The organism is Promicromonospora panici, assembly GCF_900608595.1.
Taxonomy (GTDB): Bacteria; Actinomycetota; Actinomycetes; order Actinomycetales; family Cellulomonadaceae; genus Promicromonospora; species Promicromonospora panici.
In genome coordinates, this window is record NZ_UWYY01000019.1 from 57,191 (window position 1) to 114,861 (window position 57,671).

Below are 57,671 nucleotides of genomic sequence, written 5' to 3' on the forward strand. Positions count from 1 at the left end.
CAGGGCGACCCGAGCAGGACGGCGTCGGGCACCGAACGCCTCGGCCGCGGGCTGGTCGCCGCCGCGACCAGCGAGGGTGTGTTCCTGAGCTGGCGCCTGCTCGCCCCCGAGGTCACCGGCCACACCGACGCCGGACTGAAGGGCCCGGGCTTCGCGGTGTACCGCGACGGGAAGCGGATCGCGAAGGTCACCGGCTCGACCAACTACCTCGACGCCGAGGGCTCGGCCGACTCCCGGTACCGCGTGGTGCCGCTGAGCGGGCCGAGTGCGGGCCGGGCGGCGTCGGCCTCCGTGTGGGGCGACGGGCACCTCGACATCCCGCTGAACAAGCCGGCCGACGGCGTCACCCCCGTGGGCGAGGCGTACACGTACCGGGCGAACGACGCGTCCGTCGCGGACCTCGACGGCGACGACGAGTACGAGATCGTCGTGAAGTGGGACCCGTCCAACTCCAAGGACGTCTCCCAGGTGGGCTACACGGGCAACCAGTACCTCGACGCCTACGAGCTCGACGGCACCCAGCTCTGGCGCATCGACCTGGGTGTCAACATTCGCGCGGGCGCGCACTACACGCAGTTCCCCGTCTACGACTACGACGGCGACGGCCGCGCCGAGCTGATGGTCAAGACCGCACCCGGTACGCGCGTGACCACGTACGACCGCGGGCGGCCCGCGGGGCAGCGCTACGTCAAGATCCCGCGTGACGACCGTGCCGCGGGCGTGACCCACGCGGACGACTACCGGATGTCGGCCGACGACTACTACGAGCACCTCGTGGACATGTTCCGCGGCTGGTCGGCACGCCCCGAGGTGGTCGCCGGCGACTGGCCCGCGACGCTGGAGGAGGCGTGGGGCATCGACGCCGCGTGGACCTACCCGCTGTCGGACGCCGACGCGCGCGCCGCCGCCGACCACTTCATCGACGTCTACGCGCCGTCCCGCTCGACCCGTAACCAGCTGCGGCTGTTCGAGGGCTTCGTGGTGAGCGGCCCGGAGTACCTCACCGTCTTCGACGGGCGCAGCGGCCGGCCGATGGAGACCGTCGACTACGAGCCCGGGCGCACCGACGACGGCCTGCGCTGGGGCGACTACGCGATGTCCCGCATCGAGCCCGGCAACCGGGTGGACCGGTTCCTGTCCGGCGTGGCCAACCTCTCCGAGGGCCGGCCGAGTGCGATCTTCGCGCGCGGCTATTACACCCGCTCGACGATCGCCGCGTACGACTGGAACGGGCGGCACCTGACCCAGCGCTGGCTCGCGGACTCGGGGTGGACGCCGATGAGCAACCCCTTCAACGACAGCCCGCACGGGGTGCCGGGTACCTCGCCCGAGTGGGGGAGCCTCACCACGCAGGGCTTCCACTCGCTGTCCGCGGCCGACGTCGACGCGGACGGCAAGCAGGAGATCGTCTACGGTTCTGCGACGCTCGACGACGACGGCTCGCTGCTGTACTCGTCGTTCGACACCCTGCCGGAGGGTTCCGCGAACCCCGGGGCGAGCGCGGGGCTCGGCCACGGCGACGCCATGCACGTGACCGACATCGACCCGGCGCGGCCCGGGCTCGAGATCTGGACCTGCCACGAGGGTGGCGCGTGGGCGCCGTACGGCTCCGCGATGCGCGACGCCGCGACCGGCGAGGTGCTGTTCGGCGAGTACTCCGGGCGGGACACCGGCCGGTCCATGATCGGCGACGTCCGGCCTGACGTGCCGGGCATCGAGGTGTGGGCCTCCATGCCCGACGGCACCCTCGGGTCGGGCACGCTGAGCGCCACGGGGGAGCAGGTCGCGACGTCGACCATGGGGACCAACCAGTCCGTGCGCTGGGCGGGGGACGGGACCACGCAGATCGTCTCCGGCTCCGGCGACCAGACGCCGACGATCGTGGACTGGTCGCGGGGCACCGTCGCAACCCTGGACGGGACGCTGACCAACAACGGCACCAAGGGCAACCCGTCGCTCGTGGCCGACGTGCTCGGCGACTGGCGTGAGGAGGTGCTGGTGCGGACCACCGACTCCAGCTCGCTGCGGCTGTTCATGTCGACCGAGCCGAGCGATATCGCGCTGTACACGCTGATGCAGGACCGGCAGTACCGCGTCGAGGTGGCCCGTCAGCAGACGACGTACAACCAGCCGTCCTACCCGAGCTTCTACCTGGCATCGGACACGGACTGGTCGAAGACCCCGATCCCCCAGAAGTAGTTGGTTGTGGGCGTGATCGTTGTGACCGTGTGCCCGCTTTGGGCGCAACGGTCACGCCCACAACAACGAACTACTTCGGTGGGGTGCTCTCGCGGACTATGACGTGGCCCTCGACCACCGTCGTGCGCGGAGCGTCGGCGCGCGGGCCGAGGGCCAGGTCCAGCGCCTCCTCGGCCACCTGCTCCCACGGGAGCCGCACCGTCGTCAGCGCTGGCGTCACGTCGCGCAGGGCCTTGATGTCGTCGAACCCGGCCACCGCTATGCGTTTCGGGTCCCCGGAGTCGCGCAGGAACGTGAGCACACCGAGGGCCATGGCGTCGTTCACGGCGAAGACGGCGTCCACCGCGATGTTGCGCCGCAGCAGCTCGCCGGTCAGCGCGTAGGCGGCGTCGCGGTCGAACTCGCCGATCAGGATCCGGTCGGCGGACAGCTCGATGCCGGCGTCCGCCAGCCCGGCCGCGAAACCCTCGGTACGGTCGCGCTGGGTGAGGCCGTGCTTGAGCCCGGAGATCACCGCGAAGTCGCGGTACCCGAGGCCCACCAGCACGGTGGCCATGTCGTAGCCGCCCTGCCGGTTGGCGTAGGCGACGGTGTCGAAGGGCAGGCCCTCCTGCGTGACGAGCACGACCCGGCCGCCCTCAGCCTCGTAGCGTTGCAGCGCCTCGACGAGCGCGGGGAGCGTGGCGTCGTCCTTGGTGCGGCCGCCGGCGATCATCAGGATCTCGGGCCGGTGGCCGCGCGCCAGGTTCACGGCCTCGACGAGGTCGGCCGGGTCGGTGCCGGCCGAGATGAGCGTGAACGGAAGGCCGCGCCGCTGCGCGGCGGCCACCACGCCCGCCGTGATGGGGTTGGCGAAGTCGTCGGGCATGCCCTTGACGACCAGCGTCACCCCCCGCGAGCGGCCCTTGGCGACGGCCTGCGCGGCGAAGTTCGTGGTGTAGCCGAGCGTCTTGGCCGCCTCGAGCACCCTGGCCCGGTTGGCCTCGCGGACGCCGCGGTCGCTCCCGTTGAGGGCGCGCGACGCCGTCGCAGCGGAGACTCCGGCCAGCTCGGCCACGTCGGCGAGGCGCGCGGCCCGGGACGGTGCCGAGTCGTTCATCGTCGCTGCTCGCCTCCCTGCGTCGGTCGTCACTTCAGTTGCTCGGAGATCGTATCCGTCACGATTCGGAGCGCGCGTATCGAGCGAGGTCAGTGGCCGCCATGTCACCCATCCGACGCAGCTCGGTGCCCATCGAACCCGCGATGTGCGGGGTGAGTAGCACGTTCGGCAGGTCGTACAGCGGGGACGACGCCGGCAGCGGCTCGGGATCCGTCACGTCGAGGATCGCATTGATCCGGCCGCCGACCACCTCACGCTCGAGGGCGTCGCCGTCGACGATCGCGCCGCGCGCCGTGTTGATCAGCGTCGCCCCGTCGGGCATGCGGGCGAGCAGGGCGGCGTCGATGAGCCCCACCGTCTCGGGCAGCAGGGGCGTCTGCAGTGTGACGACGTCGCTGCGGCTCATCAGCTCCGGCAGCGTCACCGGCTCGACGCCGAGCTCCGCCGCCTCGTGCTCCGTGACGTACGGGTCGTACAGGAGCACGCGGAGCGCCGGGAACGGCCGCAGCAGCTCGATCAGGGCACGCCCGGTCCGGGACGCGCTGACCACTCCGACGGTCCGCCGGTAGTTTCCGGACACCTCGAACTCGGCCTCGCGGTCGATGAACGCCCGGCGCTCCCGGTACAGCCGCTGCGCGCGGAACGCGTCCTTGTTGGCCAGGAGGATCATCGCCAGCGAGTACTCCGCGACGGGCACCGAGTTGGCCACTCCGACGTCCGACAGCGTGATCCCGGCCGCGCCGTCCGGGAACAGTCCGGGCGCGTAGCCGCCCAGGTGGATCACCCGCCGCAGCCGGGGCGCGTGGCGCAGCACCTTGGCCGTGAGGTGCGGCGTCTCCCACCCGGTCAGCAGCACCTCGGCGCGGCCGAGCGTCTCGCGGGCGGCGTCCGAGTCGAACTCGGTGAGGGCGTCACCTACTCGACTCGCGGGCACGTGGGCCAGCGCCTCGAACGACGGGCCGAAGAACCGCCCGGTCAGGCGGTCGGACCCGACCGCGACTGCGTACTCGATCACTTTGCTCCTCGGGTGGGACTCATGCGGGACTCAGGTGGGAGGTCCCGGGACTACGTGGGATATCCCGGGGCCTGGGGGGAGGTACGCACCCGGCCCCGGGACGGTCGGTGGGACGGCCCGCGGCTACTTCTGCGCCGCCAGGTAGGCGTCGGCCTGCTTGTTCAGCTCCTCCTGGACCTTCGGCAGGCCGGCGGTGTCGACGGCCTTCTTGAGCTTGTCGAGCCCTTCGTCGACGTCGACCGCGCCGGCCCACAGCGGGTTGCCGAACTCGGCGACGGCCGCCGTGATCTGGGCGTGCTCCTTCTCGATCTCGGTCAGGTCCGGGATGAACGATGCGAACGGGTCGAGCGTGAAGTTGTCGTAGTCCTTGGACCACTCGAACCAGGTCTCCTCGCTCTCGGACATCCGCGAGTACTTCCGCTCGAGCGGGATACGCCAGCTCAGCGCGTACCCGGGGAAGTTCGCGTAGTCGCTGACCGGCTCGTACGCGTCGTCCCCGACGGCCTTCCAGTCGGTCCCCTCCTCGCCGTACTGCAGGAGGTCGTGGTTCTCCTGGATGGAGACCCAGTCCAGGAGCTGCAGCGCGGCCTCGGCGTCGGCCGCCGCGGCGTTCACGACCACGAGGTTGTCGGCCTGGAAGGTCTGGTTCGGCTTCGCGGACAGGCCGTCGCGGAACGGGAGCAGGCTCACGAGCGAGGCGCCCGGGACCGCCTTCTCGAGCTTTTCGAGGTGGCCAGAGGTGTCCAGGCCGTCGGTGATGCCCCAGCAGGTGGCCGCACCGCCGCTGTCGAACTGCGCGGTGATGGTGGCCGAGTCGGCGTTGAGGCGGTCGGCGTTGATGATGCCGTCCTCGTAGTACTTGCGGATGCGGTGCAGCGACTCGACATACGGCTCGTACTGCCAGAAGGGCACCGCGTCCGTCGAACCCGTGGTCGCCGCGCTCCGGGACGGGACGAACATGAGGGAGTCGCTGGAGAAGTAGAGCGGGAGGAAGTCGGGGCTCTCCCAGCCTTGGGCGTAGAGCGCGCCGGTCGGCGCGCCGAGAACGTCGAAGACCGAGTTGTTCTTGACGTACCCCGGGATGCCCTCCTTCTGCACCACGTCGTACCAGAACTGCTCGAGCTGATCGAACGTCGTGATGCCCTGGGGGGCGTGCTTGTCGATCAGGTCGCCGCGGGCGACGATGTGGTGGATCCGGGCGGCGCTGTTGACGGCGGGGATCCCGTACAGCGAACCGTCGGGCCAGCGGTTGGCGTCGAACGCGCTCTGGTCGACGGCGGCCGTGAGGTTGGGGTACTTGCCGCTCGTCAGCGCGTCGTCCAGCGGTTCGAGCGCCTTCGACTCGATGAGCTGGGCGATGTTGAGCCAGCGCGCCGAGAGCGCCGTCTGGAAGTCCTCGCCCGACGTGAACTTGAGCAGGGACTGTGCCGCGTAGTTGCTCCAGTTGATGAAGGACGGCTTGAACTCGAAGCCGAGGTCGGCCTTGAGCTTGGTGTTGACGGCCGCGCGGACGCGGTCCCACTGCGCCGGCACGTCGCCGGGCAGCAGGTGGCCGTACGTGGCGGCACCCGCGTTGCCACCGGCACCGCCGGGGGAACAGGCGGCGAGGGTGGCGGCGGCGAGCAGGCCGCCGGTTCCGGCAAGGAAACCTCGGCGGGAGACAGGCAATGACAGTCCAGCGGCATCGATGAGCTGTGCCATGGTGCTTTCCTCTCGAAAGACTTGGGTCGTGCGACGGGGGTGCGACAGGTACTGCCGGGATCAGCCCTTGGTGGCGCCGAGCGTGAGGCCCTTGACGAAGTAGCGCTGGGCGAACGGGTAGGCCAGGAGGATCGGGCCGATGGTGATGACGGTCATCGCCAGCCGCATCTGGTAGACGGGCGCAGCGGACACCGTGCCGAGGTCGGCCGCGTTGGCGACGCTCGTGATGAGGTTCTGGAGCACGAGCTGCAAGGGGTACTTGGCGGGCTCGCTGATGAAGAGCAGGGCGTGGAACCACTCGTTCCAGAACGCCACCGCATAGAAGAGGGCGATGACGGCGATGACCGGCTTGGAGAGCGGCAGCACCACCTGGAAGAAGATGCGCAGCTCGCCCGCGCCGTCGATCCGCGCGGCGTCGAGGATCTCCTGCGGTGTCGCCCGGAAGAAGCTGACCTGCACGAACACGAGGAACGGCGCGATGGCCATCGGCAGGATCACGGCGAACCACGAGTCCCGGAGCTGCAGCACCTGCGTGACCAGGATGTACATCGGCACGAGGCCGCCGGTGAACAGCATCGGGATGTAGGCGAACACTGCCAGCGGGCGGCTCACCAGGGGCAGGCCGCGCGCGATCACCCAGGCGATGCCCGACGTCGCGATGACGGCGATGACCGTGCCCACCACCGTGATGAAGATGGTGGCGCCGTAGGAGAGCCAGACTCGCGACCCGGCGAAGATCGTGCTGTACGCGTCCAGCGAGAACGGGTCCGGCCAGAACGAGTACCCCGTCTTCGAGAGCGTCGACTCCGCGGTGAAGGAGCCGGCCACGACCATCCAGAACGGGACGATGCAGACGACGGCGAAGGCGATCACGCCCACGTAGCTGGCGACCGTGAAGGGCTCGGGGCGCTGGCGCTGCCGGACGCGTGGGCCGGTGGGCGGCGTCGCCGACACGGGTCGGGGGCGGGCGGCGGCCGGGGTGTCGACGGTGGTCATAGCAGCGAGGTCTCCTTCGCGTAGCGGCGCTGGACCAGCGTCGCGACCACGACGAGCACGAAGCCGATGACGGACTGGAAGAGGCCGATCGCCGCGGTGGTGCCGAAGTCGCCGATGGTGCGCAGCGCCCGGAAGACGTAGGTGTCGATCACGTCGGTGGTGGAGAACAACGTGCCGTTGTCGCCGACGATCGCGTAGATGGTGCCGAAGTCGCCGTAGAAGATCCGGCCGACGCCGAGCACCAGGAGGATCGCCGCCGTCGGCTTGAGCAGGGGAACAGTGATCCGAAGGGCCATCTGCGCCCGGCTCGCGCCATCGATCACCCCGGCCTCGTACACCTCCTCGGGGATCGCGGTGATCGCCGCGAGGAAGATGACGCTCATGTAGCCGCCCATCTGCCAGACCTTGACGACGGTCAGGATCCACGGCCAGGGCCCGGGCTCGGTGTACCAGGAGATGGACGGCAGCCCGAAGACGTCGGTGAGGTCGTTCACCAGGCCGCCGCGCCCGCTGGGTCCCGCGAGGAACGCCTGCAGGAAGATGCTCACGACGATCGGTGACACGAAGTACGGCACGAAGATCACGGACTGGAAGAACCGCTTGGTCACACGGCCGCGGATCTCGTTGAGCATGATCGCGAGCAGGACGCCCGCGCCCAGAGTCGCGGCGAGGAACAGGATGTTGAGGAACAGCGTGTTCCACAGGATCCGGCCGGCGCCGCCCGAGGTGAAGAAGAACTCGAAGTTCTCGAAGCCGGCCCAGGGCGACCCGAAGACGCCGTCGGCCACGTTGAAGTCCTGGAACGCGACCACCAGGCCGGCCATCGGGCCGTAGGCGAAGACCACCAGGAGGATGACGGCGGGGGCGGCCAGCACGACGAGGCCGTAGTCGCGGCTGCGCATCTTCCGGCGGTTTCCACCGGGGGTGGTTCCGCTGCGGGTGTTTCCGGTGGTCGCGAGGCTGGTGCTCGCGATGCCGAGGTCGGTGCTCATCGCCCGGGACCTCCGCCGTGGCGGGGGTCCGGTGATGTCCGGACGTGCGGGTTCGGGTCCACGGCGGGCTCTCTTCTTCGTTGAAGATTCGGTGCGATTGGGGTCGTGCTGTCGCTGCACCGTGCACGCTAGGGCTCGCGGAACAGCCGTGTCAAGAAACAATGGAAAGCGCGTTCCATTCGCTAGCCCGGCTTAGAGCCCAGAAGGTATCGACATCCTCCGGCGAACTATGCGAACATCTGCCCGACATGGAACGCGCTTTCCTCCGGGCGGGCGCACCCTCGTCGTGTCAGGCGTACATGTTCGAGGACGGGGTTGTGTTCCCGCGGCCCGCTCGGGAGGACGCGACCCGGTTCTCGAACCCGCCGCCTGACGCGGCGGTGGACCGCAGCGCCGCGGTCTTTGGGGCGGCGCGTGCACGACGGCAAGGAGCACGCGGTGACCAGAGCGGGGCTGCATGTGACGCGCACTGAGGCGCGCGGTATCCGGCGGGGAACGGTGGTCGCCGTCCACGGAATCATGGAGAGCGGCCCGACCCTGCAGGCCGCGGCCGACGCCTGGGCGGCGCGCGGCTGGGAAGTGCTGGCTCCTGACCTGCGCGGACATGGCCGATCGCCGCGCTGGGGCCCGGACGACCAGCTGCACCCGGGTGACCGGCTCACCGAGGACCTCCTTGCGGTCCTGGACGACCTGCCTGAGGGCTCGGAAGCGGGTCCGGGAGCACGCGCACAGGAACCGCTCGTGCTGTTCGGGCACTCGGCGGGAGGCGGCGTCGTGACGGCGGCCGCCGCTCAGCGCCCGGGGCGGGTGGCGGGTGTGCTGCTCGAGGACCCGTTCTGGCGCCTCCCGGTCACGCCGCACCAGGACCGCGCGGTCGCCGAGCAGGCATGCCGGGACCTGCTGGCCAGGCGGGCGCGGTCCCTCGTCGAGCTGGAGGCGGACGGCGCCGTCGCGCACCCGGGGTGGGACCCGCGCGAGCTGCCCGCCTGGGCCAGGGCGCAGCACGACGCCGATCCCGCTCTCGTGCGCAACGGCGACGTCATCCCGACACTGCCGTGGCCCGACCTGGTGCGTCGCCTCACGACCGGCGGAGTGGACGTGCTGGTCATCACGGGGGCGATCTCGCCCGAGGTCGGCATGACGGCGAGGCACCGGCGGATGCTCGCCGGCTGCGGCGCCCGCCTCGCGGTGATCGACGGCGCGTCGCACTTCGTGCGGCGGGACGCCCCGGAGAGGTTCGCCACGGTCGCTGCCGAGTTCCTCACCCGCGTTGCCCGAGTTCAGGGGACGGGCCGGGAAGCCGTGCCATAGCGTCGGCCATGACGCCTGACCGACCGAGCTGACCATGCAGTTGCTGCCAAGGCAGGCCCGCCGCTGGCAGCAGGTGCATGGTCATGTGGCGCGTCCCGGACGACTACGCCGGCGAACCCGAGCTCGAGCCGCGCACCACCAGGGTGGGCTGGAACATCACGTGCTCGGCCGCCGTGTCGCCCCCGCTGAGCAGCAGATCGGCCGCGCGGGCGCCGAGCTCGTGGGTGGGCTGGCGCACGGACGTGAGCGGCGTGGACAGCTCGGCCGCGAACGCGACGTCGTCGTACCCCACCACGGCCATGTCGGTGGGGACGGCGATGTTCTCCGTGCGGAGCGTGCGCAGCACGCCCAGCGCGACCAGGTCGTTGACGCAGAACACGGCGGTGGGCTGGTCGCCCGACTCGAGCAGCCCGCGGATCGCCGCCTCGCCGCCCTCGGCGTTGAGGCTGGTCACCGTGACCTCCACCAGCGCGGACGCCGGATCCAGCCCGGCGGCGGCCAGCGCCTTGACCACGCCCTCGTGTCGGTCGGCGCACTGCCGGATCGTGTGCGGGCCGTTGAGGAACACGATCCGGGTGTGGCCCTCGTCCAGCAGGTGGGCGGCGGCGAGCTCCCCACCGCGGACGTCGTCGACGGCCACCGACGAGATGCTCGGATCGGACGACGGGCGGTCGAGCAGCACCACGCCGGTGCCCCGGCGCCGCATCGCGAGGAGGTGCTCGATGTCGTTCGTGGCAGGGACCACCATCACGCCCTGCACCCCGTGCTCCTCGAACAGGCGCAGGTAGCGCTGCTCGCGGTCGGGGTTGTCGTCGGACGACGCCACCATGAGCGTGAAGTCGTCTCGGTCCAGGCGCTCCTCGATGCCGCGGGCCACATCGGTGAAGAACGGGTTGGCGATGTCCAGGACTATGGCGCCGATGGTGGTGATGGTCCCGGCGCGCAGCTGGCGAGCGGAGCCGTTGCGTACGAAGCTCAGTTCCTCGATCGCGGCCTCGACCCGCTCCCGGGTCCCGGGCAGCACCCGTTCGGGCCGGTTGAGCACGTTGGAAACGGTGCCGACGGAAACGCCGGCGGCACGGGCGACGTCGGCGATGGATGCTCGACGGTGAGCGATCGGCTGGGTCATGGAGCGCCTCCTTGCTTCGGGCTACATTATGAACCGATTCATGATGGAGTGGGTCGCCTTCGACCTGCTCAGGAACCGGAGGACCCGAATGTCGAGTAATACGGCGGGCGCACGCGTCTGTTTCACGTCCCGGGTGCGGGCGGACCGGATCCCTGAGTATCGCGCGGCGCACGCCGCCGTCTGGCCCGAGATGCTGGAGGCGCTGCGCGACACCGGCTGGCGCGACTACCACCTGTTCCTGCGCGACGACGGGCTGCTGGTCGGCATCCTGGAGACCGACGACTACGAAGCGGCGCAGCGCGGGATGGCCGCGACCGAGGTCAACGCGCGCTGGCAGGCGGAGATGTCGGGCTTCTTCGTCGACGATGGCAACCCGGACGACGGGTTCGTGCTGCTGGACGAGGTGTTCCACCTGGAGTCCCAGCTGTCGGCCCTGGGCCTGCCCACCATCACAGACGCCTCCGCGAGGTAGAACCCTGGCGAGGTAGGGCTCCAGCGAGGTAGGACCGCAGCGCGAGCTGTAGTCCTACCTCGCCAGGGTTCTACCTCGCGGTCGATCCCGGGTTAGTTGACGCCGCCCTCGCGTTCGCTGAGCGCGTCGGGATCCGTGATCTGGGTGGGCTCCGGGCGGTTGAACGCCCAAGTGACGAACCACAGGATCACGCCGATGAGCAGCAGCCAGCCCGCGATCTGGTACTGGAGCGGTGCGCGCCCGGTCCACGGCCCGACGAAGAACCCGCAGAGGAGCGCGCCGAGGATCGGCAGCACCGTCGGGGCCACGAAGTGCTTCCGTTCCACGATGTTGCTCCGGAGCTTGAGCACCGCGACGTTGACGATGGTGAACACCGCGAGCAGCAGGAGCGAGGTGGTACCGCCCAGCGCGGCGATGACGCCGGACTCCTCCTGCAGCGTCACGAGCACGATGAGCCCGAACGCGATGAAGGTGGTGAACAGGATCGCCGCCCACGGCGTCCGGCGGGTCGGCGCCACCTTCCCGAGGAACGGCGGCAGCACCTTCTGCTTGGCCATGCCGTACAGGAGGCGTGACGCCATCAGCATGTTGATCAGGGCCGAGTTCGCGACGGCGAAGATCGTGATGAACGGATAGACGCTGCCCATGGGGAAGTCGGGCAGGGCCCGCTGGACCACCAGCGTGAGCGGTGTCTCGCTGTCGCCGAGCTCCCCCACGGGCACGATCGCCACGGTGAAGATCGCGACCAGCACGTAGATGACGCCGGTGATGCCGATGCCGGTGATCATGATGCGCGGGAAGATCTTCACCGGATCCCGCGTCTCCTCGGCCATGTTGACGGCGTCCTCGAACCCCACCATCGCGAAGAATGCGAGCGACGTCGCGGCAGTCACTGCGAGGAAGGCGTTCTTGTCGCCGGGGCTCTCGAACACCATCACGCGGCTGAAGTCGGCCTGCCCGCCGAAAGCGGCGAAGAATCCGACCAGGATGATGAAGAGCAGGCCGGACAGCTCGACGATCGTGAGCACGATGTTGGCCTTCACGGACTCGCCGACGCCCCGCAGGTTCACGGCCGCGACCAGGGCCATGAAGACCAGGGCGACGCCGACCACCACCCAGGTGTTGGGTTCCTCGACGCCGAACCCCACGAGCAGGTTGGACCCGACGGCCCGGGCGGCGGTGGACGCCGACGTGATGCCGGAGCACATGACGGTGAAGCACACCATGAAGGTGAGGAAATGGATGCCGAACGCCTTGTGCGTGTACAGGGCGGCGCCGGCCGCCTGCGGGTACTTGGTCACCAGCTCCAGGTAGGAGAACGCGGTGATGAGAGCGATGACGAAGGCGACGATGAACGGCGCCCATGCTGCGCCGCCGACCTCGGCCGCGACCTGCCCCGTCAGCGCGTACACGCCCGTTCCGAGAATGTCGCCGACGATGAAGAGCAGAAGGAGCTTCGGGCCCATCACCCGCTTGAGCTCGGTTGGTTCCTCGCCGAGAGCTGCGTGCTCCTCGGCCGTTGGCTGGCTCATACCGGTCACCTCCGTGAACTGGTTCGGGCAGCGTTCACCCCTGATTGGCCAAGGGTTCCGTAAGTGCAACAGCACGGCAACGGACTCGCCGGAAGTTCTTGACGCTCTGACCTCGCAGGTCTATCTTCCGAAGTACCCGTTTGAACGATTCAACGGGTAGCCCAGCGGTCACCGCCGACCGCCCGCACGCTCGACGGAGAGATATGCCGAACGCCGCACCGACGCTGCGCCTCGAGGGAGTTGCCAAATCCTTCGGACCCGTGGCCGCGCTCCGCTCCGGCACCCTGGTGGTCCAGCCGGGCAGCATCCACGCCCTGGTCGGAGAGAACGGCGCGGGCAAGTCCACGCTGGTCAAGATCGTGGGCGGCGTGCACCGCCGCGACGCGGGAACCGTCGAGCTCGACGGCGAGCCCGTCGACTTCGCCGGACCCGCCGAGGCCAAGACCGCCGGCGTCGCCGTGATCCACCAGGAGCCCGCGAGCTTCCCGGACCTGACGGTCACCGAGAACATCTTCCTGGGCCGCGAGCCGCTCGGCAGCCTCCGCCGGATCGACCGCCGCGCCATGCGCGACGGCGCCCGCAAGCTGTTCCGGGACCTCGGCGTCGACCTCGACCCGGACCGTCCCGCCGAGGGCCTGTCCATCGCGGACCAGCAGATCGTCGAGATCGCCAAGGCGATCTCCCTCGATGCCCGCCTCCTGATCATGGACGAGCCGACGGCGGCACTGAGCGCCGTCGAGGTACGCCGCCTGTTCGGGGTGGCCCGGGGTCTGCGTGACGCCGGCCGCGCCGTCGTCTTCATCTCGCACCGCCTCGACGAGGTGGCCGACCTCTGCGACACGGTCACCGTCATGCGCGACGGCGAGCACGTCTCGACGGACGCAGTCGCCGACGTCACGTCCGACGAGCTGGTGCGGCGCATGGTGGGCCGCGCGGTCTCCGAGCTCTACCCCAAGGTGCCGAGCACGGTCGGCGAGGTGGTGCTGCGGGTCGAGGGGCTGGAGTCCACCGGCACCTTCCACGACGTGTCCTTCGACGTCCGGGCGGGCGAGATCGTCGGCCTGGCAGGCCTCGTCGGCGCGGGGCGCAGCGAGATCGCCCGCGCGGTGTTCGGCGTCGACCACTACTCCGCTGGGCGCGTCGTCGTCGGCGGGCGGACGCTGCGACCGGGCGACCCCGCCGCGGCGATCGCCGCGGGCGTCGCCCTCGTCCCGGAGGACCGGCGCCTGCAGGGCCTGGTCACGGAGTCGTCGGTGAGCCGCAACGTTTCCTCGGTCGTGCTTCGACGACGACGCGGCCCGAGGGACGAGGGCGGCGTCCGAGGAGAAGGGCGCGAAGGCCCTGCGCGACGTCGCTTGGCCCGCCTCGGCATCCTGCTGCCCGACGCCGAGGCGCGCCTCGCGCGCGACTGGTCCGGCCGGCTCTCGGTGAAGGCCGGGGCGCTGGACGCGCCGGCCACCACGATGAGCGGCGGCAACCAGCAGAAGGTGGTGCTGGCGAAATGGCTGGCCACCGACCCGAAGGTACTCATGGTCGACGAGCCGACCCGCGGCATCGACGTCGGCACCAAGGCCGAGGTGCACCGGCTGCTGTCCACCCTGGCGGCCGAAGGGCTGGCCGTCCTCATGATCTCGTCCGAGCTGCCGGAGGTACTGGGCATGGCCGACCGCGTGCTCGTGGTGCGCGAAGGGCGCATCGTCAGCGAGCTGACTCGCGCCGAGGCGACGCCGGAGGCCGTGATGCGCGCGGCGACACCCGGCGCGTCCGCGGAGCAGGCGTCCGGGGGTGCGGCATGAGGACGGTGCTCCGCCGCCGCGAGGCCGGCATCGCCCTCGTCCTCCTGGTGGTCATCGGTGTGACCACGGCGATCCAGCCCGGGTTCCTGCTCAGCGGGGGCGGCTGGCGCGACCTGCTGCTCACGCCGTCGATCCTGGTGGTGCTCGCCGTCGGCCAGGCGGTGGTCGTGATCACGCGGAACGTCGACCTGTCGGTGGGGTCGGTGCTCGGGCTGACGGCCTACCTGACCGGCCGGCTGTTCATCGATGTCCCCGACCTGCCGATCGTGGTGGTGGCGCTGGTCGCCGTCATCACCGGCACGCTGCTGGGCCTGGTCAACGGTGCCATCGTGGCCTTGGCCCGGGTGCCCGCCCTCGTCATCACGCTCGGCACCCTGTACGTCTATCGCGGGGTGACGCTGACCTGGGCCGGCAGCGACCGGATCGACGCCGGCGACATGCCACGCACCTTCCTCGCCCTGGGCACCCGGCAGGTGCTGGGGATCCCCGTGCTGACGATCGTCGCCGCCATCGTGCTGGCCGCCGTCGGCTACTACATGTACACCTCGCGGGGCGGCCGGCAGCTGTACGCCATCGGGTCGGACCCCGACGCCGCGACGCTGCAGGGCCTGCCCGTCCGCCGTCGGCTGCTGTGGGCGTTCGCGCTGAACGGTGCGCTCGCCGGCCTGGCCGGGGTGATGTTCGCCGCCCGGTACGGGACGGTGTCCTCGGGTGCGGGAACCGGCATGGAGCTGCAGGTCGTCGGCGCCGTGGTGGTGGGCGGCGTCGCGATCTTCGGCGGCAGCGGCACCGTGGCGGGCGCCGCGCTCGGCGCGATGCTGCTGCTCACGATCAACCGGGCCCTGCCCGTCGTCGGGATCCCCGACTTCTGGCAACGCGCCGTGGTGGGCGCGCTCATCATCGGCGCCATCGCGCTGGACCGCGTGCTCGCGAACCGCCGCTCGCGGCGCCTGGCCGCCGAACGAGACGCCGGACCGCCCGGCAGCGCCGGACCGCCCGACGGGTCCCGGCCAGAACAGACGCCGCCCGGCGCAGGCCCGAGCGACCGCGAGGAGGCGACCGCATGAGGACCCACGCCCGCCCGTGGTGGCAGCGTGCGCTGCTCACCCGCGAGATGCTGACCATCCTGATCCTGGTCGTGGCCTGGATCGTCGCGGCCTCGGTCGTGCAGGGCTTCGACGGCCCGCTCACCATCACCTACCTGGTGCTCGACGTCGCCCCCGTGCTGCTCATCGCGCTGCCGATGACCCTGATCATCGGCACCGGGGAGATCGATCTGTCGGTCGCCTCGGTGGTGGGGCTCTCCAGCGTGACGTTCGGGCTGCTGTACCAGGCGGGGCTCGGGCTCGGCGTGGGGCTGCTGGTCTCGGTCCTGCTGGGAGCGGTGTGCGGCGCGGTCAACGGGGCGCTCGTCGCCTACGGAGGCCTGCCCTCGCTGGCCGTCACCATCGGCTCGCTCGCCCTGTACCGGGGCCTGGCCGTCGGCCTCCTCGGCACGACGGCGGTCACCGGCTTCCCCGAGTCCTGGACCGACGGCGCCACGGAGAACCTCGGAGAGTCGCCCTACCCGGTGATCACCCTCGGGCTCCTCGCGCTGATCGCCGTGTTCGCGGTCCTGCTGCACGCGACGCCGTTCGGCCGGAACGTGCTGGACATCGGCCGCAGCCGCGAGGCCGCCCGGTTCTCCGGCGTCGACGTCAAGCGGACCCTGCTGATCCTGTTCGTGCTGTCCGGCGCGGTGTCGGCGCTTGCGGGCGTCTACTACACGCTCCGCTACGGCAGCGCCCGCGGCGACAACGCGACGGGACTGGAGCTGCAGGTCGTCGCGGCCGTGCTGCTCGGCGGCGTGTCGATCTTCGGCGGGCGCGGCGCGATCCACGGCGTGGTCGCGGGCGTCCTGCTCATCGGGGTGCTCGGCAGCGCGCTGCGCCTGGAGAGCGTCACCGTCAACGTCATCAACATCGTGATCGGCGCGGCCCTTGTCGTGTCGGTGGTCGCACCGCGCATCGCGGGCGGCTTGAGAGTTCGACGGCGGAACCCCGCCGTCGGGCAAGGAACATAGGGAGACGGACGATGAAGTTCACATCTGTGCTCGCGGCCGGAACGGCCGCCGTGCTGGCACTGGGGCTGACCGCGTGCGGTTCGAGCGACGACGGGGGCGGTGGTGGCACCGAGGACGTGACCATCACCATGCTGCCCAAGAACCTGGGCAACCCGTACTTCGAGGCGTCGACGGCGGGCGCGGAGGAGGCGGCCGGGGAGCTGGGCGCCACGGTCGAGGAGGTCGGGCCCGACACCGCCTCGCCCGACGCACAGGTGCCGTTCATCAACACCGCCGCGCAGCAGGGCGTCGCCGCGCTGGTGGTGTCGGCCAACGACCCCACGGCGATCGGCGACGCGCTGCAGGAGGCACGGGACGCGGGCACCAAGGTGGTCACGTTCGACTCGGACACGGAGCCGCAGTTCCGCGACCTGTTCGTCAACCAGGCCTCGGCAGAGGGCATCGCGGACAAGCAGCTCGAGCTGATCTCGGACCAGATCGGCGGTGAGGGCGAGATCGCGATCCTGTCGGCGTCGGCCAACGCGACCAACCAGAACGCATGGATCGCGCTGATGGAGGAGAAGCTCGCCTCCGACTACCCGGACATCGAGCTGGTCGAGACCGTCTACGGCGACGACGACGACCAGACGTCGTTCGACAAGACCGCGGCGCTGCTCCAGTCGCACCCCGACCTGAAGGGCATCGTCTCGCCCACGACTGTCGGCATCGCCGCGGCGGCGCGCTACGTGTCGACGTCGGAGTACAAGGGCAAGGTCGCCGTGACCGGGCTCGGTACCCCCAACCAGATGCGCGAGTACGTCGAGGACGGCACCGTCGAGGCGTTCGCGCTGTGGAACCCGACCGACCTGGGCTACCTGGCGACGCAGGCCGCCGCCGCCCTCGCCGCGGGCGACATCACGGGCGAGGAGGGCGACACCTTCGAGGCCGGCCGCCTCGGCGAGTTCACGGTGGGGGCAGACGGCGAGGTGCTGCTCGGCGAGCCGTTCGTGTTCGACGAGAGCAACATCGCGGACTTCGACTTCTGACCCCGCCGCCCGACGTCCTGGTTGTGAGCATGATCGTTGCGCCTGAAACGGGCGTGCAGCCACAACTTCACGCTCACAACCAGGAGGGGCTGATACGGCGGGAGCGGGCAGGAAGTTCACCCGCGTTCCCGGGGTGAAAGCCGGGTCGACGGCGCTCGGGTGCGCCTAGGGTCCCTGTGTTATTTGTGTCGTTTGCGCTGGCGCGAGCGACACTCGACACGAGGAGGACTTTGTGGCTCGGCACGCGGCAGCACAGGCATCGCGATCGAAGCTAGGGGCTTCGGTCGCCCGCACCGTGGTGGGCAGGACGATCATCCTCGGCGTGGCGCCGGCGATAGTGCTCGGCGGCGCGCTCGCGCCGACGGCGACGGCGGAGACGCTGGCGCCCGCGCTCGAACCCGAGGGGACCTCAGCCGTCCCCAACGCCACCGACTCGGCGCTCCCGGAGACCGGCACCGCCGAGGCGACCGTCGACGTTCTCGAGGTCGCTGCCGCCCCCGAGGCGGGGAGCGAGCCGGTCGAGGACGTCACCGCGACGGAGCCCGAGCCGAGCGCCGAGACCGGCGAGGTGGCCGACGGCGAGATCGTGCTCGACACCACCGACGCCGAAGGACGCATCGCCGGCACGGTCGAGGCGCCCGGCGGCTTCCAGACCGTCGGCGCGTCGTGGCCGGCTCCCATCGACGGCCTGGTTCCCGAGCTGCAGGTGCGCGCCCGCGCCCTGAACGGCACCTGGGGCCCGTGGGCAGTCCTCGAGAAGGCGCCCCAGGGCGCCGACGAGGGTTCCGCCGTCATGGCCTCCGACCCGGCCTACCTGGGTGAGGCCGACGCGGTGCAGCTCGCGACCGTGGACGAGACGAAGGCGGTGCCCGAGGGGGTCGAGCTCAGCCTCGTGTCCTCCGAGGCGACGACGATGTCCGCGGCGAGCACGTCCGGTGAGGTGGCGCCGGCGTCCGCGACGGACGGACCGACCATCATCACGCGCGAGGAGTGGGGCGCAGCGCCCCAGTGCGCCGACCCGGGCAGCGGTCCCACCTGGTTCCCGGCCGAGGGTGGCCTCAAGGGCGCCACGGTGCACCACACCGTCAACCCGAACGACTACAGCACCGTCGCCGAGGCCATGCGGGCCATCCGCAACGACCAGGCGTACCACCAGCACACCAACGGCTGGTGCGACATCGGCTACAACTTCCTGGTCGACAAGTGGGGCAACATCTACGAGGGGGCCGACGGCAGCATCGAGGAGCCGATCATCGGCGCCCACGCAGGGGGCTTCAACACGGGCACGGTGGGCATCGCGATGCTCGGCACCTTCACCACCGAAGCGGGCGTGACGCCGTCCGCCGCGCAGCAGGACGGCGTGGCGCACATCGCGGGCTACCGGCTGGCGGAGTACGACATCAACCCGGACGAGTCGGCGACCTTCACGGCCGCCAGCTCCGGCGGTCGTTTCGCAGCGGGTCAGCAGGTGACGCTGCCGCGCATCTTCGGCCACCGCGACACCCACTACACGGAGTGCCCCGGCACACTCGCCTACCCGCTGCTCCCGGGTATCCGGGACAAGGCGGCGCTGTACGCGGAGCAGTACAACGCAACGGTGGAGGAGAAGCACGTCAACGTGGTCCAGGCCGTCTACATGGACAGCCTGGGGCGCGCGGCCACGGCGAGCGAGATCGACTTCTGGGCGGAGAAGGTCGAGGACAGAGGCACGGGCCCGCTGGCGGACGCGATCGAGGTCTCTACCAAGTACCGCTCGGCGCGCATCGTCTCGGCGTACGAGGGCACGCTGGGCTACACGCCGTCGTCGTCGGCGATCTCCACCCACCTTGAGGCCATCAAGAAGGGCACCCGGGTGATCGACGAGGTCGAGCTGTTCCTGCTGGGCAACCCGAAGTACTACAGCCGCGTGGGCGGCACGGACAACGCATACGTGACGGCGCTGTACCGGCACATCCTGCACCGCTCGCCCACGGCGTCCCAGCTCCAGCACTGGACGGACCGTCTGCCGACCCTCGGTCGCGCGGGCGTCGCGAACTCGCTGTGGAAAAACCCCCAGGCGGTGCGGCTGCGGATCGCGGCGGCGTACCAGCACTACCTGGGCGTCGCACCGACGGCGTCGCAGGTGGACTTCTGGGAGGCCAAGCTGGCGAACCACGCGGGCCTGAGCGAGGCTCCGCTGCGTCGCGGCCTCATCGTGTCGGGCAAGTACACCGCCCGCGCGGACGCGCTGTACTGACCCCAGGCCGCACGGCGGCGGCTGGTCGGTAGGAAGTCAGGTGATCGGTAGTTCGAGCTGCCGATCACCTGACTGCTTGCCGATCAGCGCGCTGCTCCCTGTCACGCCTCTTGACCGCCTGCCGTCGTCGGAATAGGGTCGCACTGAATCGTTTCAAGGTTGTGCACGAGGAAGTGCGCGGAGAGGAAGGACGCCATGGCGGCATCCACACGGACCGAGGTGGCCAAGGCCGCGCTCCGGCAGCAGACGATCGAGCTGCCGTCGTGGGCGTTCGGCAACTCTGGCACCAGGTTCAAGGTCTTCGGTCAGCCGGGCGTGCCGCGGGACCCGTTCGAGAAGCTGGCGGACGCCGCCCAGGTGCACCGGTACAGCGGAGTCGCGCCCCGGGTCAGCCTGCACATCCCGTGGGATCTCGTCGACGACTTCGGCGTCCTCGCCCGGCACGCCGAGGACCTGGGCGTGCAGATCGGCATGATCAACTCGAACGTCTTCCAGGACGACGACTTCATGCTGGGCTCGCTCGCGCACCCCGATCCGCGCGTCCGCACCAAAGCCGTGGACCACCACAAGCAGTGCATCGACGTCATGCGGGCCACCGGGTCGAAGGACCTCAAGGTCTGGCTGTCGGACGGCCTCAACTACCCGGGCCAGGACTCGATCAGCGCCCGCCAGGACCGGATCGCCGAGTCCCTGAGCGAGATCTACGGCGCGCTCGACGACGACCAGCACATGGTGCTCGAGTACAAGTTCTTCGAGCCCTCGTTCTACGTCACCGACGTCCCGGACTGGGGCACGTCGCTGCTGCACGTCATGGCCCTGGGGGACCGGGCGAAGGTGGTGCTCGACACCGGCCACCACGCCCCCGGGACCAACATCGAGTTCATCGTGGCCCAGCTGCTGCGGCAGGGCCGCCTCGGCGCCTTCGACTTCAACAGCCGCTTCTACGCCGACGACGACCTCATGGTCGGCGCCGCGGACCCGTTCCAGCTCTTCCGGATCATGCACGAGATCGTGCAGGCCGGCGCGCACGCCCCGGACAGCGGGGTCAACTTCATGCTCGACCAGTGCCACAACATCGAGCCGAAGATCCCCGCCCAGATCCGTTCGGTGATGAACGTCCAGGAGGCGACGGCGAAGGCGCTGCTCGTCGACGTCGAGGCGCTGACGGCGGCCCAGCTGTCCGGTGACGTGCTCGGCGCGCACGGCGTGCTGATGGACGCGTACAACACCGACGTCCGGCCGCTCGTCGCCGAGGTGCGTGAGGGGATGGGCCTCGACCCGAACCCGACCACCGCCTTCGCGGCGTCGGGCTACGCCGAGAAGATCGCCGCTGAACGCGTCGGAGGCGCGCAGGCCGGGTGGGGCGCGTGAGCGTCGTCGTCGGCGACCGGGTGCTCGCCGGCCCGCACGGCGACCTGCGCGTGCGGGTCTACGAGCCGGCGGCCGACGCCGGGCGCGTCGCCGGTCTGGTGTGGGCGCACGGTGGTGCGTTCATGCACGGCGATCTCGATATGCCCGAGGCGGACTGGGTCGCCCGGAGCCTCGCGGATGTGGGCGTCGTGGTGGTGAGCGTCGAATACCGGCTCGCGCCCGAGTTCGACTACCGGGACCCGGCCGGCTCGGCCGCCGTCGGCGGGGTGCGGTTCCCCGTCGCGTCGGAGGAGGTCACCTTCGCCTACGGCTGGGCGCGGGACGCCGGTCTCGGTGTCGGGCCCGAACGGTGGTCACTGGGCGGGGCGAGCGCCGGCGGCAACCTGGCGGCCGGCGCCTCTCTGCGCCTGCGCGACGCGGGCGGGCCGCAGCCGCGCTCGGTCGTGCTCGCCTATCCCGTGGCGCACTACGAGCTCCCGACACCGAGCCCGGAGCTCGCCGCGAAGATCGCGGCACTGCCGCCGGAGCGGAACTTCCCGCCCGAGGCGATGCGTGCGATGGGCGCCAACTACCTCGGGCCCAGCGACCTCCCGGTCTCCCCCTACGCCCACCCCGGAGGGCAGGACCTGCGGGGTCTGCCGCCCACTCTTGTCGTCACGTCCGACCACGACGCGCTGCGCTCCTCCGGCGAGGCATACGCCGCTGAGCTCGCCGCAGCCGGGGTCGACGTGCTGCTCGTCCGCGAGGACAGCACCTATCACGGCCACCTCAACGAGCCCGACACCGCCGGCGCGGCCCGCAGCATCGCGCGTCTCGCGACCTGGCTCACCGTCGACGGGCTCGTCGGCACGCCGCACGAAGCACCGCACCAGCACGACGCAACGCCCCCGCCGGCGGAGCTCGTCGAGACCCGGGTCTCGACGAGCTCGACCAGCGAAGAGGACCGACCCGAAACGGAAGCAGCAGCCCGATGACGAACCAGACCGCCGACGCCACAGACGCCCCGACCGTCACCTCGCTCGTCGCCCGCTCCAACCGGCTGGGCGCCGACCCGAGGAACACGAACTACGCGGGTGGCAACACGTCCGCGAAGGGCACCGCCACCGACCCCGTGACGGGCGAGCCCGTCGAGCTGCTGTGGGTCAAGGGATCCGGCGGAGACCTGGGCACGCTCCAGCCCCAGGGCCTGGCCGTGCTGCGGCTGGACCGCATGCGCGCGCTCGTCGACGTGTACCCGGGCCTGGACCGCGAGGACGAGATGGTCGCCGCGTTCGACTACTGCCTGCACGGCAAGGGCGGCGCGGCGCCGTCGATCGACACGGCCATGCACGGCCTGGTCGACGCCGCCCACGTGGACCACCTGCACCCCGACTCCGGGATCGCGGTCGCCGCCGCGGCCGACGGCGAGGCGATCACCCGGGAGATCTTCGGCTCCGATGTCGTCTGGGTGCCGTGGCGCCGCCCCGGGTTCCAGCTCGGGCTGGACATCGCTGCGATCAAGGCGGCGAACCCGCAGGCCATCGGCTGCGTCCTGGGCGGGCACGGCATCACGGCCTGGGGCGACACCAGCGAGGAGTGCGAGGCACGCTCGCTCGACATCATCCGGCGCGCCGAGGCGTTCATCGCCGACCGCGCCGCGGCCCGGGACACGCACCCGTTCGGGCCCGTGCGCGCCGGCTACGAGCCGCTGCCTGACGCCGAGCGGCGGGCGCGTGCGGCGGCGCTCGCCCCGGTGATCCGCGGCATCGCGTCGGCGGACGCCCCGCAGGTGGGCCACTTCACCGACTCCGACGTCGTGCTGGACTTCCTGGCGCGCGAGCGGCTGCTGCCGCTCGCGGAGCTCGGGACCTCGTGCCCCGACCACTTCCTGCGCACCAAGGTGAAGCCGCTGGTGGTGGACGTGCCGACGTCGGCGACCGTGGAGGAGACGGTGACCGCGCTGCGCGCGGCGCACGAGGCGTACCGGGCGGACTACGCGGCGTACTACGAGCGGGGTGCCGCCGCGGCGCGGGCGCGCGGCGAGGAGCCACCCGCGATGCGCGGTGCCGACCCGGCGATCGTGCTGGTCCCGGGCGTGGGCATGTTCTCGTACGGGCGGAACAAGCAGACGGCGCGCGTGGCCGGCGAGTTCTACGTCAACGCGATCAACGTGATGCGCGGCGCTGAGACCATCTCGACGTACGCGCCGATCGCGGAGGACGAGAAGTTCCGCATCGAGTACTGGGCGCTCGAGGAGGCGAAGCTGCGGCGCATGCCCGCGCCCAAGCCGCTGGCGACGCGAGTCGCCCTGGTGACCGGGGCGGCGTCGGGCATCGGCAAGGCGATCGCTAGCCGGCTGGCCGCCGAGGGCGCGTGCGTGGTCGTCGCGGACCTGGACGCGGGGAAGGCGGCGGAGGCGGCTGCGGAGCTCGGCTCGGCCGACGTCGCCGTCGGGGTGGCCGCGGACGTGTCGTCGGAGGCGGCCGTGCAGGCCGCGGTGCGGGAGGCGGTGCTGGCGTTCGGTGGCGTCGACCTCGTGGTGAACAACGCGGGGCTGTCCCTGTCGCGGTCGCTGTTCGACACCACCGAGGCCGACTGGGACCTCCAGCACAACGTCATGGCCAAGGGCTCGTTCCTGGTTTCACGTGAAGCGGCGCGGGTGCTGGTGGACCAGGGCCTGGGCGGCGACATCGTCTACATCTCGTCGAAGAACTCCGTGTTCGCCGGGCCGAACAACATCGCCTACTCCGCGACCAAGGCCGACCAGGCGCACCAGGTGCGGCTGCTGGCCGCCGAGCTGGGCGAGCACGGGATCCGCGTGAACGGCGTGAACCCGGACGGTGTGGTGCGCGGGTCGGGCATCTTCGCCGGCGGGTGGGGCGCGCAGCGGGCCGCTGTGTACGGGGTGCCGGAGGAGAAGCTCGGCGAGTTCTACGCGCAGCGCACGCTGCTCAAGCGCGAGGTGCTGCCCGAGAACGTCGCGGCCGCCGTCTTCGCGCTCTGCACGTCCGACTTCTCGCACACGACAGGCCTGCACGTCCCGGTCGACGCGGGCGTGGCGGCGGCGTTCCTGCGGTGAGTACGTCGCTGGACGGCGCGGCGCCGGTGGTCGAACCGCTCAAGACCCCTGCCTTCGTCGCCGTCGACCTCGGGGCGACGTCGGGCCGGGTGATGCTCGGAGTGCTCGACGGCGGGCGGGTCGAGCTGGTCGAGTGCGGCCGGTTCGCCAACGGTCCCGTCGACTCCGGCGACGGCCTGCGCTGGGACATCGAGTCGCTGTGGGCCGGGATCCTCGACGGGCTGCGCGCCGCCGGCACCCTTGCGGCACGGACCGGGGTCGAGATCTGCGGCATCGGGGTGGACTCGTGGGCGATCGACCACGGGCTGCTCGGGCCGGACGGCCGCCTCGTGGGGGACCCGTGGTGCTACCGGGACGCCCGGACCGATGGCGTAGCGGACCGCGTCTACGAGCGCATCCCCTTCGAGCGGCACTACGCCGTCAACGGCCTGCAGCACCTGCCGTTCACCACGGAGTTCCAGCTCGTGGCGGGGGCCGACGGCGGGCTGGGCTCGGCCGAGTGGGCCCGCGCCTCCCGCCTGCTGCTCGTGCCCGACCTGATCACGTACCGGCTGACCGGACGGCAGGTCGCGGAGGTGACGAACGCGTCGACGACCGGGATGCTCGACGTCCGGACGCGAACCTGGGCATCCGGCCTCCTGGAACAGCTGGTCGGCGAGTACCCCGGGCTCTCCGGGCTGGGCGAACGGCTACCGGAGCTCGTGGAACCGGGAACCGTCGTCGGTCCCCTGACGGACGTGGTGCGCGAGATGACGGGCCTCGGCCCGGTCCCCGTGTTCGCCGTGGCCTCCCACGACACCGCGTCCGCCGTCGTCGGGACGCCGCTGCCGGAGGAAGGCACCGCCGCCTACATCTCCTCCGGGACGTGGTCCCTGGTCGGGGTGGAGCTGCCAGGGCCCGTGCTCACCGACGCGAGCCGCGAGGCGAACTTCACCAACGAGCTCGGCGTCGACGGCACCGTCAGGTACCTGCGGAACGTCATGGGGTTGTGGATCCTCGACGAGTGCGTCCGGGAGTGGACGGCGGCGGACTCGCCGGGTGCGAACGGGCCTCCGGTCGACCTCGACGTGCTGCTCGCGGACGCGGCGGCCGAGCCGGGCGGCCGGTGCCTCCTCGCCGTGGACGGCGACGAGTTCCTGGCTCCCGGCGACATGCCCGCCCGGGTGCGCACTGCGATCCGGCGGTCCGGGGCCGAGGTCCCCGACACCCGGGCGGCGCTGGCCCGGGTCGTGCTGGACAGCCTGGCGGAAGCGTACGCCGGGGTGGTTCGGCAAGCCGGTGAGCTGGCCGGGACCGAGATCCGGGCCGTGCACGTGGTGGGCGGCGGCTCCCGGAACGAGCTGCTCAACCGGCTCACGGCCCAGGCGTCCGGGCTCCCCGTGATCGCCGGCCCGGCCGAGGCGACGGCGCTCGGCAACGTCCTGGTCCAGGCGCGCGCGTCCGGCGTCGGACCGCAGACGCTCGCGGGCCTGCGGGCCGTGGTTCGCGAGAGCACGGATCTGCGCATGTTCTGAAACCCGAGTGGAAAGGAAGACCATGTCACCGAACAACGACGTCCGGCACTCCTGGCTCCGAGCTCTTCTCGCCGCGGCGACCGCCGCGGGTATCACCGCGGCCGGCGCGCCCGCGCCCGCGGGCCCCGCTGCCGCGGCGCCCGCACACGCCGCCATGTCAGCGCAATCCACGGCCCCGCTCCGGCCGACGGCCCTGGCTGTGGGGGATCAGGCCCGCCCGCTGAACGTCGAGGGCACACCGCTCTTCGGCTGGCAGCCGCGCGACCGCGACCCCGGCGAGGTCCAGACGGCCTACCAGGTGCGGGTCCGCGAGGCGGCGACCGGCCAACAGGTGTGGGACTCCGGACAGGTGTCGTCCGACCAGCAGTCCTACGTCGAGTACAACGGCCCGGCACTGGCGCCGGGGGCCGCATACACGTGGCAGGTGCGCACGTGGGACCGCACGGACCTGGCCTCGCCCTGGTCGCCCGCCGGCCACTTCGAGACCGGCATCGGCGACGCCGACTGGGAGGGCGCCTCCTGGATCCGGCGGGCGACTACCGAGGCCGACGACTACACGCTCGCGCGGACCGAGGTGACGGTTCCCGACGGCCGGGTGGTCCGTGCCCGCGCGTACACTGCCGCGAACCACACCTACGAGCTGTTCCTGAACGGCCGTCGGGCGGATCGTGGCGCATCGTTCGGCTACCCGGGCGAGGGCTACTACCAGGCGGCGGACGTCACGGACCTGGTGCGGGCCGGCGAACGGCTCGCGATCGGCGTCCGCTACCACTGGTACGGCGCCGGACAGGGCCGCCCGGCGGCAGAGCGCGGTCTGCTGCACAAGCTCGTGATCGAGCTCGCCGACGGCACACGCCAGGTGGTGACCACAGGCGGCGACTGGACGGTCGCGCGTGACACCCGGTTCGTCGCCGGTGCGGATCGCCGCAACGGCGAGGGCGACCGCATCGACCACCAGGACGGGCGCGGCATCGTCGACGGCTGGGCCGAGCCGAGGTTCGACGACGGCGCCTGGGCGCCGGCCGACGTCGTCGGGGCGCACCCGACCGCGACGCTGAGCCACCTGACCGGGCAGGAGACCCGGATCGTCGAGCGGCGCGTGCGCCCCGAGCGGATGCTGACGGCCGACGACGGTACGGTCGTCGCGGACTTCGGCCGGGTGATCCCGGCGCGCGCGGTGGTCCGTTTCGACGACGGCGAGGCCGGCCGCACCGTCCCGATCCGGGCCGGGTACGAGCTGACCGAGGACGGCCGGGTAGACACGTCGACGCTCTCGACGCAGGGCACCGACATGTCGTTCCCGTACGTGCAGACCGACGGCCGACAGACCTACGAGGCGTTCACGCACCTGGGCTTCCGGTACCTGGAGATCCCGGCCGCGGACGAACGAATCGGCCGCCAGGACGTCGCGGCGGTGCTGGTGCACACCCGGACCGAGGGTCCGGTTGCCCGGTTCGACAGCTCCGACGGAACCCTCGACGCGGTGTGGGACATGATGCAGCGCTCCGCCCTGTGGTCGGTGCAGGAAGCGTTCGTGGACACCCCGACCCGGGAGAAGGGGCAGTTCCTGGGCGACGCTGCGAACATCTCCTACGCCACCATGCAGGGGTTCGGCGAGCGGGACGCCACGCAGCAGGCGATCCGGGAGTTCTTGGCCTCGCAGGACCGGTTCTGGGCGGACGGGGACCGCGCCGGCCGGTACAACGCGGTCTATCCGAATGGTGACGGCGGGCGGGACATCCCGGACTACACCGAGATGTTCGTGAACTGGGTCTGGCGGTGCTACGAGGTCACGGGCGACCGGGCGCTGCTCGAGGACGCGTACCCGGCGATCCTGGAGACCGCCGGGTACGTGCGCCGGCACATCCCGGACGACGGCCCGACGGCGGGCCTGGTCACCGACCTCTCCGGGGGTAGCGGCGCGTACCGGTACGGCATCGTCGACTGGCCGGAGCCGGGGCGGTTCGGCTACGACATGGACACGTCGGCACGGACGGTCATCAACGCGCTGGGCGTGGAGGTGCTGCGGCGGACGGCGGACATGGGCGAGGTGCTCGGCCGGCCGGCGGGCGAGGTCAGCGACCTGCGCCGGGCCGAGCACGAACTGGTCGATGCCATGAATGCCGCGCTCAGGCGGCCGGACGGTGCGTACGTGGACGGGCTGCTCGCCGACGGCACGCAGAGCGCGCACGCCGGTCAGCACGCGACGTCGTACGCCGTGGCGTTCGGGGTGGCACCGCGGGAGGACCTTCCCGAGCTGGCCGACCACCTGGTGTCGATGGGCATGAAGCAGGGCCCGATGACCGCGCACTGGCTGCTCGACGCGCTGGCCGCGGCCGACCGGCCCGACGCCGTGCTCGCCCTGCTGACCGCGCCTGACGACTTGGGGTGGGCGCGGATCCTGGACCAAGGCGGGACGTTCACGTGGGAGGCGTGGACGCTCGACGAGGGGTCCAACTTCAGCCAGTCCCACGGGTGGGGGGCGCAGGCCGCCGTCGACGTGATGGAGACGATGCTCGGGGTGCGGCCCGGGGCGCCGGGCGGGGTGAGCGTCGTCGTGGCGCCGCCGCGGACCGGGCTCCGGCACGCTTCCGGCTCCGTACCGACGCAGCGCGGCGAGGTATCGGCGTCGTGGCAGCGCACCAGGCACGGCGTCCGCCTGGAGGTGGATGTGCCCGTCAACATGACGGCGCGCGTGGAGCTCCCGGTGCTCGATGGCGTGCGGTACCGGCCGACCGGGCGTGACGAGGCCCGGTTCCTCGGGGTCGACGACGGCGTCGCCGTGTTCGAGGTCGGGTCGGGCGAGACACGCTTCGTTCCTGAGTCGGTGCGCTGAGTCGGTGCGCTGAGTCGGTGCGCTGAGTCGGTGCGGTAGCGGTCGGCTCAGGCGCGGGGAGCGCTCGACGCGCGGACGATCAGCCGCGGGCTCAGCTCGATGCGGTGCACCGGCCGGTCCGCCCCGGTCACCGCGTCACCGCCGTCGCTGTCGCGCGAGGCGGCGGCGTCCGCCCGGGCGGCAAGCCGGCGCGTCAGGAGCTCCAGCGCGCCCGCTCCGATCGCCGCCTTGGGCGGCCGCACCGCGGTGAGCGGAGGATCGGCCAGGCCCGCTACCTCGTCGTCGTAGGCGACCATCGCGAGGTCCGCCGGCACGTGCACGCCGCGCTCCTGCGCCTGCTCCACCAGCGAGATCGCCTCCCGGTCGGAGTGCACCAGGAGCGCCGTCACCCCGGCCTCCGCGCACCTGTCGAGCACGGAGGCGGCCTCGTCGGTCCAGCCGGCGTCGAACAGCGGCACCGTCTCCAGGTCGAGCGCGACCTCGAGCCCCAGTTCGTCCGCCACCGCCAGAAAGCCGCGCCGGACGGCGGCCGACGTCGGGCTCGTCCGTGACGTCACCAGCCCCACCCGTCGGTGCCCGCGCTCCGCGATGTGCCGCGTGGCCATTCCGGAGCCGAGTGCGTGGTCGGTGGCCACCGACTCCAGCGGCTCGCGGTACGGGCCCGTCGCCAGTCGCCGCTCCATCAGCACCACCGGGAGGCTCAGGCCGGCCAGCCACTCGCCAAGCTCGGCGGCCTCGGGCCCGTCGACGGGCGGTGCCACGAGCAGGCCGTCGACGCCTGGTCCGCCGTCGTCCCCGACGAGCGCGGCCACCTGGCGCCGCACCTGGTCGACCTCGTACGACGCGCCTCGCAGGATCAGCCGCGCACCTCCGTGCGCGGCGTCCCGCGCGCCGCGGATCACCTCGGGCCAGTAGTAGTCGATGGACGGTACGACCATGCCGATCGTCAGCGGGTCGGCACGGCCCGCGGACGCCAAATCGGGCTGAGCAATCCCCGTGCCGGCGCCGGTGTGCGCTCCGAGGCCCGCGGCGCGGACCGGGATCCGGGCGCCGCCGTGCACCTTCTCCAGCGTGCCCTCGGCGACGAGCAGGGCGAGGTCACGCCGCACGGTCACGGGGGTCACGCCGAGCGCGCGCGACAGGTCGCTCACCCGCGCCGAGCCGGTCTCCCGCACCCGCGCGATGAGGCGCGCCCGACGCTCGCTCGGGAGCGGCGCTTCGTCCGTCATGCATCCTCCTGCGGTCCGGACCCGGTGGGTCCCATGGTCACCCGGAACGTGCCCGACTGCGCCTCCGCGCGCGCCGTCAGCCGTAACCGGGTCAGGTGCTCGCCCCATACTGCCGCCAGCTCCGGGTCGTCGAGCTCACGCACGTCGAGCGCGGCGTCGACGGCCTCAGCGTCCCAGGTGAGGGCAAGCGCGCGGGCCGACCGCGGTGTGTCGTCCGGGGTGAACCGGACCACCGCGCGGCCGGGGGCGAGTGTGACGTCGCCGGCGAGCAGCCAGTGCCACGCCGTCGGGCCGTCGGTGGCTACCGGCGAACCTGCGTCCGAGAAGGTCCACGAGTCCTCGACCGTCACCACCTCGGCACCCGGATCGAGGGTGACCTCGCGCCACCACTGCTCGAGCCCGTCCACCAGGTAGGCCCCGGCCAGATCCAGCCCGGCCCGCCAGGTCCCGACTGGCGACTCGTCGCCGAACGTAGGCTTCGTCGCACTATCAGGGCTCAGAGAGCGACCAGCCCTACGTTCGGCGCCCGCGCCGGCATCGGACACCTCGAAGTCGCGCGCCGCGAACTGTTCGCCCGGCGCCTGCTCCACCCCGCGGATCCGGGGGACGTTGTGCCAGTCGCCGCGGACCACCCATAGCTCGTACCGGTCCGGCCCGAAGGTCCCGGCGCGGTAGGTGGGCTTGCCGGCGTCGACCACGTGTGGCACGCCGTCGAGCGCCACGATGACCGAACCGACGTCCACGTGGTTGTGGTTCTCGCCGTTGTGGCCGCCCTTGACCGACACCGCGAGCCCGCGCGTGGAGCCGGGCGCCGTGCGTGCCACCGCCACCCCGGTCGAGGGGAGGACAACCCGTCCCACCAGGGGCGACGGGGTGGCGGGGGCGCCGGCCCAGGCGGTGTCCGACAGCGTCCGGACGGCGCGGGGGAGCGAGTCGCGCTCGTCGAACGGGCCGCCCGGCAGCCCGCGGTACGACGCCGCGTGCCGGGCCGCTTCGTCGTCGCCCACCCGCAGGGCCCACGTGTGCACCACGTTCCATGGCCAGGTGGCGAGCGGGCGTGCCGCGCCGTCGGCGACGTTGACGTACCAGTCGCCGCCGAGATGCATGGAGTGCGGGAAGGCGACGGTCGCGCGGATGCGGTCCAGTGCTTCCGGCTCCGGCTCGATCCCGGCGCACCCCAGCAGGTCCTGCGCCTCGAGCGCGCGGGCGGCGCCCTGCCACCAGTAGTGATAGCCCTCGTCCACCCCGCCGTCGGCGGGCAGCGAGGCCCAGTAGGCGGCGATCCCCTCCGCCACGAGCGCGGAGACTACCCGACGCCGGTCCGGGTCCTCCTCCAGCGCGAGGTTGGCGGCGAGCACGTTGCCCTGGATCCACGGGCTCCAGTTCATGATCGGGTGGTCGACGCCGAGCCACCACCAGTCGCGCCGTTCGCTGAACGGCCGCAGCACCCGGGCCTGCGTCTCCAGCCGGATGCGCCAGCGCACGCCGGGCGCGCGGTCGTCGAGCGCGGGCCCGAGCAGGTGGTCGATCCACGCGAGCTGCGCGGCGACCTCGCCTGCGCCCAGGTCGAGATACGGCTCGGTGACCGTGGGCGTGACGCGGCCGAAGCGGTCGTGCGTGTCGTCGTGCGCGGCCCAGCACCAGGTCGACTGCTCGCACAGCAGGAGCACACCGTCGACCACCTCGTCGATGCGATCGACGCGCGGGTCGTGCAGCGCTGCCAGCGTGGCGCGGGTCAACCGTGAGTGCCGGGCGGCGACCTGCGCTTCGTAGACCGTGCGGTCGCCGTCACGAAAGAACCGGGCGTACTGCGAGGCGAGGGTCTGCGGCCAGGGGGTGCCGCGCTCGGCGTCCGCCGCCGTGAGCACGGGCGCGAGAGCCTCGGTGACGTGGCCGGACACCCAGAAGCTCCGGTCCGTGACGTCGGGAGCGGGCAGCGACGCTGCTGTCATGTGCTGTTCCTCCAGTGATCGAAAATGATCGTATAGGAACTCTTCGAAAGGTGCCAGGGCTTGCCAAGTGCCGTGTCCTAGGCTTCAATGGGCACCGGCCGATCGTAGTTGATCGGAATTGTTCGTCTGGACGGCCGGGCGAACGCGGACTCGAAGGAGAGGAGCGCGGTGGTGCGGCGACCTGAGGCCCTGCTCGTCATGGACGACCGGGCGCGGAGCATGCAGTTCGGTCCCGACGAGGACACCCGGCTGCGTGCGCTCGCGACGCTGGGCGAGCCGGTGCGCGTCACCGCCTACGACACCCCGGAGGCGAAGGAACGTCTGGCCGACGTCGAGGTGCTGCTGACCTCGTGGGGAGCTCCCCGGATCACTGCCGACGTGCTCGACCTGGCCCCGAACCTGCGCGCGGTGCTGCACTGCGCCGGCACGGTCCGGCCGCTCGTGTCCGACGCCGTCTGGGAGCGCGGGCTGCTCGTCACCAACGCGGTGGCCGAGAACGCGCTGCCGGTCGCGGAGTTCACGGTGGCCGCGATCTTCATGGCAGGAAAGAAGGCGCCGTTCCTCGCGAACCTTGCCCGCACGCGCCGTGACGACTGGTCCTACCTCGGCGACCACGGCATCCTCTCGAACCGGGAGCGCACCGTCGGGATCGTCGGGTTCTCCCGGACCGGGCGGCAGGTGGTGGCCCGGCTGACCGTGGCCGGCTCGGGTCCCGAGACCCGCGAGATCCTCGTCGCCGACCCGTTCGCGGACCCGGCGGTCGTGGCTGCGGCGGGCGGGCGGCTGGTGCCCCTCGACGAGCTGCTCGCGTCGTCCGACATCGTCTCCCTGCACGCCCCTGAGCTGCCCTCGACGCGCCACCTGATCGGCGCACGCGAGCTGGCCCTGATGCCGGACGGCGCCACGCTGATCAACACCGCCCGCGGCGCCGTCGTGGACACCGCCGCGCTGGAGCGCGAGTGCGCGACCGGCCGCATCTACGCGATGCTCGACGTCACCGAGCCGGAGCCGCTGCCGGCGTCGTCCGTGCTGTACGACCTGCCGAACGTGATGATCACCCCGCACATCGCGGGCTCGCTCGGCACCGAGGCACGCCGGATGACGGCCGCCGCACTCGACGAGCTGGAGCGGTACGCGCGGGGCGAGGCGGCGCGCAGCGCGGTGACGCGCGCGGACATGGAGTTCGTCGCATGACCCGCCACGTGTCCGATGCCCAGGTCAACCCGGTGACTTCTGCGCCTGACAGGTCGGGGGCCACCGGGCCCGAGGCGCGCGCCTGGCTCGCCTCCTACGCCGACGGGCTCCTGGCCGCGGTCCAGCCGTACGTGTCGCCGAGCGGGTCGCTCATCACGCTGCCCGGCACGCCGGGCGGGTACGGCACCGCCGTCGACGGCCTCGAAGGCTTTGCGCGGACGTTCCTCCTCGCCGGCTTCCGGCTCGCGGGGGAGGACGGGGCGGACCCGCATCATCTCGCCGAGCGGTACGCGGCCGGCCTGGCCGCGGGCACCGACACCGCACATCCCGAGCGCTGGACCCGGCCCGAGGAGCACGGCCAGGCCAAGGTCGAGGCCGCCTCGCTCGCCCTGGTCCTCGACATGACACGGCCCTGGATCTGGGACCGCCTGGCACCCGACGTGCAGGAACGCACGGTGGAGTACCTCGGCTCGGTGGTCGGTGACCGCGACTACCCGGACAACAACTGGGTCTGGTTCCGGATCGTCGTCGAGACGTTCCTGCGGTCGGTCGGCGGTCCGTTCTCCGCCGACGACGTCGCCCGCGACCTCGCCGCGCACGACCGGTTCCGCCGACCGGGCGGCTGGTTCGCCGACGGACCCGAGCGGAGCTTCGACCACTACGCCGGCTGGGCCCTGCACCTTTACCCCGCGCTGTGGCAGCGGATGCCGGGTGCGGCGGAGGTCGCGCAGGCGGCGGGTGACGACCTGGCCGTCCGCTCGGCGTCCGACCGGGAGCACCTGGCGCGCTACCTCACCGACGCGCTGGCCCTCGTCGGGTCCGACGGCGCTCCGCTCCTCCAGGGCCGCAGCCTCACCTACCGCTTCGCGGCCGCCGCGCCGTTCTGGGCCGGTGCCTTCGCGGGCGTCGGCCGGCCGGGGCAGCTGCGCGAGGCGGCGACCCGCATCGTGCGGCACTTCGCCGACCACGGCGTGCCGGGTCCGGACGGGCTCCTCACGCTCGGCTGGCACGGCCCATGGCGTCCCATAGCGCAGCGGTACAGCGGCCCCGGCTCGCCGTACTGGGCGAGCAAGGGCCTGCTCGGCCTCGCACTCCCCGCCTCGCACGAGGTGTGGACGGCTGCCCCCGAGCCGCTCCCCGTGGACGACGGCGACGTGCTCGCGATCGCCGCCGCGCCCGGCTGGGCGATCAGCGCCACGCGCGACGACGGGATAGTCCGCGTCATCAACCACGGCACCGACCACGCGCTGCCCGGGGCCGACGGCGGCGACTCGCCGCTGTACGCGCGGCTCGGCTACTCGACCGCGACGTCCCCGCTGCTCGACGCCGACGCCTGGACCTCACCGCTCGACCAGGCGGTGGTGCTGCTGAACACGCAGAACGAGGCAACTCACCGAACAGGCTTCACCCCCCACCCCGTTGAGTGCGGGACATTCGCCCCGTCCGACCCCTCCGACAGGGCGAATGTGCAGCACTCAACGGGCTCGGGTGAGGTCGTTGCGCTCGGTTCCACGGCCGACGCGCACTGGGTCGAGGCCGATCTCTCCGTCCCCGATCACGGGTCCGGGCGGCCGGGCTCGTCGACGCCGGCGGGCCGGATCACCACCGTCTCGATCGTCCGGGGCGCGTGGGAAGTCCGTCTGGTGCGGGTCGAAGGCTCGGCCGAGGCGGCCACGGCGCTGCGGATCGGCGGGTGGGCCGCCGGGCCAGAGCTCGCCTCGGCCCTGGTCCCGCTGTCGGGCGACGTCGCGCCGGTCTGCGGCGAGACGACCTCCGACGACGCCACCCCGCTCGCCGGGCCGACGACCACCCCCTGGCTGCGGTACGCCCCGGTCCCTGCCGGCTGGGTCGCCGCCGCCGTACACCTGGCGCGCACGCCCGCCGTCGGGCACCCACAGCTTGACCTCACCACCGGACAGGCCGCCGTGACCTGGCCGGATGGCAAACGGACCACGGCAACCCTGCCCTGACCACCCACGCGCTCCCGATGGACACCATCGAGGTCGTGGGACAGCAATCACTCGAAGGAGAGTAGAGATGAACCGCAAGATCATGAGCGCGGTCGGCGTCGCTGCCGCCGCGTCGCTGGCCCTGACGGGGTGCGGCGGAGAGACCGAGCCCGAGGCCGCCGAAGGCCCGGTCACCATCACCCTGGCCGGCTGGGACTTCGCGTCCACGCCGGAGTTCCAGACGCTCGCGGACGCCTATCACGAGGCGAACCCGGACGTCACCGTGGAGCTCAAGGAGTACCCGGCGGGCGAGGAGTACGACACGGCGCTCACCGCCGACCTGTCTGCGGACGCGGCGCCAGACGTCTTCATCGTGAAGAACCTGAAGAACTACGTCACGTTCCAGGAGGGCGGCACGCTGCTCGACATCTCGGACGTGGCAGCCGAGCTCGACCCGGCGACCGGCGGCCTGGAACCGATGGCGGTCGACGGCGCGACCTACGCGGTGCCCTACCGCCAGGACTCGTGGTTCCTGTTCTACAACAAGGAGCTGTTCGAGAAGGCAGGCGTCGACCTGCCCGACGGGTCCTGGACCTGGGACGACTACGCCGAGGCCGCGGAGACGCTGACCAAGGAGATCGACGAGAAGGAGGTCATGGGCACCTACCTGCACAGCTGGCAGTCCACCGTGCAGGGCTTCGCGCTCGCGCAGACCGAGGGGGCGGCGCTGGACAGCGGCGACTTCTCGTTCCTCGCGCCGTACTACGAGCGCGAGCTCGCGCTGCAGGACGCCGGCGCGCAGCCGTCGTACGCCACGGTCACCACGAACGAGCTGACCTACCAGGCGCAGTTCGGCACCCAGAAGGCAGCGATGATGCCCATGGGCTCGTGGTACATCGGCACGCTGGTGGCCGAGCAGGAATCGGGTGCCGCCGAGACGTTCGAGTGGGGCATCGCGCCGATCCCGCAGCTCGACGAGTCGACGACGGGTACCGAGAACACGCCGGTCACCTTCGGCGACCCGACCACGATGGGCATCAACGCGGGGATCGACGAATCGAAGATCGAGGCCGCGAAGGGCTTCCTGAAGTTCGCCGCCGGCCCCGAGGGCGCCGCCGCACTCGCCGGGATCGGCATCACGCCGGCCCTGATCGACGACACCGTGGCCGACGAGATCTTCTCGCTGGAGGGTGTGCCGCAGGACGACCTGTCCCGCTTCGCCTACACGACGCACGAGACGCTGCCGGAGAACCCGGTGGGTCAGAACACATCGGCCATCCAGACCATCCTGGGTGAGACGCACTCCGCGATCATGTCCGAGTCCACCCCGGTGGACGAGGCGATCACCGAGGCCGAGGAGCGCGTCGCCAACGAGGTCGGCTGACCCCTAGCGCGGTAAGGCCATGGTTGTGGGCGTGATCGTTGCGCCTCAAACGGACGCGTAATCGCAACGATCACGCCCACAACCAAGAGCTTGTCGCGGGTTCCGGACCATCCCGTCTTCCCGGAGGAGAAAGACCCATGACGACACCGGTCGTCGGCAACCAGCGGACCCTCGGGTTCTCGCAGCCCGCACCCCAGCAACCGCTCAGGAAGCCACGTACGTCGCTCAAGCTGCGCAACGCACTGGTCGGCTGGACGTTCATCCTGCCGAACTTCCTCGGCTTCGCGGTGCTCACCCTCGGCCCGGTGCTCGCGCTGTTCTACTTCTCGCTGACGAGCTGGAACATCTTCGGCAACGCGGAATGGGTCGGCCTCGAGAACTTCACGCGGCTGGTCGAGGACAAGAGCTTCCACAAGGCTCTCGGCAACACCTTCTACTACGCCGCCCTGCACATCCCGCTCACCATCGTGGTGTCCCTGTGCCTGGCGCTGCTGCTCAACCAGAAGCTGCGCGGTGCCGCGTTCTTCCGCACCGTGGCCTTCTTCCCCTACATCACGTCGATCGTCGCGGTCGCCGTGGTGTGGAACATGCTGTTCAGCCCCGAGTTCGGGCCGATCAACCAGTTCCTGAGCCTGTTCATCGACGGCGACCTCCCCGGCTGGACGGTGTCCAAGGACTGGGCGATGCCGGCCGTGATCATCGTGGGCACCTGGAAGGACATGGGCTACTACATGCTCCTGTTCCTGGCCGGCCTGCAGACCGTGCCGGGTGAGCTGCACGAGGCCGCCCGCATCGACGGCGCCAATGCCTGGCAGCGGTTCTGGAACGTCACGCTGCCCTGCTTGCGGCCCACGATGTTCTTCGTGACGGTCATGGTCACCATCCAGAGCTTCAAGGTCTTCGACCTGATCCTCGTCATGACTGACGGCGGTCCGGGGCAGTCGAGCCTCGTGCTCAGCCAGTACATCTGGCAGAAGGGCTTCGAGCAGTTCGAGCTGGGGTACGCCTCCGCCGTCGCCGTCGTCCTGTTCCTTATCTGCATCTCCGTGACCGTGGTGCAGTTCCTGTACAACAAGCGGAAGGAGGCGTGATGGCCGCCCGCACGTCCCCGCTCCAGAGGTCCGGCCGGGTGCTGCTCTACGCGGTGATGATCGTCGCCGCGGCAGGCATCATGTTGCCGTTCATCTGGATGGTCGTCTCGTCCCTGAAGATGAACAACCAGGTGTTCACAGCACCGGTGCAGTGGATCCCGGACCCCGTGCAATGGCGTAACTACGTGGATATCTGGGCCAAGGCCGACATGGTCACCTGGGTGCGCAACACGCTCATCGTGTCGGTCGCTGTGACGTTCCTGCAGGTCCTGACCGGCAGCTTCGCCGCCTACGGCTTCGCCAAGATGCGTTTCCCCGGGCGCGATGCCCTGTTCCTGCTGTACATCGGGACCATCGCGGTGCCCTGGCAGTCCTACATGATTCCGCAGTTCCAGATGATCTCGGGCTGGGGGCTCAACAACACCCTCTTTGCGATCATGCTGCTGCAGGCGTTCGGCGCCTTCGGTGTGTTCCTCATGAAGCAGTACTACGAGTCCATCCCCGACTCCCTGTCGGAGGCGGCGCGCATCGACGGGCTCTCCGAGTACGGCATCTGGGCGCGGATCATCCTGCCGCTGTCGGTTCCGGCCCTTGCCTCGCTGACGATCATCACGTTCGTCCAGACCTGGAACGACTACCTCGGTCCGCTCATCTACCTGCGCGACCGCCCGCTGTGGACCATCCAGCTCGGCCTGCAGTCGTTCGTCGGGGAGTACAACGCCGAGCACGCGCTGATCATGACGGGATCCGTGCTGTCCGTGCTGCCGATCGCGCTCATCTTCTTCCTCGGCCAGCGGTACTTCGTCGAAGGCATCGCGACGACGGGCGTGAAGGGGTGAGCACGATGGGTGCCGCAGGTGCCGCTCCGCGGCGTCGGCTGCTGATCGGGCCCGAGACCTACGAGATGGTGTTCGGCACGGTCTACACGGGGCTGATGACCAACCTGCTCCTGGCGGTAGCCTGCCTGCCGCTCGTGGCGCTGGTCGCGGCGACCGACCTCGCCACGACCTGGCCGCTCGCCGCGCTGACGGCGCCGCTGCTGGGGCCGGCCCTCGCCGCGGCCTTCGCGGTGTTCGCCGCCTTCAGCACCGACGGGTCGACGACGGTGGTCCGCACCTTCGCCCGCGCCTGGCGCCGACACCTGCGCCGGGGCCTCGCGATCGGGGCGCTCGCGACCGGCGCCGTCGTCGTGGCCGCCGTCGACGTGGCCTTCTTCTGGGGCCGCACCACGGGTGCTGTGGCGATCCCGGTCCTGGTGACTCTCGCCGCCGGGGCCGTCACGACGGCGGTCCTCGCCCTGGTCGCCGTACCCGAGATGGCGGGCGCCCGCCTGCGCGCCGTGTTGCTCGCGGCGGTTGTTCTTGGCGCGCGGCGCTGGTACCTCTCGGCGGGGGCGCTGCTCGTGCTCGGGCTGCTGGCGTCGGTGGTGGCGGTGCGCCCGGTGGTGGGCCTCGGCTTCGCCGCGGCGCCGCTGCTGTACGCCGCGTGGGGCGCCTGCCGGTTCGTCCTGCGCCCGGCGCGATAAGGGCTGTCGGACTGGCCCGGCCATTCGGGGGAACAGATACGCACCCGGGTAGGTAACTGTGAGGGAGCAATGCTCCCTCACAGTTACCTACCCGGGTGCGTACGCGTTCCCCGGCGGGCGCGTCGGCTCGACGGCCCGCGTGCCGGCCGACGCGGCAGTCGAATGATCAGAGGTGCGGCGCCACGTGCTTCTCGTACCGGTCCAGCACCGTCGCCGCCGTCGCCACCGTCGGGCGGGCCCAGACCTCCTCGTTGAAGATCTCCGTCTCGACGTCGCCGATGTAGCCGGCGTCCCGCACCCAGCCCGTGATCGTCGCGAAGTCGATGTACCCGTCGCCCACGTGCCCGCGCGAGTTCAGCGGCTCCGCCGCCAGCGGCAGCACCCAGTCGCACACCTGGTACGACGCGATGCGGTCCTCCCGCCCGGCCCGCGCGATCGACTTCCGGAGCGAGGGGTCCCACCACACGTGGTACGTGTCGACCACCACTCCCACCTCGGACGCCGCGAACGGCGCCGCCAGGTCGAGAGCCTGCGCGAGCGTGGAGATCACCGCGCGGTCGGCGGCGAAGATCGGGTGCAACGGCTCGAGCACGATCCGCACGCCGTGCTCTGCGGCGAACGGTACGAGGTCGGCGATCCGGTCGGCGACCCGGCCGCGCGTGGCGACGAGGTCCCGGTCGACGTCCGACGCCGGAGCCCCGCCCGGCGTCGACCCCACCAGCCCGCCGACGACGAACACCAGCTCCGTGGTGCCGATCGTCGCGGCTTCCTCGATGGCCAGCTTGTTGTCGTCGAGCGCGGCGCGGATCCCGGCGTCGTCCGCGGCGGTGAGGAAGCCGCCGCGGCACAGGGACGATGCGCGCAGCCCCGCGTCGGCGATGATGCGCGCCGCCTGCTGCGCGCCGACGTCCTGCACCACGTTGCGCCACGGCCCCACGGCGCCGAAGCCGGCGGTGGCCGCCGCCTCGCACGCCTCGGCGAGCGAGGCATGCTTGACGGTGGCGGTGTTCAGCGACGCCCGGCTCATGCGATCACCCCGTTCGTCGTCAGGAAGGCGCGCAGGCGTGCGGCCGCCACGGGCGGGTCGAGCAGCAAACCGCAGCCGTCGGCCAGGCGGGCCAGCTCGACCAGGTGGCGCAGCGATCGACCGGAGTGCAGCCCACCTACCAGCGAGAACCCGGGCTGGAACCCGTTGAGCCAGGACAGGAACGCGATCCCGGTCTTGTAGTAGTACGTGGGCGCGGTGAAGATGTGCCGGCCCAGTGCCTCGGTAGAGGCCAGGATCTTGTGCCCGCCGACGGCGTCCCCGGCGTCGAACGCCTGCAGCGCCGTGGAGGCCGCCGGGTAGATCGCCGCGAAGATGCCCAGCAGCGCGTCCGAGTGCCCCTGCTCGTCACCCGCGATGAGCTCGGGGTAGTTGAAGTCGTCGCCGGTGTACAGGCGGGGCCTCGTCCCCGTGCCCGACGGCGGAAGAGCCGCCAGCGCGCGGCGCAGTCCCACCTCGTGGGCGGCGTCGAGCAGCGACACCTTGACGCCGTCGATCCGCGGCTGGTGCGCGCGGATCAGGTCCAGGAAGGTCGCCGTCGCGGAGTCCACGGAGTCCGAGCCCCAGTAGCCCGCCAGCGCCGGGTCGAACATGGTCCCCAGCCAGTGCAGGATCACCGGCTGCTCGGCCTCGGCCAGCACGGCGTCGTACACGCGGGCGTAGTCCTCGGGCCCGCGGGCGACCCGCGCGAGCGCGCGCGAGGCCATGACGATGACCTGCGCGCCGGCGTCCTGCACCAGGTGGACCTGCTCGCGGTACGCGTCGGTCACCGCGGTCAGGCCCGCCTCGCCCGGCTCCAGCCCGGCGACGACGTCGGGCGCGAGCTGGTCGGTCCCCGCACCGCAGGCGACGCGCGCGCCCACGGAGGCGGCCTCGGCCGCCGAACGCCGCACCAGCTCCTGGGTCGCCGTCCAGTCGAGCCCCATGCCGCGCTGCGCGGTGTCCATCGCGTCGGCGACGCCGAGCCCGTGCTCCCAGATGCGGTGCCGATAGGCGAGCGTGGAGTCCCAGTCGACGACGGCGGGCGCGCCCGGCACGTTCTCCGCACCGATCTGCGGCACCACGTGGGCCGCCGCGAAGGCGACGCGCGAGGTCAGCGGGCCCGACGGCGTGGTCCAGGGCCCAGGCGCGCCCAGCTCGACGGTCTCCGACCCGGTGACCCGGCCGTTGCCGTCGAACACGGGGAACGCGACTGCTGCCCCGCTCACAGCGTGATCTCCGGGATGTCCACGCGCCGCCCCTCCGCGGACGACTTCAGTCCCAGCTCCGCGAGCTGCACGCCGCGCGCCGCCGACAGGAGGTCGTAGCGGTGCGGGCGTCCGGCGACGACGTCGCGCAGGAACTCCTCCCACTGCAGCTTGAAGCCGTTGTCGAGGTCGGCGTTCGCGGGGACCTCGAGCCACTGGTCGCGGAACGGCTCCGTGACGGGCAGGTCGGGGTTCCACACCGGCTTGGGCGTGTGCGAGCGGTGCTGGGCGCGGCACTCGCGCAGGCCGGCGACGGCGGAGCCGTGGGTGCCGTCCACCTGGAACTCGACGAGCTCGTCGCGGAACACGCGCACGGCCCACGACGAGTTGATCTGCGCCACGACGTCGTCCCCGCCGGGCGTGGTCACGTCGAAGATCCCGTAGGCGGCGTCGTCGGCGGTGGCGACGTACTCCTTGCCGGACTCGTCCCAGCGGGCCGGGATGTGCGTGACCGTCTTGGCCGTCACCGTCTTGACCTGCCCGAGGATGCCCTCCAGCACGTAGTTCCAGTGGCAGAACATGTCGGTGGTGATGCCGCCGCCGTCCTCGGCGCGGTAGTTCCACGAGGGGCGCTGGGCGGGCTGGGAGTCGCCCTCGAAGACCCAGTAGCCGAACTCGCCGCGCAGCGACAGGATGCGGCCGAAGAAGCCCTCGTCCACGAGGCGGCGCAGCTTCACGAGACCCGGCAGGTACAGCTTGTCGTGCACGACACCGACGGTCACGCCGGTCTCGGCCTGGAGCCGCGCGAGCTCGATCGCCTCGTCGAGGGTCTCCGCCGTCGGCTTCTCGGTGTAGACGTGCTTGCCCTGGCGCATGGCCTTGGACAGCGTCGTGGGCCGCAGGTTGGTCATGGCGGCGTCGAACACGATGTCGGCGTCGGCGATCGCGCTGTCGAGGTCGGTGGTCCAGTGCTCGACGTCGTGCAGCGTGGCGAGCTCCTTGAGCTTGTCCGCGTTGCGGCCCACCAGCACGGGCTCGACCTGAACCCGCGAACCGTCGGGAAGCGTGACGCCGCCCTGGTCGCGGATCGGCAGGATCGAGCGCACGAGGTGCTGGCGGTAACCCATGCGGCCGGTGACGCCGTTCATGGCGATGCGAAGTGTGGTCACGGGCAAGACTCCATCGTCGGACTGGGAATGCGCTTTCCCGAGGAGAATAGCGCACCAGGGCTGTGTGCGGGAATGATCACCTCTTGGGCGTGGAGTCCCGGAGGACGACCTCCCCGCGCACCCGCGTGCGCGTCTGGGCCGAGCGGCCGAGCGCCAGCTCGGTCGCCAGCGCGCCGACCTCCGCCAGCGCGATCCGCACGGTCGTCAGCCCGGGCGAGACGTCGCGCAGGGTGTGGATGTCGTCGAACCCGGCCACGGCGACGTCGTCCGGCACGCCCAGGCCGGCGTCGCGGACCGCCGCCATCGCGCCCACCGCCATGACGTCGTTCACCGCGAACACCAGCTCAGGCAGGCTCCGGCCGGGCTCGGCCCCGCCGGTCTGCTCGATCAGGCCGCGCATGACGGAATACCCACCGTCCCTGGTGAACGCGCACGTCAGAACGTCGTCGGGCGCGACAGGGCTACCGAGCTCGGCGAGTGCCCCGGTGAATCCATCCGTGCGATCGGCCGCCGTGCGATGACCCACCGGCCCGGCCAGCACCGCGAACCGCCGGTAGCCCAGGCCGTGCAGTGTCCGGGCGAGATCTGCGGCGCCGTCGGCGTTCGCGATCTCGACGACCGGCAGGTCGTCGATCGGCTGACCGATCAGCGCGACTCCGCCCCCGGCGTCGCGGAACGCGTGCAGGGCCGCCTCCAGGGCTCCGGCGGGGCGCGTCCCGTCGTCCGGCTCCAGGCGCCCGCCCGCCAGGATGATCGCGCGGGACCGCTGCCGCCGCGCGAGCTCGACGAAGGCGAGCTCGCGCTCGGGGCGCTGCTCCGTCGAGGCGAGGGTGACGATGAGGCCCTCGCGCTCGGCGGCGCGCGCGACGCCGGCCGCGATCGTCGAGAAGTACGGGTCGGCGATGTCGTGCACCACGAGCCCGAGCGCGGTGGTGCGGCCGCGGGCCATGGCCTGTGCGCTGGGGTCGGGCGAGTAGTCGAGGCGCCGTGCGGTCTCCAGGACGCGCTCGCGCAGGTCCTCGCGGACGCTGCGGGTGGCGCTCCCGTTGATCGCGCGCGACGCCGTCGCGAGCGAGACGCCGGCCTCGCGGGCGACCTGGCTCAGGGTGACGGGGGCGTCGGGCATGAGGTCATCCTGCCGTGTCCGCCGGGTCTTGCGCGCCTCGTCAGCTGGCGAGGTGGTCAGATGGCGACGACCTCGCCACCTGACTACCTCGGCGGAGAGGGGGATCAGACGCGAAGCGGCCTTAACGCCGCCTCGCGGTGCGTGCGTTCGATGATCGTCGAGTACCCGGCGATCATTCGCACGTGGCTGAACCGAGGACGGACGGCGGTCCGAGCCGATTCGAGCTCTTCGCGCCGGGCCGCCGCCTCGATCCAGGTCGCAGCGATCTCGGCCGGGTCGAACGAGGTCACGAAGCCGATGCGCTCCACTATCGACGGGGCGTCGCCCACCGGGGTGGTGACCGGCACGGCCCCGCACATCGAGCCCTCGATCAGGCACAGCGGCGCAGCCTCACCGAACGTCGAGGTGAGCGCGACGACGTCGGCCGTCGCGTAGACCAGCTCCATGTCGTGCCGCACGCCGAGCAGGTCCAGGTGCTCCAGCAGGTCCGGCCGGTCGCCGAAGATGCGGGCGAGGTCGCTCTGCAGGTCCGGGTTGGCCGCGGTCATCCCGGCGCCGCACATCAGTACGTGGCCCTTGGGCTCGAGCTCGAGGAACGTGCGGGCCGACCGGAGGAAGAGCTCGGGGTTCTTCATCTCGTCGTACCGCGCCGCGTAGACGATCACCGTCGCGTCGCTCGGCACCCCGGCCGCGCCCCGCAGGGCGAGCCGGCGCGCACCCTGGACGGGGCGGAACCGGGCGAGGTTGATGCCGTTCGGCACCACGCGCAGCAGCTCGGCGGGCACGCCGGCCTCGCGGTACGCGTCCCGGGTGGACTCCGCGCAGCAGACGACGGCGGCGAGCCGGCCGCGGTCCGCCGCGGTCAGCAGGTCGCCCAGGGCGTCACCCTGGTGCTCCGGATCGGACCGGTGCAGGCAGGCGATGACCGGGCGGTCCGGGAACCCGCCCTGGTTCACGAGCCGGAGCGGCTGCTCCTTGAGGGACAGCACCACGTGCGAGCTCTCGGCCTGGCGGGCCGCCGCCCGGAGCTCGGTCTCGCTGAAGACCCGCGGGTCGTGGCCGGCGTCGGTGCTCCGGCCCAGCGAGCCGATCCGGACGCCCGCGGCGCGCAGGGCGCGGTAGCGGGGGTCGTCCTCCATCCGCTGGAGGGTGGCCTCCCGCCGGACCTCGTGGTGCAGGCTCAGCACAGAATGCTGCTGGCGACCGCCCTGATGCAGACCGGCGACCACCGTCGAGTGCAGGACACGAGCCCCGCCACTAAAAAAGCCCTCGTACAGCGAGAGCACACGCAAGCCATTGCGCTGAATCACAGACACCACCTCCTGCGCCCAGAGTGAGCCCTACGGATGTGCGTTACATGGCAAAGCGGTTACACGAGGATTACGTATCCAAGGACTTCTGCACAAGCAGGTTTCGGATGTCCTTCTCGGCCTGAGCGGGTGAGGTTGCGCGGCAGCCCAGCGCCACCCACCGCTCGATCAGCGCGGGTTCGGCGCGCAGGTGCGACGTCCCTCGGCGCAGCAGCGTGCCGATCGGCTTGCGCGCCTCCGCGACGTCCCGGAGGAACCGGAACCAGAAGGTGACCAGGCGAGGCCGGACCAGGCAGATCGCATCGGCGAGCAGGCCCTCGGCGCGGCAGTCGGCGACGAGGTGCGCGGCGAAGATGCCCTCGGCCAGGACGAGCGGCGAGTCGCCGATGTCGAGCCGCCGCATGCCCGTGCGGCGCGACGTCGGGATGTCGTACACCGGGACGTCGGCCCGGCCCTCCGTGGCCAGCTCCTGCAGCGCGGCGAGCGCGCCCTTGGCGTCCCAGGTCGCCGGGCTGTCCCAGTCCACGCTGCCGTACCGCTGCGGCAGGCCCGGATGGTCGATATCGAGGTAGAAGTCGTCGAGCTGCACCGTCGGCAGACCGAGGCGCTGCGTGAGCGATGTCTTGCCCGACCCCGAGGGCCCGGTCAGCAGCACCACCCGTGCCCGCGGGCGCCGGGCACCCGGCGGGAGTGCGAAGAGTGTGGGTTCGGGCGCTGGGTCGGTCACGAGAGGCCATTCTCCCGTACCGCGCGGCGTGGGCGCGCGGTACCGCCACGGGCGGGCGTGTGACCGGCAAGAGGTCAGGTGATCGGCATCCCGGGATGCCGATCACCTGACCTCTTGCCGATCACACGAGCTGCGCGTGCGCTCAGCGTGACGCAACCAGCCGTGAGCCCAGGGCCTTCGCCGCGACGACCGCACCGGCGCAGGCCACCACGACGTTCTTGAGGATGTACTGCGCCTCCAGCGTCGGCACGACGCCGTCGAACAGCTCGCCCGGGAACAGGACCAGCGGCGACACGATCCCCGCCAACGCCCCGTACAGCACGACCAGCCCGGTCCGCAGGCCGACGCCGGTGATCAGCGAGAGCCCGACGAAGGTCTCGATGACCGCCGTCATCAGCAGTGCGGCGCCTGCCGGGACCATCCCCAGCGTGAGGAGGTCGATGGTCCGGGTCGCGAGCGCCTCGGCGGGGGACGCCCCGGGGAAGAACTTGAGCATCCCGAAGTAGGTGAAGATCAGCCCGATGCTGATCCGCAGCGCGGTGATGCTGTGTGCGGCGAGCAGGCGCTCCAGCGCCGCGGACGCCGTGCGGAGCTTGTCGGCCGGGCGGAGCGTGCCCGTGGGGCGGGCCGACCGGGTGTTCGTCATGGTGACCATCTCGGTACCTCCGGTTCCGGGACGCCCCGGTGGCGTCCACGGATCCACCGTCTCGCCGTCGGCTCACGCGAGAATCCGCCACCCGGCGGCACCTTTCCTGCGCTGCCCGACGTCGCCGGAGCCGCCTCCCGTACGTGCCTTGCGGTACTGGAGGGTCGCGCACCGCATCCGCTTGTTATGAGCGTGATCGTTGCGACTAGGTGCCCGTTTTAGGCGCAACGATCGCGCCCACAAGCAATGTCCTACTGGGCGGCGCGCTGGTAGCGGGTCGGGGTGGTGCGCAGGAGGCGGCGGAAGTGCCGGGTCAGGTGCGCCTGGTCGTGGAACCCGGTGCCGGTGGCGACGTCGGCGGCGGGCTCCCCGGCCAGCAGCCGGCGCCGCGCCAGGTCGAGGCGCCGTCCCACGAGGTACCGGTGCGGTGGGAGGCCGAGCTCGCGCGTGAACGCCCGCACCAGGTGCGGCACGGTGACACCCAGCTCGGCGGCGACCTCGGCCAGCCGGACCGGCCGGGTGGGATCAGCGTCGAGCAGCCCGCGGGCGCGCCGGGCGGTCGAGGCGGCGGGCGGCTCGCGTGGCGGCGTCGGGTGGCCGGTGAGATGCCAGGCCAGGCCTTCCGTGACCAGGGCGAGCAGGCTCTCGGCCGCGACGTCCTCGCGTGCGGTGAGGGCGCGGTCGAGGCCCACGAAGCAGGAGCGGAGCGCGTCGTCCGGGACGAGCGGCGCGTCGACGGCGCGGCCGACCAGGCCGTCGTCGAGCACCGTGGGTTCCAGGTAGACCACGCGCTTGCGGAAGCCGGTGGCGGTCACGGACCGCCCGTCGTGCACCACGCCCGGCGGCAGCACGGTCACCCCGGCGCGCCGCGCCGCGTGCTCGTGGCCGTCCAGGCCGTAGCCGATCAGGCCGCGGTCGACGACCAGCACCGCCCAGGTGTCGTGCGTGTGGGCCGGGTAGGCGTGCTCGTGCCAGGCGGCGTGCAGCACCTCGGCGACGCCGGGTAGGCCGGGGCGCCAGGCGCGCACGACGTCCGGGGACGCATCGGTCGGGTGCATATCAAGAACGTACAAGATCCGCGCCCCGTCCCGCCCGCACCCTGGGCGTCATGACCTTCGAACAAGCCAAGATCGTGATCGTCCTGCGGGACGACCTGCTCGGCTGGCAGGAGAACAACGTGACGGCGTTCCTGGCCAGCGCCGTGACCGCCGCCTACCCCGAGCTGATCGGGGAGACCTACCGGGACGCCGACGGGCGCGAGTACCTCGCCATGCTCGGCACCCCGGTCATGGTCATGGTGGCGGACGGCGACCGGCTCGCCACGATCCGCGAGCGCGCCGACGCCCGGGGGCTGCGCATCGGCGTCTACACGGCGGACCTGTTCGCGACGGGGAACGACGTCGACAACCGGGCGGCCGTCGCGAGCGTCGCCACCGAGAAGCTCGACCTGGTCGGGGTGGCGGTGGCCGGTGAGCGCCGCGTGGTGGACAAGGTGGTCAAGGGCGCGAGCCTGCACTCCTGACGCGTCAGGAGAGCAGCACCACGTGGAGGGTTCGGGGGCCATGGACGCCCTCGACCCGGTCGAGCTCGATGTCGCTCGTGGCGCTCGGGCCGCTGATCCAGGTCAAGGGCCGGTCGGGATGGGCGCCGAGCAGGTGTACGGCCTCGGGGACGGTCTGCACGACCTGGTCGGCCCGGACCACGCACACGTGCACGTCGGGCACCAGCGAGATGGCGCGCCGGCCCTGGTCGGGTTCGCCGTCCAGCACTATGGTTCCGGTCTCGGCGACGGCGACCCGGGCGGCCGTGACGACGGCGTCGATCTCGTCCAGCTCGGCCGCCGACAGGGGCGCGTCCCGCGAGTCGACGTGCACGTCGACCCCGTCCAGCCCGGAAAGCCAGCCCTCCTCGATCCCGGAGGGCACCACCACGGACCCGCGCACGGCGTCTCGGGTGGTCGGCGGAATGTCAGGCGATCGGTAGTCCGAGCTGCCGACCTCCTGACGTTCTGCTGACCGCTGCGCGATCACCCGGGCCAGCACACCCGGCAAGTCTGCGGCGGGCGTCCGGTGGACGTGCGCCTTGTAGTCCTCGAGCCGGTCTATCAGGAGGTCCAGCACGACATCGGAGCCCGGCACATGCTCCCCGGCCGACCGGTACTCGCGCGGCACCGCATCGGCCGGGCTCACCGAGCCGCCGTCCGGCCCCAGCGCCTCCCGGATGCGGGACAGGATCTCGGTCCTGGCGTCCGTCATCGTCCGTCCTCTCGTCCGGCCCACCAGTCGTGGAACGTCTGCTTGGGCGGCTCCGGGAGATCCCGCGACCGGGTCCAGAGCGAGCCCGGGAACGGCAGCCTCCGGATCACGCCGTTCCGCGAGATCGCGCGCAGCAGTCGTGGGGCGCGGGCGGCCCGGCGGAACCGTGCGCCGTCGGCCATCGCGAAGGACGCGGCCTTCATGGCCGCCTTCCAGACCCGGTCCGCGGTGTCCGGCGAGGAGCCCGCCAGAGACACCTCGCGGGCACGCAGCTCGACCAGGATCGACGGGATGTCGATCTTCACGGGGCACACCTGGTAGCAGGCGCCGCACAGGGTCGAGGCGTACGGGAGGTCCGACTTCTCGCCGGTGAGCTGCGGCGTGAGGATCGCCCCGATCGGGCCGGGATAGACCGAGCCGTAGGCGTGGCCGCCCACCCGCTCGTACACCGGGCAGACGTTGAGGCACGCGGAGCAGCGGATGCAGTGCAGGGCCGAGCGGCCCGCCTCGTCCGCCAGCACCCTGGTGCGCCCGTTGTCGAGCAGCACCAGATGGAACTCCTGCGGGCCGTCACCGGGCGTCACGCCGGTCCACATCGAGGTGTACGGGTTCATCCGCTCGCCCGTCGAGGACCGCGGCAGGAGCTGCAGGAACACCTCGAGGTCGTCGAACGTGGGGATCAGCTTCTCGATCCCCATCACGGTGATCAGGGTCTCGGGCAGCGTGAGGCACATGCGGCCGTTGCCCTCGGACTCCACGACGGCGAGCGTGCCGGTGTCCGCGACGGCGAAGTTGGCGCCGCTGATCGCCACCTTCGCCGAGAGGAACTTGCGCCGCAGGTGCGCGCGGGCCGCCATCGCGAGCTCGCGCGGGACGTCGGTCAGGTCGGGTGGGGCGTCGGCCATCCGCTCCAGGAAGATGTCTCGGATCTCGGTGCGGTTGCGGTGGATCGCCGGCACCAGGATGTGTGACGGCATGTCGTCGGCGAGCTGCACGATCAGCTCCGCCAGGTCCGTCTCGACCGCCGCGATGCCCTCCTCGGCGAGCGCCTCGTTGAGCCCGATCTCCTGCGTCGCCATGGACTTGACCTTGACGACCTCGTCGGTCTCCTTCTCCCGGACCAGCGAGGCGACGATCCGGTTCGCCTCGGCGGCGTCCCGCGCCCAGTGCACGACGCCGCCGCGCGCGGTCACGTTGCGCTCCAAGGTCTCGAGCAGCTCCGGCAGGCGCGCCATGACGTCGGTCTTCACCGCGGACCCGGCGTCGCGCAGCGGCTCCCAGTCGGGCACCTCACCGACCACGCGCGCCCGCTTGGTCCGGATCGTCGACGTCGCGTTGCCCAGGTTGCGGCGCAGCTGGCCGTTGTCGAGCGCGGCCTTGGCGGCGTCGGGGAACGACGCGCCCCAGTGCAGCGGGTCCTCCGGCCGGCCGACGCCGGACAGGGTTCCGGGCGCGGCCTCCGGACTCGGCCCACGGCCGTCGCGGGCGGCGGGCATGCCGAGGAACGTGCTCATCGGGCGACCTCCTGGTGGGTGCCGGATCCGGCCGGGGGGCCCAGGACGACCGGTGCCTCGCGGGTGGAGGCGAGGATCTCCGCCAGGTGCATCGGCCGCACCGCCGTGCCGCCGCGCGAGAGCCCGCCGCCGATGTGCATCAGGCACGACCAGTCGCCGGCGGTGAGCACCTCGGCCCCTGTGTCGACGACGGTGGCCACCTTGTCCTGCAGCATCGCTGCGGACGTATCCGCGTTCTTCAGGGAGAACGTCCCGCCGAACCCGCAGCAGCCCTCGGCCTCCGCGAGCGGGGCGAGCTCCAGGCCCTCGACCGCCCGCAGGAGCCGCTCCGGCTTGTCGCCCACGCCGAGCATCCGCAGCGAGTGACACGTGGGGTGGTAGGTGACGCGGTGAGGGAACCAGGCGCCGACGTCGGTCACGCCGAGCACGTCGACCAGCAGCTCGGACAGCTCGTAGGTGCGCTCGGCGACGGCGGTCGCGGCGCGGGCCTCGGCGGGCAGGCCCGCGCGCTCCAGCACCATCGCCTGCTGGTGCCGGATCGACCCCGTGCACGAGCCGGACGGCACGACGACGGCGTCCCACTCGCCGTCGGCCACGGGGGCGAAGGTGCGCACGTGGTTCTGGACCACTGGTACCGCCTCGGCGAGGTAGCCGGTGTTGACGTGCATCTGGCCGCAGCACGCCTGCCCGGCCGGGAAGACGACCTCGTGGCCCAGTCGCTCCAGGAGCGTCACGACGGCCCTCGGGGCCTGCGGAAACATGGCGTCGGCGATGCAGGTGGCAGCCAGGGCTATACGCATGGGCACTCTCCTTCGAGGTCTGTCCTCACCATAGCCCACTGTGGACAGACCACAGAAGTACACTGGCCCGGTGAGAACCCACGAGCGCGTCCTGGCCCAGATCGAGACCGGCCTGAACGCGGGCAAGTGGCCGATCGGCGAGCGGCTTCCGGCGGAGCGGGCGCTCGCGGAGGAGCTGGGGGTGTCCCGCCCGTCGGTGCGTGAGGCCATCCGCATCCTGGAGGCAATGGGCATCGTGCGCACCGCCGTCGGGTCCGGCCCGAGCGCGGGCGCCACCGTGATCGACCGGCCTGCGGCCGGCCTGGGTGCGGCGGTGCGGCTGCACGTGGCGTCCGGCACCTTGCCGGTGTCCGACGTCGTGCGCACGCGCGTGCTGCTCGAGGCTGGCGCGGTGCGCGACGCCGCCGCGCGGGTCACGGACGACGCCGCGCTCGCGCGCGTGCGGGAGCACGTCGAGGCGATGGCCGACCCCGAGCTCGATGTCGCTGCCTTCCTGGAGCACGACCAGGACTTCCACATCGAGCTGGCCCGGCTGAGCGGCAACCAGCTCGTCGAGGCGATCCTGAGCGGCATGCGGGCGGCCGTCGCCTCGTACGTGGCGGCGGGCGCGGCCGCCGTCGAGGAATGGCCGAGGACCGCTGCCCGTCTCCGCGCTGAGCACCGCGGGATCGTCGATGCCGTTGCGCGGCACGACGGCGCCGAGGCCGAGCACCTCATGCGCGACCACATCGAGGGCTTCTACCGCGAGACGGGTCTGGGCGAGCGCTGACCCTGGCGGCGCGGCCGGCTGCGCCGACCCGTCAGACGCTCGGTGACATGTCAGACGCTCGCGTCACGTGGCTGACATGTGCGTCGGGCAGCTACCCAGGCGTGGTCGCTTCGGCCACGGTGCGGCACGGATCCTCGTCCGGGCCCGTACCCATGGCGGCGCGCTCCAGCAGCTCCCGGAGCATCGCACGCTGTCCCGGTTCGAGCCCCGCGAGCAGCTCCTCCTCCGCCGCGGCGACACGGGCCTCCATCGCGGCGAGCACTTCCTGGCCCTTGTCCGTGGCGACGATGCGCCGCGCGCGCCGGTCGGCCGGGTCGAGCTGCCGCTCGACGAGCCCGCAGCCCTCGAACGCGTCCAGCAGGTAGGTCATGACGGTGCGGTCGATGCCGAGCGTGGAGGCGAGCGCCGCCTGGCTCGGCAGGTCGCCGTGCACCACGGCCGTGAGGAGCTGATAGCCGCGCGTGCCCTGGGGCAGGTCGTCGGCCGCGGCGTCGACCCGGGCGCTCCACTCGCGCAGCAGTGCGGCGAGGGACCAGCCGAACAGGGAGTGCTGGCCCGCGCGGGTGGTGGTGGGTGTGGTGCTCATGCCCCCATCCTACGGGAATGTGCGGCAATCAAGAAGAGTTGTGAGTTATATCGTCTGCCATACAGACGATCTGCCGTGACGCGCGGCAGACGAAGCGAGACGAGGGACACCGCACCCATGACCGACTACGGGCACGAGCTGCTCTTCGGTACGTTCATCACCCCGACCAACGCGGATCCGCAGGCGCCGGTACAGCTCGCCCAGCTCTCCGACCGGCTCGGCCTGGACCTGGTCACGTTCCAGGACCACCCGTACCAGCCGTCGTTCCTGGACACCTGGACGCTGATGTCGTGGGTCGCCGCGCAGACCGAGCGCATCCACATCTCGGGGAACGTGCTCAACCTGGGCATGCGTCAGCCGGCCGTCGTGGCCCGCTCGGCCGCGAGCCTCGACCTGCTCAGCGGCGGCCGGTTCGAGATGGGCGTCGGCGCCGGCGGCTTCTGGGACGCGATAGCCGCGATGGGCGTCCCGCGCCGGACGCCTGCCGAGAGCGTCGAGGCCCTCGAGGAGGGCATAGAGATCATGCGCGGCATCTGGAACGCGGCCGACCGCACGCCGCTGCGGGTTCCGGGGCGGTTCCACCGGGTCGACGGCGCCAAGCGCGGCCCGGCACCCGCGCACGACATCCCGATCTGGCTCGGCGCGTACAAGAAGCGGATGCTTCGGCTCACCGGCGCCAAGGCGGACGGCTGGCTGCCCTCGCTGCCCTACATGAAGGACGGCGACCTGGCGCGCGGCAACACGACCATCGACGAGGCGGCCTTGGAGGCCGGGCGCTCGCCGAGCGAGATCCGCCGCCTGCTCAACGTGGGCGGGGCCATCACCGACCGCTCCACCGGCCCGCTGCAGGGTCCTGCCGACCAGTGGGCCGAGGAGCTCACGCAGCTGGCTGTCGAGGACGGTGCCAGCGCCTTCATCCTCACCAGCGACGACCCGGACCAGATCCGGGCGTTCGCGGAGGAGGTCGCGCCCGCGGTCCGGGAGGCCGTGGCGGCGGAACGGCGTTCAGCCGGGACCGCCCCGGCGTCGGCCCACCGGGGCACCGCCGCACTGGCCGCACGGCGGCCGGGGATCGACTACGACTCGCTCCCGTCGGAGCTGGCGGCCCGCGCCGTCGAGCCGGGCGACCGCGAGTACCCGGCGGTGCGGCACAACTACCTGCGCTCCGGCGCGCCCGGCCTGGTCCTGCGCCCGGCGAACGTGGACGAGGTCGCCTCGAGCCTGGCGTGGGTGCAGAAGCAGGACGTGGAGTTCGCCGTCCGCTCGGCGGGGCACGGGATCTCCGGCCGGTCCACGAACGACGGCGGTGTGGTGCTCAGCATGAGCGGCATGCGGTCGGTCGAGGTGGTCGACGAGGCCACGCGCCGCGTCCGGATCGGCGCCGGGGCAACCTGGGGCGAGGTCGCGGCGACGCTGGCCCCACGCGGCTGGGCCATCACCTCGGGCGACTACGGCGGTGTGGGCGTGGGCGGGCTCGGGACCACCGGCGGCATCGGGTTCCTCGGTCGGCTGCAGGGCCTGACGATCGACCACGTGGTCGCCGCCGAGGTCGTGACGGCCGATGGTCGGGTGCTGCACGCCTCCCGCGACGAGCACCCCGACCTGTTCTGGGCGCTGCGCGGTGCGGGCGGGAACATGGGAGTGGTCACGTGGCTGGAGATCGAGGTCGGCGCCGTCGGCGACGTCGTCTTCTCGCAGATGACGCTCGACGCGACAGACACCGCGGGGCTGCTGGAGAAGTGGGGCGCCGCCGTCGAGGCGGCGCCGCGTGGGCTGACCTCGTTCATGTACCTGTCCGCCGGGCGCCGCGGCCAGGGGCCGATGGCGCAGCTCATGACCGTGTTCGCCGCCGAGGGCGCCGACGCCGACCCGGACGAGGCGATCGCCCAGCTCGAGGTGCTGGCCGATGCCGGGCCGCTGCTGGGACACCAGGCGCAGCTCCTGCCTTACTCAGGGATCGTGCGGCAGGAGGACGCGCATCACTCCGGCGGCGGCGACCCGTCGGCGCGGTCGGGCCTGCTGGACCACCTGGACCAGGGTACGAGCCGGGCGATCGAGCGGCTGCTGACCTCGGGCGAGTCGTACTTCACCTCGATCCGGGCCACGGGTGGTGCGGGGAACGACGTCGCGCCCGACGCCACGGCCTACTCGCACCGGCACCAGAACTTCTCTCTCTCGGCTCTCGGGGGCAGCCAGGACCGGCTCAACCAGGCATGGGACGCGGAGATCGGGCCCGTGATGGACGGCTCGTACCTCTCGTTCGACACCGACAGCCGGCCCGAACGGCTGCTGGAGGCGTTCCCGGAGCCGACGTTCGCGCGGCTGCGGACGGTGAAGGCGGTCTACGATCCGTCGAACGTGTTCCGGACGAACTTCCCGATCCCGCCGGCCGAACCGCCGTCGGACACCTCGGGGAGTGATGCCTGACTGGTCTGCTTTGTGGCATGGGGCTGTGGATAACTCCGCGGGGGTGTCAGTGAGGGCCCGTAGGTTCGACCGCGTCCGGCACGGCCGGACGCATCGACCCACTCACGATCAACGCAGGGGAACCCATGAACCTTGTCGCCGCCTCGCGCCTGGCGCGCGAGCTGATGGACCAGCACGGCCTGAAGGCCTGGACGTTCGAGTTCGACGACGCCGTCCGGCGCGCAGGGATGTGCAACTACACCAAGAGCCGCATCAGCCTGTCCGCCCCGCTCACCCGGATCCACGACGAGCGGGAGGTGCGGGACACGATCCTGCACGAGGTGGCGCACGCGCTCGCGGGGTCCAGGGCGAAGCACGGGCCGGCGTGGCGCGAAGTGGCGGTGCGGATCGGGTGCTCGGGCCGGCGGTGCGTGGATCCCGCCGCGCCCTCGATCGACGGGCCGTGGGTCGGGGCCTGCCCGGCCGGCCACCGGACCACGCGGTTCCGGCGGCCGCCGGGCATCATGTCGTGCCGCGCGTGCGGGTCGAGGTTCGACCTGGGCAACCTGATCGCGTGGACGTACAAGGGCCGCAACGCGGCGATGGGGGAGCGGTACGACGCTCAGCTGCGCGGTGCGTTCCGCGAGGTGGGCGAGGTGCCGGACACCGGACCGGGCGCCGAGGAGCGCATAGTCCGGGCGGCGCGGGAGAGGGTTCCCGGGCTAGCCGTCGAACCGTTCGACCTGAGCGCGCTACGTTGACCTCATGGCCAAGCCGCCCACACTGAACCTCCCCGCCGGCGCCGCCGGGTCCCGCATCATCGGCCTGGGTCACCACCAGCCGCCGAAGACGCTCACGAACGAGGACATCGCCCAGTTCGTCGAGACCAACGACGAGTGGATCCGGTCCCGTACCGGCATCGTCACGCGGCACGCCGCGGCCGACGACGTCACGGTCGCCGACATGGCGACCGCCGCGGCGGAGCACGCGCTCGGCGACGCCGGCGTGTCCGCGGACGCCGTCGACCTGGTGATCGTCGCGACGGCTACCAACGACGACCGCTCGCCGAACACCGCGGGCCGGGTCGCGTACGCCCTGCACACCGGGGTTCAGCCGGGGGCCTCGACCCCCGAGGGCGAGGAGGCGCCGGACCTGCGCAACGTCGTGGGACCGGCGGCGATCGACCTCAACGTGGCCTGCTCGGGGTTCGCGCACGGCGTCGGGGTGGCCGACCAGGCGATCCGCGCGGGTTCGGCGCGCACGGCACTGGTGATCGGGGCGGAGAAGCTCACCGCGTACACCGACTGGACCGACCGGTCGACGTGCATCCTCACGGCCGACGGCGCGGGGGCGGCGGTGCTGCAAGCCTCTGACGCCCCCGCCGTCGGGCCGGTCGTCTGGGGTACGGAGCCCGAGCTCACGCCCGCCGTGCGGATAGAGGTGCCGGAGGTGAAGTTCCAGCAGGACGGCCGCGCGGTCTTCAAGTGGGCGATCACGCGTGCCGCCGACCGGGCGCGCGACGTCGTGGCGCGCTCCGGGCTGAGCCTCGACGACATCGAGGTGCTCGTGGCGCACCAGGCGAACCTCCGGATCATCGAGCCGCTGGCGAAGGCGCTCGGGTTGGAGGGCAAGGTGGTCGTCACGGACATCACGGAGTCGGGCAACACGTCCGCGGCGTCGATCCCCCTCGGGCTGTCCAAGTGGTGGCATGCCGGCAAGATCCCGGCGGGTGCGCCCGCGCTGCTGTTCGGTTTCGGCGGCGGGTTCGCCTGGGCCGGCCAGGTGGTGCTGACGCCCGAGCGGTGACCCCGGTCCTGCTCTCCGAACCCGGAACGCTGTCCGTGGCTTGCGCCCCGAGGACCATGGACAGCGCTTTCCGGGCGTCGTATCGTTTCAATCCCATCCACCCGACGTCGACGACGACCGAAGGAGCTCTCTACCGATGCCCGAGCCGACCACTGAGCCGACCACTGAGCCGATCACCGGTCCGACCCGCGCGCCCGAGCCACCGTCAGGTCCCCTGCCCGAGGGGCGGCGCCGCTATGCGGTGGTCGGTACCGGGCACCGCGCCTCCATGTACATCAACGCCCTGATCGGTACGCACGCCCCCGACGGGGAGATCGTCGCCTGGGTCGAGCCCAACCATGTTCGCGCGGCAGCCTACGAGGCGCGGGTCGCGGCGGCGCTCGGCGGCATCCGCCCCGTCTACCAGCCGGACGACCTCGAGAAGGCGATCGCCGAGCAGTCGGTGGACCGCGTGATCGTCACCTCGATCGACCGGACGCATGGCGACCTGGTGGCGCGCGCGCTGCGGGCCGGCGCCGACGTCGTCGTGGAGAAGCCCATCGCAGCGCACGCCGACCAGGCCCGGCAGATCGTGGACGCGGTGGCCGAGACGGGCCGCGACCTGGTCACGACGTTCAACTACCGCTACTCGCCGCGCAACAGTGCGCTGCGCCAGGTGATCGCGAGCGGCGAGATCGGCCGGGTGCTCTCGGTCCACTTCGACTGGGCCCTCGACACCGTGCACGGCGCCGACTACTTCCGCCGCTGGCACCGCGAGAAGGTGAACAACGGCGGTCTGCTCGTGCACAAGTCGAGCCACCACTTCGACCTGGTCAACTGGTGGATCGACGGCGTGCCGCAGCGCGTCTTCGCCACGGGCGGGCGCCGCTTCTACGGCGATGACGGCGCGCACGCCACCGACTACGAGCCCACCGACGCCGAGCGCGCGCTGAACGAGCGCGGCGTCGACCCGTGGCAGCTCTCCGTCGAGAAGAACGAGTGGCTGTCCACGCTGTACGGGCCTGACGCCCAGGCGGTCGACGGCTACGTGCGCAACCGCTCGGTCTTCGATGCCGGCATCACCACCGAAGACACGCTCGGCCTCGTCGTGGAGTACGAGGGCGGCGCGCTGCTGACCTACTCGCTCACCGCGCACGCGCCGTGGGAGGGCTACCGCGTGGTCGTGAACGGCACGCGCGGCCGGGCGGAGCTCGAGGTCACCGAGCGGGGTTCCGTCGAGTTCGGCTCCGACGGAGCGGCGATCCTCGACCCGAGCGCCACGGAGGTGTTCGCCGGGAACGAGGTGCGGCCCATCGGGGAGCGCCTCGTGGTGCAGCGGCACTGGGAGCGTGCGGAGGAACGGCCCATCGTGCGCGGTGGCGGCGGGCACGGCGGCGGCGACGCGCTGCTGCTGGCCAGCGTGTTCGCGCCGGCGGGCGAGCCCGACCCGCTCGGCCGTGCGGCCGGCTACGTCGACGGCGTCCGCGCGTCGTCGGTGGGCTACGCGGGCAACCGCTCCCTGGAAACAGGAGACCCGGTCCGCATCGAGGACCTGAACCTAGGCCTCTGACCCCACCCCGCCGAAGTAGAACCACAGCGAGGTAGAACCAGGGCGAGGTAGAAGTCTGGCGAAGTAGAACCGCAGTCGCGCTGCGGTTCTACTTCGCCCTGGTTCTAC

At 71.7% G+C, this 57,671-nt stretch carries 47 protein-coding genes (2 of these 47 running past the window's edge); 25 read left to right on the forward strand and 22 right to left on the reverse strand.

Features of this window, described 5'->3' with window-relative positions:
• Positions 1 to 2,199: the 3' portion of a rhamnogalacturonan lyase gene (locus EW117_RS21490; protein ID WP_129788741.1), read on the forward strand. 126 nt of this gene lie to the left of the window's left edge; only the last 2,199 of its 2,325 coding nucleotides appear in the window; the start codon falls outside the window, past its left edge; it ends in the stop codon at positions 2,197 to 2,199.
• Between the two features lie 70 nt (positions 2,200 to 2,269).
• On the opposite strand, the gene EW117_RS21495 is transcribed toward EW117_RS21490, so the two are convergent.
• The 5 genes from EW117_RS21495 to EW117_RS21515 form a co-directional block, all read right to left on the reverse strand.
• Positions 2,270 to 3,298, reverse strand: coding sequence for a LacI family DNA-binding transcriptional regulator (locus tag EW117_RS21495; RefSeq protein ID WP_129788742.1), 1,029 nt, complete (start codon positions 3,296 to 3,298; stop codon positions 2,270 to 2,272).
• Between the two features lie 58 nt (positions 3,299 to 3,356).
• Positions 3,357 to 4,313, reverse strand: a complete 957-nt coding sequence (locus EW117_RS21500) for a hydroxyacid dehydrogenase (protein ID WP_129788743.1) — start codon at positions 4,311 to 4,313, stop codon at positions 3,357 to 3,359.
• A gap of 123 nt (positions 4,314 to 4,436) precedes the next feature.
• Complete coding sequence (locus tag EW117_RS21505) at positions 4,437 to 6,014, reverse strand: ABC transporter substrate-binding protein (RefSeq protein ID WP_129788744.1); 1,578 nt, start codon at positions 6,012 to 6,014, stop codon at positions 4,437 to 4,439.
• Between the two features lie 60 nt (positions 6,015 to 6,074).
• The gene (locus tag EW117_RS21510) at positions 6,075 to 7,010 is read right to left on the reverse strand and encodes a carbohydrate ABC transporter permease (protein WP_129788745.1); all 936 of its coding nucleotides are present in this window, start codon (positions 7,008 to 7,010) and stop codon (positions 6,075 to 6,077) included.
• The gene (locus EW117_RS21515) at positions 7,007 to 8,002 is read right to left on the reverse strand and encodes an ABC transporter permease (protein ID WP_129788746.1); all 996 of its coding nucleotides are present in this window, start codon (positions 8,000 to 8,002) and stop codon (positions 7,007 to 7,009) included. The genes EW117_RS21510 and EW117_RS21515 overlap by 4 nt, the downstream gene beginning before the upstream one ends.
• Positions 8,003 to 8,440: 438 nt before the next feature.
• Here EW117_RS21515 and EW117_RS21520 point away from each other — a divergent pair, with 438 nt between their 5' ends.
• On the forward strand, positions 8,441 to 9,313 hold the full coding sequence (locus EW117_RS21520) for an alpha/beta hydrolase (RefSeq protein WP_129788747.1): 873 nt from the start codon (positions 8,441 to 8,443) through the stop codon (positions 9,311 to 9,313).
• Positions 9,314 to 9,416: 103 nt separating this feature from the next.
• On the opposite strand, the gene EW117_RS21525 is transcribed toward EW117_RS21520, so the two are convergent.
• Entirely contained in the window at positions 9,417 to 10,442 is a 1,026-nt protein-coding gene (locus EW117_RS21525) for a LacI family DNA-binding transcriptional regulator (RefSeq protein ID WP_129788748.1), read from the reverse strand.
• A gap of 88 nt (positions 10,443 to 10,530) precedes the next feature.
• Here EW117_RS21525 and EW117_RS21530 point away from each other — a divergent pair, with 88 nt between their 5' ends.
• Positions 10,531 to 10,914 carry an L-rhamnose mutarotase gene (locus tag EW117_RS21530; RefSeq protein ID WP_129788749.1) on the forward strand — a complete coding sequence of 128 codons (384 nt, stop codon included), beginning with the start codon at positions 10,531 to 10,533 and terminating at the stop codon, positions 10,912 to 10,914.
• A 92-nt stretch (positions 10,915 to 11,006) separates the two neighbouring features.
• Here the strand turns inward: EW117_RS21530 and EW117_RS21535 are convergent, their stop codons facing one another.
• Positions 11,007 to 12,446: an APC family permease gene (locus EW117_RS21535; protein WP_129788750.1), complete on the reverse strand. Its 1,440-nt coding sequence runs from the start codon at positions 12,444 to 12,446 to the stop codon at positions 11,007 to 11,009.
• Between the two features lie 203 nt (positions 12,447 to 12,649).
• Between EW117_RS21535 and EW117_RS21540 the strand changes: the two genes are divergently transcribed.
• The 10 genes from EW117_RS21540 (at position 12,650) to EW117_RS21585 (ending at position 28,344) form a co-directional block, all read left to right on the forward strand.
• The gene (locus tag EW117_RS21540; RefSeq protein ID WP_129788751.1) at positions 12,650 to 14,242 is read left to right on the forward strand and encodes a sugar ABC transporter ATP-binding protein; all 1,593 of its coding nucleotides are present in this window, start codon (positions 12,650 to 12,652) and stop codon (positions 14,240 to 14,242) included.
• Positions 14,239 to 15,309, forward strand: a complete 1,071-nt coding sequence (locus EW117_RS21545; RefSeq protein WP_242504433.1) for an ABC transporter permease — start codon at positions 14,239 to 14,241, stop codon at positions 15,307 to 15,309. Before EW117_RS21540 ends, EW117_RS21545 begins: the two co-directional genes overlap by 4 nt.
• A complete protein-coding gene (locus EW117_RS21550) occupies positions 15,306 to 16,304 on the forward strand; it encodes an ABC transporter permease (protein ID WP_129788752.1) in 999 nt (332 codons plus the stop codon). The genes EW117_RS21545 and EW117_RS21550 overlap by 4 nt, the downstream gene beginning before the upstream one ends.
• Positions 16,305 to 16,315: 11 nt before the next feature.
• Positions 16,316 to 17,329, forward strand: coding sequence for a rhamnose ABC transporter substrate-binding protein (gene rhaS / locus EW117_RS21555; protein ID WP_129788753.1), 1,014 nt, complete (start codon positions 16,316 to 16,318; stop codon positions 17,327 to 17,329).
• Positions 17,330 to 17,561: 232 nt separating this feature from the next.
• Entirely contained in the window at positions 17,562 to 19,565 is a 2,004-nt protein-coding gene (locus tag EW117_RS21560; protein WP_129788754.1) for an N-acetylmuramoyl-L-alanine amidase, read from the forward strand.
• A gap of 195 nt (positions 19,566 to 19,760) precedes the next feature.
• On the forward strand, positions 19,761 to 20,936 hold the full coding sequence (gene rhaI, locus EW117_RS21565; RefSeq protein WP_129788755.1) for an L-rhamnose isomerase: 1,176 nt from the start codon (positions 19,761 to 19,763) through the stop codon (positions 20,934 to 20,936).
• On the forward strand, positions 20,933 to 21,910 hold the full coding sequence (locus EW117_RS21570; RefSeq protein ID WP_129788756.1) for an alpha/beta hydrolase fold domain-containing protein: 978 nt from the start codon (positions 20,933 to 20,935) through the stop codon (positions 21,908 to 21,910). Before rhaI ends, EW117_RS21570 begins: the two co-directional genes overlap by 4 nt.
• Positions 21,907 to 23,994 (forward strand): bifunctional aldolase/short-chain dehydrogenase, encoded by a 2,088-nt coding sequence (locus EW117_RS21575; protein ID WP_129788757.1) that lies wholly within the window; start codon positions 21,907 to 21,909, stop codon positions 23,992 to 23,994. Before EW117_RS21570 ends, EW117_RS21575 begins: the two co-directional genes overlap by 4 nt.
• Positions 23,991 to 25,508 (forward strand): rhamnulokinase, encoded by a 1,518-nt coding sequence (locus EW117_RS21580; RefSeq protein ID WP_277986483.1) that lies wholly within the window; start codon positions 23,991 to 23,993, stop codon positions 25,506 to 25,508. Before EW117_RS21575 ends, EW117_RS21580 begins: the two co-directional genes overlap by 4 nt.
• Positions 25,509 to 25,530: 22 nt before the next feature.
• Positions 25,531 to 28,344: a family 78 glycoside hydrolase catalytic domain gene (locus tag EW117_RS21585; RefSeq protein ID WP_207211982.1), complete on the forward strand. Its 2,814-nt coding sequence runs from the start codon at positions 25,531 to 25,533 to the stop codon at positions 28,342 to 28,344.
• 47 nt (positions 28,345 to 28,391) lie between these two features.
• Here the strand turns inward: EW117_RS21585 and EW117_RS21590 are convergent, their stop codons facing one another.
• A complete protein-coding gene (locus EW117_RS21590) occupies positions 28,392 to 29,573 on the reverse strand; it encodes a substrate-binding domain-containing protein (RefSeq protein WP_129788758.1) in 1,182 nt (393 codons plus the stop codon).
• The gene (locus EW117_RS21595) at positions 29,570 to 31,525 is read right to left on the reverse strand and encodes a heparinase II/III family protein (RefSeq protein WP_129788759.1); all 1,956 of its coding nucleotides are present in this window, start codon (positions 31,523 to 31,525) and stop codon (positions 29,570 to 29,572) included. The genes EW117_RS21590 and EW117_RS21595 overlap by 4 nt, the downstream gene beginning before the upstream one ends.
• Positions 31,526 to 31,696: 171 nt before the next feature.
• Here EW117_RS21595 and EW117_RS21600 point away from each other — a divergent pair, with 171 nt between their 5' ends.
• The 6 genes from EW117_RS21600 to EW117_RS21625 all read left to right on the forward strand — a co-directional run bounded on the left by EW117_RS21600 (position 31,697) and on the right by EW117_RS21625 (position 38,668).
• Positions 31,697 to 32,719 carry a hydroxyacid dehydrogenase gene (locus tag EW117_RS21600; protein WP_242504434.1) on the forward strand — a complete coding sequence of 341 codons (1,023 nt, stop codon included), beginning with the start codon at positions 31,697 to 31,699 and terminating at the stop codon, positions 32,717 to 32,719.
• Positions 32,716 to 34,689 (forward strand): DUF2264 domain-containing protein, encoded by a 1,974-nt coding sequence (locus EW117_RS21605; protein ID WP_129788760.1) that lies wholly within the window; start codon positions 32,716 to 32,718, stop codon positions 34,687 to 34,689. The genes EW117_RS21600 and EW117_RS21605 overlap by 4 nt, the downstream gene beginning before the upstream one ends.
• A 67-nt stretch (positions 34,690 to 34,756) precedes the next feature.
• The gene (locus tag EW117_RS21610) at positions 34,757 to 36,052 is read left to right on the forward strand and encodes an extracellular solute-binding protein (RefSeq protein WP_129788761.1); all 1,296 of its coding nucleotides are present in this window, start codon (positions 34,757 to 34,759) and stop codon (positions 36,050 to 36,052) included.
• Positions 36,053 to 36,189: 137 nt separating this feature from the next.
• Positions 36,190 to 37,143, forward strand: a complete 954-nt coding sequence (locus EW117_RS21615) for a carbohydrate ABC transporter permease (protein ID WP_129788762.1) — start codon at positions 36,190 to 36,192, stop codon at positions 37,141 to 37,143.
• On the forward strand, positions 37,143 to 37,982 hold the full coding sequence (locus EW117_RS21620; RefSeq protein WP_129788763.1) for a carbohydrate ABC transporter permease: 840 nt from the start codon (positions 37,143 to 37,145) through the stop codon (positions 37,980 to 37,982). The genes EW117_RS21615 and EW117_RS21620 overlap by 1 nt, the downstream gene beginning before the upstream one ends.
• Positions 37,983 to 37,987: 5 nt before the next feature.
• Positions 37,988 to 38,668, forward strand: coding sequence for a DUF624 domain-containing protein (locus EW117_RS21625; RefSeq protein WP_129788764.1), 681 nt, complete (start codon positions 37,988 to 37,990; stop codon positions 38,666 to 38,668).
• Between the two features lie 166 nt (positions 38,669 to 38,834).
• Here the strand turns inward: EW117_RS21625 and EW117_RS21630 are convergent, their stop codons facing one another.
• From EW117_RS21630 to EW117_RS21665, 8 genes are all read right to left on the reverse strand, one after another.
• On the reverse strand, positions 38,835 to 39,695 hold the full coding sequence (locus tag EW117_RS21630; RefSeq protein WP_129788765.1) for a sugar phosphate isomerase/epimerase family protein: 861 nt from the start codon (positions 39,693 to 39,695) through the stop codon (positions 38,835 to 38,837).
• Positions 39,692 to 40,921, reverse strand: a complete 1,230-nt coding sequence (locus EW117_RS21635) for a dihydrodipicolinate synthase family protein (protein ID WP_129788766.1) — start codon at positions 40,919 to 40,921, stop codon at positions 39,692 to 39,694. The genes EW117_RS21630 and EW117_RS21635 overlap by 4 nt, the downstream gene beginning before the upstream one ends.
• Positions 40,918 to 42,048, reverse strand: a complete 1,131-nt coding sequence (locus tag EW117_RS21640) for a Gfo/Idh/MocA family protein (RefSeq protein ID WP_129788817.1) — start codon at positions 42,046 to 42,048, stop codon at positions 40,918 to 40,920. Before EW117_RS21640 ends, EW117_RS21635 begins: the two co-directional genes overlap by 4 nt.
• 97 nt (positions 42,049 to 42,145) lie before the next feature.
• Positions 42,146 to 43,195, reverse strand: coding sequence for a LacI family DNA-binding transcriptional regulator (locus EW117_RS21645; RefSeq protein WP_129788767.1), 1,050 nt, complete (start codon positions 43,193 to 43,195; stop codon positions 42,146 to 42,148).
• Between the two features lie 104 nt (positions 43,196 to 43,299).
• Positions 43,300 to 44,505, reverse strand: a complete 1,206-nt coding sequence (locus EW117_RS21650; RefSeq protein ID WP_207211983.1) for a glycosyltransferase — start codon at positions 44,503 to 44,505, stop codon at positions 43,300 to 43,302.
• A 70-nt stretch (positions 44,506 to 44,575) separates the two neighbouring features.
• On the reverse strand, positions 44,576 to 45,232 hold the full coding sequence (locus tag EW117_RS21655; RefSeq protein ID WP_129788768.1) for a uridine kinase family protein: 657 nt from the start codon (positions 45,230 to 45,232) through the stop codon (positions 44,576 to 44,578).
• Between the two features lie 142 nt (positions 45,233 to 45,374).
• Positions 45,375 to 45,878 carry a DoxX family protein gene (locus EW117_RS21660; protein WP_207211984.1) on the reverse strand — a complete coding sequence of 168 codons (504 nt, stop codon included), beginning with the start codon at positions 45,876 to 45,878 and terminating at the stop codon, positions 45,375 to 45,377.
• A 251-nt stretch (positions 45,879 to 46,129) separates the two neighbouring features.
• Positions 46,130 to 46,936, reverse strand: coding sequence for an AraC family transcriptional regulator (locus EW117_RS21665; RefSeq protein ID WP_129788769.1), 807 nt, complete (start codon positions 46,934 to 46,936; stop codon positions 46,130 to 46,132).
• A gap of 50 nt (positions 46,937 to 46,986) precedes the next feature.
• On the opposite strand from EW117_RS21665, the gene EW117_RS21670 reads away from it, so the two are divergent.
• Positions 46,987 to 47,400: a DUF2000 domain-containing protein gene (locus EW117_RS21670; RefSeq protein ID WP_129788770.1), complete on the forward strand. Its 414-nt coding sequence runs from the start codon at positions 46,987 to 46,989 to the stop codon at positions 47,398 to 47,400.
• Positions 47,401 to 47,404: 4 nt separating this feature from the next.
• Here EW117_RS21670 and EW117_RS21675 read toward each other — a convergent pair whose 3' ends face one another.
• From EW117_RS21675 to EW117_RS21685, 3 genes are read right to left on the reverse strand one after another with little or no spacing between them, the layout of a single operon-like run.
• A complete protein-coding gene (locus EW117_RS21675) occupies positions 47,405 to 48,133 on the reverse strand; it encodes a LutC/YkgG family protein (protein WP_129788771.1) in 729 nt (242 codons plus the stop codon).
• Positions 48,130 to 49,647 (reverse strand): LutB/LldF family L-lactate oxidation iron-sulfur protein, encoded by a 1,518-nt coding sequence (locus EW117_RS21680; protein WP_207211985.1) that lies wholly within the window; start codon positions 49,645 to 49,647, stop codon positions 48,130 to 48,132. The genes EW117_RS21675 and EW117_RS21680 overlap by 4 nt, the downstream gene beginning before the upstream one ends.
• On the reverse strand, positions 49,644 to 50,447 hold the full coding sequence (locus EW117_RS21685; protein WP_129788772.1) for a (Fe-S)-binding protein: 804 nt from the start codon (positions 50,445 to 50,447) through the stop codon (positions 49,644 to 49,646). Before EW117_RS21685 ends, EW117_RS21680 begins: the two co-directional genes overlap by 4 nt.
• 70 nt (positions 50,448 to 50,517) lie before the next feature.
• On the opposite strand from EW117_RS21685, the gene EW117_RS21690 reads away from it, so the two are divergent.
• Positions 50,518 to 51,216 carry a FadR/GntR family transcriptional regulator gene (locus EW117_RS21690; protein ID WP_129788773.1) on the forward strand — a complete coding sequence of 233 codons (699 nt, stop codon included), beginning with the start codon at positions 50,518 to 50,520 and terminating at the stop codon, positions 51,214 to 51,216.
• Between the two features lie 91 nt (positions 51,217 to 51,307).
• Here EW117_RS21690 and EW117_RS21695 read toward each other — a convergent pair whose 3' ends face one another.
• The gene (locus EW117_RS21695; protein ID WP_129788774.1) at positions 51,308 to 51,802 is read right to left on the reverse strand and encodes a MarR family winged helix-turn-helix transcriptional regulator; all 495 of its coding nucleotides are present in this window, start codon (positions 51,800 to 51,802) and stop codon (positions 51,308 to 51,310) included.
• Positions 51,803 to 51,919: 117 nt separating this feature from the next.
• Between EW117_RS21695 and EW117_RS21700 the strand changes: the two genes are divergently transcribed.
• The 4 genes from EW117_RS21700 to EW117_RS21715 all read left to right on the forward strand — a co-directional run bounded on the left by EW117_RS21700 (position 51,920) and on the right by EW117_RS21715 (position 57,563).
• Positions 51,920 to 54,229: an LLM class flavin-dependent oxidoreductase gene (locus tag EW117_RS21700; RefSeq protein ID WP_129788775.1), complete on the forward strand. Its 2,310-nt coding sequence runs from the start codon at positions 51,920 to 51,922 to the stop codon at positions 54,227 to 54,229.
• A gap of 125 nt (positions 54,230 to 54,354) precedes the next feature.
• Complete coding sequence (locus EW117_RS21705; RefSeq protein ID WP_129788776.1) at positions 54,355 to 54,969, forward strand: SprT-like domain-containing protein; 615 nt, start codon at positions 54,355 to 54,357, stop codon at positions 54,967 to 54,969.
• A gap of 4 nt (positions 54,970 to 54,973) precedes the next feature.
• The gene (locus EW117_RS21710) at positions 54,974 to 56,014 is read left to right on the forward strand and encodes a beta-ketoacyl-ACP synthase III (RefSeq protein WP_129788777.1); all 1,041 of its coding nucleotides are present in this window, start codon (positions 54,974 to 54,976) and stop codon (positions 56,012 to 56,014) included.
• Positions 56,015 to 56,150: 136 nt separating this feature from the next.
• Positions 56,151 to 57,563 (forward strand): Gfo/Idh/MocA family protein, encoded by a 1,413-nt coding sequence (locus EW117_RS21715; protein WP_129788778.1) that lies wholly within the window; start codon positions 56,151 to 56,153, stop codon positions 57,561 to 57,563.
• A gap of 104 nt (positions 57,564 to 57,667) precedes the next feature.
• On the opposite strand, the gene EW117_RS21720 is transcribed toward EW117_RS21715, so the two are convergent.
• Positions 57,668 to 57,671, reverse strand: the 3' portion of a protein-coding gene (locus EW117_RS21720) for a pectate lyase family protein (protein WP_129788779.1). Its footprint extends 1,628 nt past the window's final position; the window shows 4 of its 1,632 coding nt (coding positions 1,629–1,632); the start codon falls outside the window, past its right edge; the stop codon is at positions 57,668 to 57,670.

Bases quoted from the DNA above. Each gene is read 5' to 3' on its own strand.
- EW117_RS21495 (WP_129788742.1), bottom strand. From the start codon at position 3,298: ATGAACGACTCGGCACCGTCCCGGGCCGCGCGCCTCGCCGACGTGGCC.
- EW117_RS21505 (WP_129788744.1), bottom strand. From the start codon at position 6,014: ATGGCACAGCTCATCGATGCCGCTGGACTGTCATTGCCTGTCTCCCGC.
- EW117_RS21510 (WP_129788745.1), bottom strand. From the start codon at position 7,010: ATGACCACCGTCGACACCCCGGCCGCCGCCCGCCCCCGACCCGTGTCG.
- EW117_RS21515 (WP_129788746.1), bottom strand. From the start codon at position 8,002: ATGAGCACCGACCTCGGCATCGCGAGCACCAGCCTCGCGACCACCGGA.
- EW117_RS21525 (WP_129788748.1), bottom strand. From the start codon at position 10,442: ATGACCCAGCCGATCGCTCACCGTCGAGCATCCATCGCCGACGTCGCC.
- EW117_RS21530 (WP_129788749.1), top strand. From the start codon at position 10,531: ATGTCGAGTAATACGGCGGGCGCACGCGTCTGTTTCACGTCCCGGGTG.
- EW117_RS21535 (WP_129788750.1), bottom strand. From the start codon at position 12,446: ATGAGCCAGCCAACGGCCGAGGAGCACGCAGCTCTCGGCGAGGAACCA.
- EW117_RS21540 (WP_129788751.1), top strand. From the start codon at position 12,650: ATGCCGAACGCCGCACCGACGCTGCGCCTCGAGGGAGTTGCCAAATCC.
- EW117_RS21545 (WP_242504433.1), top strand. From the start codon at position 14,239: ATGAGGACGGTGCTCCGCCGCCGCGAGGCCGGCATCGCCCTCGTCCTC.
- EW117_RS21550 (WP_129788752.1), top strand. From the start codon at position 15,306: ATGAGGACCCACGCCCGCCCGTGGTGGCAGCGTGCGCTGCTCACCCGC.
- rhaS (WP_129788753.1), top strand. From the start codon at position 16,316: ATGAAGTTCACATCTGTGCTCGCGGCCGGAACGGCCGCCGTGCTGGCA.
- rhaI (WP_129788755.1), top strand. From the start codon at position 19,761: ATGGCGGCATCCACACGGACCGAGGTGGCCAAGGCCGCGCTCCGGCAG.
- EW117_RS21575 (WP_129788757.1), top strand. From the start codon at position 21,907: ATGACGAACCAGACCGCCGACGCCACAGACGCCCCGACCGTCACCTCG.
- EW117_RS21585 (WP_207211982.1), top strand. From the start codon at position 25,531: ATGTCACCGAACAACGACGTCCGGCACTCCTGGCTCCGAGCTCTTCTC.
- EW117_RS21590 (WP_129788758.1), bottom strand. From the start codon at position 29,573: ATGACGGACGAAGCGCCGCTCCCGAGCGAGCGTCGGGCGCGCCTCATC.
- EW117_RS21595 (WP_129788759.1), bottom strand. From the start codon at position 31,525: ATGACAGCAGCGTCGCTGCCCGCTCCCGACGTCACGGACCGGAGCTTC.
- EW117_RS21605 (WP_129788760.1), top strand. From the start codon at position 32,716: ATGACCCGCCACGTGTCCGATGCCCAGGTCAACCCGGTGACTTCTGCG.
- EW117_RS21610 (WP_129788761.1), top strand. From the start codon at position 34,757: ATGAACCGCAAGATCATGAGCGCGGTCGGCGTCGCTGCCGCCGCGTCG.
- EW117_RS21615 (WP_129788762.1), top strand. From the start codon at position 36,190: ATGACGACACCGGTCGTCGGCAACCAGCGGACCCTCGGGTTCTCGCAG.
- EW117_RS21620 (WP_129788763.1), top strand. From the start codon at position 37,143: ATGGCCGCCCGCACGTCCCCGCTCCAGAGGTCCGGCCGGGTGCTGCTC.
- EW117_RS21625 (WP_129788764.1), top strand. From the start codon at position 37,988: ATGGGTGCCGCAGGTGCCGCTCCGCGGCGTCGGCTGCTGATCGGGCCC.
- EW117_RS21630 (WP_129788765.1), bottom strand. From the start codon at position 39,695: ATGAGCCGGGCGTCGCTGAACACCGCCACCGTCAAGCATGCCTCGCTC.
- EW117_RS21640 (WP_129788817.1), bottom strand. From the start codon at position 42,048: ATGAACGGCGTCACCGGCCGCATGGGTTACCGCCAGCACCTCGTGCGC.
- EW117_RS21645 (WP_129788767.1), bottom strand. From the start codon at position 43,195: ATGCCCGACGCCCCCGTCACCCTGAGCCAGGTCGCCCGCGAGGCCGGC.
- EW117_RS21660 (WP_207211984.1), bottom strand. From the start codon at position 45,878: ATGACGAACACCCGGTCGGCCCGCCCCACGGGCACGCTCCGCCCGGCC.
- EW117_RS21665 (WP_129788769.1), bottom strand. From the start codon at position 46,936: ATGCACCCGACCGATGCGTCCCCGGACGTCGTGCGCGCCTGGCGCCCC.
- EW117_RS21670 (WP_129788770.1), top strand. From the start codon at position 46,987: ATGACCTTCGAACAAGCCAAGATCGTGATCGTCCTGCGGGACGACCTG.
- EW117_RS21675 (WP_129788771.1), bottom strand. From the start codon at position 48,133: ATGACGGACGCCAGGACCGAGATCCTGTCCCGCATCCGGGAGGCGCTG.
- EW117_RS21680 (WP_207211985.1), bottom strand. From the start codon at position 49,647: ATGAGCACGTTCCTCGGCATGCCCGCCGCCCGCGACGGCCGTGGGCCG.
- EW117_RS21685 (WP_129788772.1), bottom strand. From the start codon at position 50,447: ATGCGTATAGCCCTGGCTGCCACCTGCATCGCCGACGCCATGTTTCCG.
- EW117_RS21695 (WP_129788774.1), bottom strand. From the start codon at position 51,802: ATGAGCACCACACCCACCACCACCCGCGCGGGCCAGCACTCCCTGTTC.
- EW117_RS21700 (WP_129788775.1), top strand. From the start codon at position 51,920: ATGACCGACTACGGGCACGAGCTGCTCTTCGGTACGTTCATCACCCCG.
- EW117_RS21705 (WP_129788776.1), top strand. From the start codon at position 54,355: ATGAACCTTGTCGCCGCCTCGCGCCTGGCGCGCGAGCTGATGGACCAG.
- EW117_RS21710 (WP_129788777.1), top strand. From the start codon at position 54,974: ATGGCCAAGCCGCCCACACTGAACCTCCCCGCCGGCGCCGCCGGGTCC.
- EW117_RS21715 (WP_129788778.1), top strand. From the start codon at position 56,151: ATGCCCGAGCCGACCACTGAGCCGACCACTGAGCCGATCACCGGTCCG.